Raw genomic sequence first — 55,962 nt, forward strand, 5'->3', positions numbered from 1 at the left:
TACACTATATCGCCAAAATTGCCAGATTTTTCCATTCTCATCTGGGAAATGTGGGCTAAAATAGTATGCTAGACATACTGTTCAATATTTGTATCTAACACATATAAGCTGTCCGGCGCGTGTAGGCGAGCGGGGATTCGGGAGAGAGGTTATGACCAAACAGCCATCAGTCGAAGCGCTGCTTCAAGGCCACGACGATATCGTCACATTGCTGCGCAATCAGCAGGTTGGCCCCAACGTCTATCCCGGGGTCCCGGCCGAATTTTCCAACTGGCGCAGCGAGCAGCGCGCCTGGGCCGAAACCTGCGTGCTGTTCAACCAGAGCTATCACATGGCCGAACTGATGGTTGAAGGGCCAGGGGCGTTCGATTTTCTGAACGGGCTGGGCATCAACAGCTTCAAGGGCTTCGTGCCCAACAAGGCCAAGCAATATGTGCCGGTCACGCCCTATGGCCATGTCATCGGCGATGTGATCCTGTTCTATCTGGCCGAACAGAAATTCAACCTCGTCGGCCGCGCGCCCACGCTGAACTGGCTGATGTTCCACGCCCAGGGCCGGGACGATGTCACGCTCACCTATGACGAGCGCACCGCGGTGCGGCCCGATCCGGAAAATCGCCGCCATTATCGCTATCAGGTGCAGGGCCCGGGCGCGGCCAATGTGATTGCAGATGCGACGGGTGCACCGGCCCCGGATCTGAAATTCTTCAACATGTGCTGGATGGAGATTGGCGGTTGCCGGGTGCACGCGCTGCGCCACGGCATGGCCGGGCAGCCGGGCTATGAACTGATGGGGCCGTGGGAAGACCGCGATGCCGTGCACAGCGCGCTGGTCGCGGCGGGCAAGGCGCATGGCATGGCGCTGGTCGGCGGGCGGACCTATTCATCCAACACGCTGGAATCCGGCTGGATCCCCTCGCCGCTGCCGGCGATCTACACCGGCGAACTGCTCAAGCCATATCGCGAATGGCTGACCGACAAACATTATGAATACAAGGCGTCGGTGGGCGGCAGCTATGTGCCGGACTCCGTGGAAGGCTATTATCTGACGCCGTGGGATCTGGGCTATGGCCCGTTCGTGAAGTTCGACCATGATTTTGTCGGGCGCGCGGCGCTGGAAGCAATGGCGGCGGGTCCGCACCGCCGCAAGGTCACCCTGGCGCTGGATGATGTGTCGGTCACCAACACGCTGTTTGCCATGTTCAGCAAGGGGGAGCTGCGCCCCAAATTCATGGAATTCCCCAGCGCCGTTTATGCCATGCACCCGTTCGACCGGGTCGAGAAGGATGGCCAGTTGGTGGGCCTGTCGACGTGGATCGGCTACAGCGCCAACGAAGGCAAGATCCTCACCCTGGCGATGGTGGACGAGCGCGTCGCCGAGCCGGGGACCGAGGTCGAATTCATCTGGGGCGAACCTGATGGCGGCACATCCAAGCCCACGGTCGAGCCGCACCGGCAGGTCAGCATCAAGGCGGTGGTGGCGGCCGTGCCCTATTCCGACGTGGCGCGCACCAGCTATGCCGATAGCTGGCGCACCAAAACGGCGGCATGAGCCCGGCTGGTGACAGGCTGATCGCCGAGCGTGCCTGCGAACGGTTGATCCTAGATTATGCTGCGCTGATCGACGCGGCTGACTGGGCGGCGGTGGCGGCGCTCTACACCGTTGATGGCCGGATGAGCCGGCCAACTGCGCCCGATCAGTTCATCGCCGGGCGCGCGGCGATCCTGGCGGGCTTCCTGGCCCGGCCGCCGCGCACCACCCGGCACATCTGCGCCAACATCCGGGTGACCCTGATCAGCCCGATCGAGGCCGTCGCCAGCAGCCAGATCCTGCTCTTCACCGCGGCAGACGGGCCGCCGCTGGTCGGCAGCTATGCGGACCGGATGGTCGATCAGGGTGACGGCTGGCGCTTTGCCGAACGGCGCGGCAGCCTCGATTTCTAGCGCTCGTCGCGTTCCGGGCCCCACAGCGCGGTCAGGATCGGCATGACATGCGGGCGCAGCGCCTCTGGCACGCGCGCCATGATCTCGGCCTCGTGGCGCACGACCGACGCGCGCACCTCCGCCTGCATCAGCTTGCCGGCCGTGGTCAGGGCCAGTTCCTGTGAGCGGCCGGTCAGTTGCAACCGTTCCACCAAACCCCGTGCTTCCAGCCTTGCAGTCAGCGGCACCATGTTGGCGCGCTTGATCCCCAGAATGCGGCCCGCTTCGCTTTGGGTCAGGCCGGCACGCTCGCCGATCAGCAGGATCAGGCTGGCTTCGGTGGCCCGCAGATCATGGGCGCTGATATGCCGGTGCAGCCGCCCCATCGTCGCGATCGACGCGCGGCGCAAAACATAGCCCGGAAGGTCGGCCAGGGGATCATCCATGCCGGCCACCCTATGTTTTCCGCTTGTCGGTGGCAATCGACATTGTTATGTTATATATCATAGCGATTAACCCAAGGCCAGATAAAGGGACCAGCATGACCGTCGAGCGCACCGAAGAAGAAACTGTCGCCTTCACCGTCGAGAACGGGGTGGCCTGGGTGAAGTTCAACCGCCCGGAAAAGCGAAACTGCATGAGCCCCAAGCTCAACCGGCAGATGAAGAAGGTGCTGGAAGAACTCGAATTTCGCGATGACGTCCAGGTGCTGGTGCTGACGGGTGAGGGCAAGGCCTGGTCGGCGGGCATGGATCTGCAGGAATATTTCCGTGAAAACGAGGAAAAGGGCCTGGGGGCGGTGCGCAAGGCGCAGCGCGAATCCTATGGCTGGTTCGAACGGCTGCGCTGGTATGAAAAGCCGACCATCGCCATGATCAACGGCTGGTGTTTTGGCGGCGGTTACGGCCCGCTGTTCGGCTGCGATATCGCCATCGCCGCCGAAGATGCGCAGTTCGGCCTGTCAGAAATCAACTGGGGCATCCTGCCCGGCGGCGGCGCATCCAAGGTCGCGCAGGAACTGATGCCGTTTCGCAAGGCGATGTATCACGCCATGATGGGCGAGAATCTGACCGGCAAGCAGGCCGAGGAGCAGGGCCTCATCACCGAAGCCGTGCCGGCCGATCAACTGCTGGCCCGCGTCACCGCCATTGCCGACGTGCTGAAGAAGAAGGACGGCCATGCCCTGCGCGCCACCAAGTGGACGATGCGCCGCATGGTCGACATGACCTACGACAATGCGCTGGATTTCCAGATCCGCGCACAAGAGGCGCTGCACAGCTTTGGCGGGGCCGAATCCCGCCGCGAGGCCACCCGCCAGTTCCTCGATGAAAAATCCTTCAAGCCCGGCCTCGGCACCTTCGACACGTCGAAGGTCACGCGCTGATCGCAGCGCGCCCGCCCCGGCCCAGATTCAGGATATCATCCATGCTCACGCTCCGCCTGACGCCCGCCCAGATCGACCGGCTGATCCGGCCAACGTCCGTGGCCGTGGTCGGTGCGTCAGACAAGCCGGGGGCGCTCGGCGCCACGCTGCTGTCCAATCTCGACAGAAATGGCTTTGCCGGACGCATCTATCCGATCAACCCCAACCGCGCGACGCTGGGTGGGCGCGACTGTCTGAAATCGGTGGCGGATCTGCCCGACGGTGTGGACTGTGCCGTGCTCGCGATCCCGCGCGCCTTCGTGCTGGATGCCGTGCGCGGGCTGGCGGAGCGCAAGGTTGGGGCCGCCGTCATCTATTCGGCGGGCTTTGCCGAAGGCGGTGAGGCCGGGCTGGCCGAACAGCAGGAAATCGGCCGGATCGCGACGGCCGCCGGCATGGTGATCGAAGGGCCGAACTGCCTTGGCTGCGTCAACTATGTCGACAAGGTGCCCCTGACCTTTGTTGAAACCCTGTGCCGCCAGCCGGGCGGCCCGGCGGTCGGCGTGATTTCCCAATCCGGCGCCATGGCTGCGGTGCTCGCCACCATGCTGCTCGCCCGCGATATTCCGGTGTCCTACACGGTCTCCACCGGCAATGAGGCGGCAAGCGGGGTTGAGGATTATGTCGGCTGGCTGGTCGATGATCCCCACACCAAAGTCGTGGCGATGATTGTCGAACAATTCCGCCAGCCGCAGGCGTTTCTGGCCGCCGCGCGGGCGTTGCGGCGGGCGGGCAAGCTGGTCATCCTGCTGCATCCCGGCACCTCCAGTGCAGCGCGGGAAAGTGCCGCCACCCACACGGGCGCGATGGCAGGCGATCATCAGTTGATGCGGGCCATGGTGGAACGTGCTGGCGTGGTCTTTGCCGAAACGCTGGAAGAACTGGGCGACATCAGCGAGATCGCCCTGCGCTGCCCGACCTTGCCAACGGCCGGCACCGCAGTGCTGGGCGAATCCGGCGCCTTCAAGGCGTTGACCCTCGATCTGGCCGAACAGATCGGCCTGCCGCTGGCTGCGCTGGGCGATGCTGACAGCCCCTTGCTGCGCGCCGCCCTGCCGGACTTCGTGCCGGTTTCCAATCCGCTCGACATCACGGCGCAAGGCCTGTCGCAGCCTGCGATCTACACCCACACGATCGCCGCCCTGCTGGATGACGAGCGGGTGGGATGCGTGGTGGCCGGGATCATCCAATCCGATCCGGTGACCTGCGCGATCAAGTTTCCGCCGATCATGGCCGCGCTGGAAGGCCGCGCCCTTGCCAAGCCGGTGATCTTTGCCGGGCTTGACGAAGGCGCCGATGTGCCGCCGGAACGGATTGCCGCGCTGCGGGCGGCCGGCATTCCCTGGTTGCCGACCACCGAGCGCGCCTTTCGCGCGGTGGCGCGGTTGACGGCGCTGTCCCGGCGCGACCAGTCCGATCAATGCCTGCCGCCGGTCCCCATTGCGGCGCTGGCCAGCCATCACGATGTGATCCCCGAATATCTGGCCAAGCTGCTGCTGGCGCCGCACGCTGTCCCCTTTCCGAAGGGCCAGTTCGCCGCCACGGCCGATGCAGCCGTCGCCGCGGCTGAGGTGATCGGCTATCCGGTCGCCATGAAGGCCCAGGCCGCCGAACTTGGCCACAAGAGCGATGCTGGCGGGGTGATCCTGAAGCTCGCCGATGCCGCGGCCGTTCGGGCGGCGTTTGACCGCATTCACGCCAATGTCGCGGCCTACTCGGCCCGCATCCGGCTGGACGGCGTGTTGATCGAGGCGATGGGCCGGATGGGCGTCGAGATGATCGTGGGCGCCAAGAACGACCCGCAATGGGGGCCTGTCGTGCTGGCCGGCTTTGGCGGCGTGACCGCCGAAATCCTGCACGATGTCTGCCTCATCACCCCCGACATGGGCGAAGCGCAGGTCATCGCTGCCTTGCTGGGCCTCAAGCAGGCCCCGTTGCTGACCGGCTGGCGCGGCAGCGCGCCGCTCGATCTGCCGGCGCTCGCCGCGTTGATCATCCGCATCGGCCAGATCATGCGCGGCAACCCCGCCATCCGCGAGATTGATCTGAACCCGGTCATTCTCCACCCTGCCGGAGAAGGCGTCGTCGCTCTCGATGCCCTGATGCTGGTGGATTGACCGTCTGGCGCGGTGCTAGGCCGGCTCGTCTTTGCGGTCGGCTTCGGCCAGCAACTCGTCCCCATCCTTTTCCGGCAGCATCAGAAAAAGGACGAGCGCGCACAGCGATCCCATCGCCATGATCGCCGATACGGTCAGCAGTTGATCATTGCCCAGCCAGGAAAACAGCGCGCCGGCGATCAGCGGGCTGCCGGCGGCTCCCAGACGCCCCACCCCCAGGGCAAAGCCCGTCCCGGTGCCGCGCGCATGGGCCGGAAAGCCGCGCGCAAAGGCGGCATAAAATCCGCTGATCGCCGCGTTGGTAAAGAAACCGGCAAGGATGGTCGCCCATTGCCAGGCGGACAGGGTTTCACGCCCCAGACCGAAGGACGCGACTCCCAAGGAGCCGACCAGCAGCATGAACGCCGTCGGCCAGCGGATGCCGAACCGCGCCATCACCAGGCCAAAGGAGAAGCTGCCGATGAAACCGCCGACATTGGCCCAAGTCAGCACCGTCGCGGCCTGCGCCGGCGGGTAGCCGGGCGGATAGTCCGACACGATCTGCACCCCGAATTTCAGAATATAATAGAAGGTGATGGTGTGGAACATATAGCCGAAGGCGAGCAGCAATGTCGTCGGGCGCAGCTTGGGATTGGACAGGATATCCAGCGCGCGCGGCGCGGTTCCGGCGGCCGGCGGCGGCGGCAAGGCGGCCAGTGGCGCCTTGCCAAACGCCTTCAGCGTGACGTTGGCGCCATCAAGATTGCGCCTGGAGAAATGAAAGGCGGCGGTTTCCGGAACCAGCCATGCAATCAGCGGGACCAGCGCCGCCGTGACCGCGGCACCAAAGACGAAGATCGCACGCCAGCCGAATTCGGGAAGCAGCCATTCCGAAGCCGCGATGCCGCCGATGATCGCACCCAGCGGGTAGCCCGCGACATAGGCGGCGATGGCGCTGCGCCGGAACCTCGTGTTGCTGCTTTCGGCAGCCACCGCATTGGTCGCGGCCAGCATCCCGCCAATGCCAACGCCCGTGATCAGCCGGTAGACGATCATCGACGCCACGCTGCCGGCCGTGCTGGCCAGATACATGCCGGTCGCCATCAGGACCAGACAGGCCAGCATCGCGCCCTTGCGCCCATAACGGTCGGCCATGCCGCCCAGCAGCAGCGAGCCAAACCCCATGCCGACCAATTCGGCGGACAACACCACCCCCAGCGCCGATCGCGCGATGCCCCATTCTTTGGTGATGCCCGGCGAAGCAAAGGCGCTGGACAGCACATCAAAGCCATCAAGCGCATTGAGCAACACCATGAGGCCAATCACGATCCACTGCCGAGCGCCCATCCCGGTCTGGTCGATGATGCTTCTTGGGTCATGCATGACCGTCTCTCCCCCAGCGTGTGATCGCGATCATTCGTGAATGCGCGTCAGCAGTTCGATCAGTTTGCTGACTTCCTCATCGCTAAAGCGTGACTTCAGCCAGGATTCATGGTCGCGGATCGCCCGCTTGGCGCGTTCGAGGATTGTGCGGCCGTCATCGGTCAGGTTCAGTGTCTGCCGGCGGCCGTCGGTCAACGATTTGCCGCGCACCAGCAACTGGCGCGCCTCCAGGCGGTTCACGATCGCCATCGTCGTCGCCCGGTCCATCCGCATCAGCTGCGCCAGATCGGTCTGGGCGATATCGGGCCGATCATCGATCAGCCACAGGATGGAAACCTGCTTCTGTGTCAGGCCCAGATCCGCGAAGGTTTCGGAGAAATGGCGATAGACCGCCCCGTGCGCCAGCCGCAGATGGAAGCCGACGATGGAGCCGATCTCACCGACATCGTCATCGCCGCCAATGCGCGGCGTGGTCGAAACCAGCACTTCCTGATATTTTCTCATCTTGCCCTCCTGCACAATCGTTAGTGAGGCAAACGAGCGGTGTCGAGGATTGGCCGTCAGGCCCTGGGGATGCAGTCCGGATGGACCGAGGCGCCCCGCAGCAAATGCTCAGGCCAGCGCGAGCAGGATCGCCAGCAGTTCCTCCGGCTGGTCCGACATCACGTCATGGCTGGCGGCCACTTCGTGATAGTTCCAGGCGGGATCCACCGAACAGCGCTGGGCAAATTGCGCAAACGGGGTCGGCCGCCAGGCATTGGCAAAGACATAGACCTTGCGGGCCACCTTGGCCTCTTCACCGGTAAAGCGCACCGCTTCCAGCAGGGTCAGCAACGGGTGCGCGGTCATCAGCGGATGGGCCAGCCCGGGCAGGGGGGCAACCGCGCCGGGCGATGATTTCTGGCTTTGGATATAATGGCCATGTTCCCAATCGGATGTGAGATCCCACAGCGATTGGCCATCGAGCGGCACAAAGGCATCGACATGGACCATGGCGTCGATCCGGCCGCCCAGGCGCGTTGCCAGGCCGGTGATCACCATGCCGCCCCAGGAATGGCCGACCAGGATGAAACGGTTGAAGCCCGCGGCGTCAATCTGGGCCGCCACATCATCGACATGGGTGGTCAGCGTGATGCCGGGGTGGAATTCGTGCTGGCGCTGCCCCAGTCCGGTCAGCGCCGCCACCAGCACCCGGTGCCCGGCGGCGCGCAGATCGGCCAGCGTCCGTTCAAATGCCCAACTGCCACACCAGGCCCCGTGAACCAGCACATAATCAGCCATCAGACCATGTCCTGCTTGCGTTCATAACCGGCAATCCAATCCAGCGTCTTGTCGAGGCCGCCGAAGGGGAAGAAGTGCAGCCGGACCTTGCCATGTTCCGGCCCGAGGCCGCGCACGAAGGCGTCCACCAGCCTGTCCGGTCCGGCACTGCCCAACAGATTGGTGACCGAAATGCCATATTTGCGCAGGATGGACGCTGATGCCCCCACGCCGCAGCGCGCGGCATAGCCCAGCAGGCGCTTGATCCCGGCCGGGCCAGGCACGCCCAGGCGCACCGGCACATCAATCCCGCGCGCACGCAATTCTCCCAGCCAGGCGATCGCCGCATCAGGATCAAAGCCGAACTGGGTGACGATCAGCGGTGCCATCCCGCGCGCGCCGATATCGGCCACCTTGGTGTCGATTGCCGACCAGCATTGATCCGGGCTCATGTTGGGGTGGCCATCAGGATGGCCACCAATGCCGATCGCCCGGATGCCGCTGCGTTCGAAGGCACCGGTGGCCAGCAGCGCCGACGTGTCGGCAAACGGCCCGATCGGCTCCGGCGGATCGCCTGCGACGATGAAGCAGCGGCGCACGCCGGCCTGCTCCACCACCGCCTGCAGATAATATTCGAATTCTGCCACTGATGTGATCCGTCGCGCCGAGAAATGCGGCATGGGCTCAAAGCCGAGCGCGCGCACCGCCACGGCCGCCGCCACCCGGCCACGCACCTCCTCGCTGGGCAGATAGGCCACGGCAATCGGGGTTTCCGGCGCAATCCTCGGGGCAACCGCCCGCAACGATGCTTCTTCCTTGGCCGTCACCTCAAGGCTGAAACCATCGGTGATGCGGGCCGGAGCCAGATCCCAGTTCGGGTGAATGAGCGATGCCGCAGACATGGCCGGCTGCCTCCTTGCTGTTGCCGCCCGCCAGGGCGGGCGGCGCTGTCAGATGGGATCAGCGCGCGGTGCGCCAGCCTTCGGCATAATTTTCCCGGGCGACCCGGCTGTAGGGCACCGGAGACACGATGGCCCGCACCTCGATCTGCTTGTGCGGCTCCACCGTCGTCTTGCGCGTGCCGCCGTCTTCCTCGCCCCACACCACCCGCACTTCGCTGCCAACCGGGATTTCGGGATCGACCGTGGCCAGGCTGAGCGCCTGCTTTTCATTGAAGCTGTAGCCGGTGAACATCGAGAAGCCGACGGTCTTGCCGCCAGCATCCACCACGCGGTCGTAATTCGACGACGCATAATTGGCGAGCGGTGTGTCGAAGAACTTGTACTGCTCCCCATCCGGGTTGAACAGCGACGCGGTAATCCGGGCCATGTCCTCCGGGTGCCAGGCCAGCGTCACTTTCTTGCGCTGCTCGGCCGGATTGAGCGCCTCCAGCGCCTCGCGGCCGTGGAATTCATGGTCGAACTTGACGAAGCCGCCGTATCCCAGCTCCCACGGGTTGAGATAATAATCCTCGATCCGGTCCGACACGAACGAGCCGCCGATCGAACCGGTGGCCTCATAACTGTCGGCGCCCAGCCATTCGCGGAAGCCCTTCAGCTTGTCGCCGGTGTAGATCGCCGGCAGCGGCGAGGGGATCCAGCCGGATTCCAGCGTGTTGGACGGATAGGCGCGGCTGCCGCAGGCGATCAGGCCGAACGCCTTGCCGGCCTCCAGAATTGCGGCGCGGATCTCTTCCTGCTCCGCATAGGGCCCCCAGATTTCCAGGCCGGGCGCGCCCGACATGCCGTGGCGCAGCGTGCGCACGGTGCGACCGGCAATGTTCATGGTGCTCATGTTGAAGAATTTGAGCTGCTCCAGCGGGCCGCCGTGCAGTTTCTCGATCACCGCCCAGGCATTGGGCCCCTGGATCTGGAAGCGCCATTCCTTGCGGGTGACGGGCTTGCCCATCGGGCGCATCGGCGACCGGTCGTCCAGTTCGATCTGGCAGTCATAACCGCCCGTCGCAGCATGATAGCGCAGCCAGTTCGACGCTGGCGCGCGGCCGACATAGGTGAAGGATTCCGCTTCTTCCCAGAAGATGATCCCGTCGCCGATTACATGGCCATAGGGCGTGGTTGGCACATATTGCTTGGCCTTGCCCGGCGCCCAGCCCCTGGGGCTGTTGATCATGGTGTCAGACAACAGTTTCAGCGCGTCCTTCCCCCTGATGTACAGGTTCACCATGTGGTGTGACTGATCGAACAGCACGGCGCTGTGCTGCCAGGCCCATTGTTCCGAACGCCAATTGGAAAACTCCGGCGCCACCACCGGATAGACATAGGCACCCAACTGCGAATTGCGCAGCATCGATACGATATTGCCCGTCGAAGCCAGCAGCTCCTCGAGATTCCCGACGGTCATGATCAATAAACCCCCATGATTTTTTGCTAGGCTTCTCCTATCGCGTTTTGTATGCAACGCAAACAAAAAAGCGCGGGAGAACCTCAATGTCGAAGAGCAGCCACATCCTCACCCTGTCTTGCCCCGACAGGCCGGGGCTGGTGGCCGGTGTGGCCCAATTGCTGGCCGAACACGGCGGCAACATTCGAGCGTCTCAGCAATTCAACGACAGGGAATCAAACAGTTTTTTCATGCGTATCGCCTTTGATCTGGTGGGCGATGCGGCAGAGGCGGCGCTGTGCGATGCCTTTGCACCCTTTGCCGGGCGCCAACAGATGGACTGGCAGATCCGTCCCACGGCCAAGGGCCGCAAGGTGCTGCTGATGGTGTCAAAATTCGATCATTGTCTGGGCGATCTTCTCTATCGCCAGCGCATCGGCGAGCTGGCGATGGATGTCGTCGGGATCGTCTGCAACCACCCCAAGGACGCGCTGACCATCTCGCTGCTTGGCGACATCCCGTTCCATCATCTGCCGGTGACCAAGGACACCAAGAGCGAGCAGGAGGCCCGAATCAAGCAACTGGTGCACGATACCGGCGCCGAACTGGTGGTGCTGGCGCGTTACATGCAGATCCTGTCGGATGATCTGGCCCGCTTCCTGTCAGGCCGCTGCATCAATATCCATCACAGCTTCCTGCCCGGCTTCAAGGGCGCCAAGCCCTATCACCAGGCGCATGCGCGCGGCGTGAAGATGATCGGCGCAACCGCGCATTATGTGACGGCGGATCTGGATGAAGGGCCGATCATCCATCAGGATGTCGAAGCCATCAGCCACAGCGACACGCCCGATGATCTGGTTCGCAAGGGGCGGGATATCGAACGCCGCGTGCTGGCGCGGGCGGTGCATCTGCATCTGGAAGACCGCGTGTTCATGATCGGCAACAAGACGATCGTGTTCAGCGACTGACCGATCGCGCGGCGGCCATCAGCGCGCCCGCCAGCGCCTGCGGGGACGACAGATAGGGGCTATGATCCGCCCGCAGCGTCACCACTGCGGCGCCGGGCACCAATTGCTGCATCTTGCGCTGGCTGGCCAACGGGATCGTCTGGTCTTCGGTGCATTCGACATAGGTGCGCGGAATCCGGCCGAACCCTTCGGGCGTGAGACGCAGCGGGGTCGATCGCGGCTTGTGCGGTTCGGCAACGATCCGGGCCATGGCGGCCGCGACGGCTTCTGGCGGTGACAGTTGCGCAAACACCGCGCCGGCTCGTGTCCGATCGACCTCCGTGCCCGCCCCCTGATGGACCGGCGTGATGATCGCATCGAAGGCCGGATTGGGCCCTTCCATCTGCTTGAAATCCGCGCGCGACATGCCATCGGGCAGCATCATCGCGCAGATATAGACTAGGGCATCGATCACGCCGGCGGCGGTTTCAGCCGCCTGGCTGATCACGATCCCGCCGCGGCTGTGGCCGGCCAGCACGACCGGTTTCTGCTGGGCCGCGCCGCACAGATCGGCGACAAATTCCGCCCAGCCCTGCAAGGTGACGCCGCGCAAGGCCGCTTCGTCGCCGCCCATGCCCGGCAGATCCGGCGCGATGACCTCGTGCCCTTCCGCTTCCAGCAGGGCCTTCACCGCATCAAAGCACCAGCCGCCGTGCCAACTGCCGTGCACCAGAACAAAGCTCGCCATATCAACCTGCGCCCGTCATCAAGGGTTGGCCGCGGCCGGCATCACATCAAGCCCAACAGCCGGGCGGCATTGTCTTTCATGATGCCGGGCATCACCTCCGGCTTGAAGCCGACGCCGTGCGCGGCCGCGATCCATTTTTCCGGATGGATCAGGGGAAAGTCACTGCCGAACAGCATTTTGTGGCGCAACTGGGTGTTGGCATATTGCACGATCTGCGGCGCGAAATATTTCGGGCTCCAACCGGACAGGTCGATGAACACATTGTCCTTGTGCAGCGCCATCGACAGACTTTCGTCCACCCAGGGCCAACTTGGGTGGGCCAGGATGATCTTCATGTCGGGAAAATCGACCGCGACATCATCGATCAGCATCGGCTGGCCCCATTTGAGCCGCAGTCCGCCGCCGCCGCGCATGCCGGTGCCCATGCCGCTGTGCCCGGTGTGGAAGATCGCCGGCAGGCGATGTTCGGCGATCACTTCATAGATCGGGTAGCCCACGCGATCGGCCGGGTGGATATCCTGCATGATGCCATGGAACTTGAACCCGCGAACGCCATGGTTCTCGATCAGGTCCCGCGCCTCGCGTGCGCCCAGCTTGCCTTTGCGCGGATCGATCGAGGCAAAGGCGATGCAGATGTCATCATTCTTCGCTGCATGATCGGCGATCTCGTAATTGGATACGCGCCTGGCCCCGATCCCGCTTTCGGCGTCCACGGTGAACAGGCAGAAGGCAATCTGCTGTTCGCGGTAAATCTCGATGATTTCGGGGATTTTCGGGCGTTCGCGTGGCGCCTTGAAATAGGCGCTGGCCGCGTCGAAGAATTTGCCCATCACCGGATCTTCCGGATCATGGCACGACACTTCGGCGTGCACATGCACGTCGATGGCTTTAATCCGGGCAAGGTCAATCGGCATGCCGGCCTCCGGCGCGGGCCAGGCCCCTTGCCCTGATGGCAAGAGGCCTGGTGCAGATCACATCTTGATGATCACGGTCTTGGTTTCAAGATAGGCTTCGATCCCGGCCCGGCCCTGTTCGCGGCCCAAGCCGGATTCCTTGTAGCCGCCAAACGGCAGTGCCGTGTCGATCACGGCATGGCAATTGCCCCAGACCGTCCCGGATTTTATCTTGGCCGCCAGCTTGTGCATCGTGGAAACATCCTTGGTCCAGATGCCGGCACCAAGGCCAAAGCAGGTGTCGTTGGCGGCCTTGGCCACTTCATCCAGATCATCAAAACGCTGGGCCACCACCACCGGCCCGAAAATCTCCTCGCGCACCACGCTCATCTGCGGGTTCACATTCACCAGCACCGTCGGGTTGACGAAATAGCCGCCGTTGGACGACGGGGCATCGCCGCCCATCACCACGCTGGCACCATCGCGCTTGCCGGCCTCGATATAACCGAGCACCTTGTCATGCTGTTCCTTGCTGACAATGGCGCCCATGTGCGCCTCGGGATCGAGCGACGGCCGCGGTGCCCAGAAGGGCGCGGTGGCGGCAATGCCTTCCAGCAACTGATCAAATACCGAACGATGGGCATAAAGCCGGCTGCCGGCCACACAGACCTGGCCGGCGTTGAAGAAGATCGCCCCGGCCGCACCCGGCGCCGCTTCTGCCACATCGACATCGGGCATCACGACCACCGGCGACTTGCCGCCCAGTTCCAGCGTCACGCGCTTCAGCGTGGCCGTGGCGTTGCGGTTGATCAGCTTGCCGATCTCGGTCGACCCGGTGAAGGCGACCTTGTCGACATCCGGGTGCTTCACCATGCGGTCGCCCGCCGTGTGGCCATTGCCGGTGATGATGTTGATCACGCCCGCCGGGAAGCCGGCCTCGACAATCAGATCCGCCAGCCGCAACGCGGTGAGCGAGGTCTGTTCAGCCGGCTTCAGCACCAACGTGCAGCCCGCCGCCAGCGCTGGGGCGATCTTGAGGCACGCCATCAGCAGCGGGAAATTCCACGGCACGATCTGGGCGCACACGCCAACCGGTTCCTTCACGGTATAGCTGAACACCGTGCCGTTGGGGATGGTATAGGGCTGGGTGGTTTCCCCGGCCACCTTGGCCGACCAGCCCGCCATGAACCGCAACTGGCTGACGGCGCCGGGAATATCCACCGCCGCCGCCATGCCCTTGGGCTTGCCGTTGTCGATGGCTTCCAGCTCGGCGAATTCGTCCGCATGCGCTTCCAGCAGATCGGCCAGCCGGTTGATCGTGCGGTCGCGCACCATCGGCGGCAATCCCGACCAGCGCCCATCGTCAAAGGCCCGGCGGGCCGCCGCCACGGCGCGGTTCACATCGGCATCGGATGCATCGACGATCCGGGCGATTTCCCGGCCTGACGACGGGTCTTCCACCGCGATGGTGGCATCATGGCTCGACGAGACAAATTCATTGTTGATGAACAGGCGGGGTGCGCGGGACAGGAACTGTTTGGCGGCGTCAGAATATGCACGCTGGTCCAGCATGCTTGGCGTCATCACGTTCATCGGTCTCTCCTTCCCAAGGTTCAACGAATCGGGCTGATCCGGTCGTTTGTGTTGCATACAAAGCAGAGATGGGCAGCCATGGCAATTGCCCTGCCGCTGGCCCCACGCGGCCCCACCCAGCCCCACCCGGCCTCGCGGCGAATGCGCCATTGTCGCCGAACGGTTCAGGCGCTTCGCCAGGCACGGTGCCGACCTGCCTGCCGCAGATCGGGCGGCGGATTACAGCGGCAGACCCACATAGTTTTCGGCGATCATCGCCTGCGCCGCATCCGATTGGGCGATATAATCAAGCTCTGCGTTCTGCATGCGCCGTTCGAACGCACTCTCGCCGGGGAAACGGTGCATCAGCTTGGTCAGATACCAGCTGAAACGCTCGGTCTTCCAGATGCGGGCAAGGGCGCGATCGGAATAGCCATCGATGCCTTCCGACTGGCCATGGTCGATCCAACTGATCAGCGCTTCGGTCAGGTAGGTGACATCCGACGACGCCAGGTTCAGGCCCTTGGCTCCGGTTGGCGGCACGATATGTGCCGCATCGCCGGCCAGGAACAAATTGCCGTGGCGCATCGGTTCGGACACGAAGCTGCGCAGCGGCGCGATGCTTTTCTCGATCGAAGGGCCGGTGATGACCTTTGCCGCAATGTCCGGCCCAAGGCGGGTCTTCAGCTCCGTCCAGAAGCGGTCGTCGCGCCAATCCTCCAGTTTCTCCTCCAGCCCGACCTGCAGATAATAGCGGCTGCGGGTCTGCGAACGCATGGAGGCCAGCGCAAAGCCCCGCTCATGGCTGGCATAGACCACTTCCGGATGGCACGGCGGCACATCGGCCAGCACGCCCAGCCAGCCAAACGGGTAGGCGCGTTCATACTCGCGGCGAACCGCGCGTGGGATGGCCTGGCGAGACACTCCGTGGAAACCGTCGCAGCCAGCGATGATGCAAGTTTCGATCCGCCGGCGCTCGCCGGCGACCGTGAAGCTGACGGCGGGCGTGTCGCCTTCGATGTCATGCAGCGCCACGTCCGTCGCTTCCCAGATGATGTCCAGACCGCGCGCCGGTGCGGCTTCGATCAGGTCGCGGGTGATTTCGGTCTGGCCATAAACGGTGACATGCCGGCCGGTGTGGCGGGTGACCGGGACATCGATGATACGCCCGTCGTTGACCAGGGTCAGGCCGTGATGGGGCAGTCCTTCCAGCTTCAGCCGATGGTCGAGCCCCAGCCGGGTGAGCAGGTCGGTTGTCGTCCGTTCCAGCACACCGGCACGGATGCGTTGCCGCACCCGCGCCTGGCTGGTCCGTTCGATGATGATCGCATCAATTCCCGCCTGGCGCAGGCCATGGCCGAGCATGAGACCGGCCGGGCCGGCCCCGATGATGGCAACTTGCGTCTTCATGCGATCTCGCCGCCGTCGATCCGGTTCAGGCCATCGCGATGGTTGACGCCAACGGCACCGGCGCGTGCAATCCGCATGGACATGTCCTTCCGGAATGAGGTGCCGAGCCGCCGGTTGGTTGGCCAGGCGATTGTGGAGGCGAGGTCAATCCGCCGGCTCGAGCACGATATGGCCAATGGCGGTGTTGCTGCACGGGATGTGATAATGGCGGTTCAGGCGCTTCACCTTGCGGCCGAGCGCCCCGCGCATGATCAGCCACATCACCATTTCGATGCCTTCCGAACCCGTCTCGCGCAGATATTCGATGTGCGGAATGTGGCGGGCCGCGTCGCCGTCCGATTCCAGCAGATCGAGGAACTTGTTGTCCCATTCGCGGTTGAGCAGGCCGGCGCGCGGCCCCTGCAACTGGTGGCTCATGCCGCCCGTGCCCCAGATCTGCACATTGAGATCTTCGGGGAAGCTGGCCACCGCGCGGGCAATGGCCTCACCCAGCGCCCAGCAGCGGTTGCCCGACGGCACCGGATAGGTGACCACATTCACCGCCAGCGGCACGACCTTGCACGGCCACGCGTCCGGCTGGCCGAACATCATGCTCAGCGGCACGGTCAGCCCATGATCCACGTCCATCTCGTTGATGATGGTCATGTCGAAATCGTCGAGGATCAGGCTTTGGGCGATGTGCCAGGCCAGATCGGCATGGCCCTCCACATCGGGCACCGGGCGCGGACCCCAGCCTTCATCGGCTGACTTGTACCGTTCACCGCAGCCGATCGCGAACGTCGGGATGATATTGGCATCAAAGGCCGAGGCATGATCATTGTAGACCAGGATCACGACGTCGGGGCGCACGTCCTTTTCCCATTGTCGGGTCCATTCATAACCGGCGAAGATCGGCCCGAAATAATCGTCCTGCCATTTGCCCTGATCCACCGCCACACCCAGCAGCGGCACATGGCTGGACCCAACGCCAGCGGAAATGCGGGCCATCTCAATAGCCTCCCTTGATCGAGCGATTGCCCTGGGCCGGGCGTCCGCCATCCAGCATCATCTGGCGATATTCGGGCCAACTCATGTCGGTCATGGTCGAAACGGCTTCGGCAAAGGGCAGGCCGTCGGTCGAAAACAGCTTGGACAGGAAATAGACATTGCCGCCCAGATCAAGCAGCGCGTTGTAATCGCGGGCCAGCACGGCCTGAATGGCGGCTTCCGAAATCTTCCATTCGGCAAGATAGGCACGCTCATCGGCCTTGAAACGCGCGCGATTGTCGGCCTTCATCAGGCTCATGGCGAACTGGTTGATCCAGTAACCCTTGCGCGCGCGCGCCGCCGTGAACACGCGGGTGCCGGGAATATCGTCCAGTTCGGCAAGATATTCGTGGATATTCTGGGTCATGCTGCCTCCGGTCCGTGTAGCGGCATCGGATTGTGCATCTGCACCGCGCCAACCATCGCGCTGCCGAACGCCCGGACGCCACGGCCCCGCCCTGCGGCGGCAGCTCTGCGTTCAGCCGCCCCGAACCCGATCACGCCATGGTCGATCTTCATGTCTGGCAGTCTATTCCCCCTTCGCCTCATGGTCCAATTTGAACGGCTGGCCAGCCATAAGATTTTTCTCATTCCATCTTGCTGGATGCGATCCGCACCTGATCCAGGAACGCGGCCTGCAAGGGGGTGGGGCGCCACCCGGTCCGTGTGGTCATGCCGATGTTGCGGGTAAGCCCGGCTGGCGCATCGGCAATGCGCACCAGCCAATTGACCGACAGTTCCAGGGCAACCTGATCGGCCGACAGCATCGTCAGGAAATCGCTGGCGATCAGCATCTGGCGGATGGCAAGCACTGATCCGCACTCGATCGGCACCTTCGGCAGGGGAATCCGGGCCGCATCGAACATCGCGCGCCATTGCCCGTGCAGCGGCGTGCCCTGCGGCGAGACAATCCAGGGAAAGCTGGCGAGTTCGGCCAGGCTTGGCTGGCGGTTTGCCAGCGGGTGATCCTTGCGGCCGATGATGACCGGACGATCAAGAAACAGCGGCAACTGCTGAACATCGTCCCCCGGCGGGGGCAAGCGCAAGGCGCCCAGCATCAGATCAAGGTCACCGTCGCGCAGTGGTTCGATCAGTTCCGCAAATGATCCTTCCGCAATCACCACGCGGAAATCGGGATAAAGCGCATGAAACGCGACAAGCGCCGCGGGCAACAGGCGCGCGCGCGGCAAGGGCATGGCGCCAATCGCGATCCGGCCAACCTCGCGCCCTTTCAGCAGGTCGATCTCCGCCAATCCCGCCGCCAGTTCGGCCCGGGCCAATCGAAACGCCCGGATGGTCGACTGACCGGAATCGGTGAAGCCGATCCCCTTGCCGCGCCGTTCAACCAGCTTGCGGCGCAGGGCAATCGACAGATCGGCCAAAGCGCGGTGCAATGTCGGCTGGGAAAGACCCGTCGCCACACTGGCACTGACATAGCTGCCCGCTTCGGCCAACGCCAACAGGGCGCGCATCTGGGCGGTGGTGACACGCGGGCTGCCGACATGATGCAATGCCCGCTCGATACGCGGGGCCAGCAGCATGGCCGCCTCGCTGGGCTGCATCCCTTCGGGTTGACGGTTGAACAGGGCAATGCCCAATTGGCCTTCCAGCTTCGAAAGGCCCTGGGTGATTGCGGGCTGGGAGATGCTCACGGCCCTGGTGGCGGCCGAAATGCTGCCCAATCGCACGATGGCGGCCACCGCGCGCAGATGGCGAAGGTTCAACTCGTCCCACATGTCGGCACAAAGTTAGCATGGTCTTATAGCTTGGGCAAAATGCTGACGTCACGCAGACGGGCTAGGTGCGGTGCGTATGGCCACGGTGCGCAAATTGATGGACGGCTGGTCGCTGCACTGGTCAGGCTGGGTCGGCGAGCGCGGACTTCAGCACATCGGCGTAGGGCCGGGTCGGGTGGCCCAGAATTCGCGATACAGACTGGCCCGGCGTGCACAACAGCCCGTCAGCGGCTTTGGCATCTGCATCCGCCAGAATGGCAGCGACCGGTGCGGGCAGGCCGGCCCGCACCATGCCATCGGCCAGGGCTGACGGGGGAATGTTGACGAAGCTGATGGCTTTGCCGCTCAGGCCGGACAAAGTCTGGGCAAATTCAGCCATATTGAAGCTGTCATCGCCGCCCAGCTCGAGGATTTTGCGATCATGCCCGCCCTTGAGCACGATTGCGGCGACGGCGGCATATTCGGCCCGCATGGCTGGCGAGAAACGACCCGGGCCTGAGGCACCGAAGATCTGGCCAGTTTCGAGCGCCTGGGGCAGGTTCGCCAGGAAATTTTCCGTGTACCAGCCGTTGCGGATCAACGTGTGCACAAGGCCACTTTGGGCAAGCATGGCTTCGGTTGCCACATGCTCCTCTCCTATGACCATGGCCCTGGCTGCGGCGCTGACCAGGGACGTATAGGCGATGAAGGCGACGCTGGCCGCTTTTGCCGCCTCAACGACATTCTCGTGCTGGGTGAGGCGATTGCCGACTGCGGATGATGACACGAACAGCATGCGATCAACGCCGGCAAAAGCCGCAACCAGCGACGCCCGGTCATCATAATCACCCCGACGGGTTGTAATCCCAATTCGGGCATAGGCCGCCGCCGCCGCGTCAGATCGCACCAGTGCGATGATCGCGGCTGGATCGACGATCCGGGCCAGATGCGCGATGGCCAGCCGGCCAAAATGGCCCGAAGCACCGGTAACAAGATAACTGGTCATGGCCGTTTCCTCCTTGTAGAGCGTTAGGCAGTCTCAATTAGAGACCTTTTGGCGCTTGAAAAGGAGGCAGGTTTTCGTGACAAGGTTACCGGAAGGAGACCCTGCTGGCTTGGTGCGCCGGAACCGCATGGCTGAATGGCAGGCCATGGGCCTTGATCTGCACAATTGCCCGATCCGCAGCATCTTGGATCAAGTCGCCGCAAAATGGCCCGTGCTCATCCTTCTGGAAGTTCATCAGGAACCAAAGCGGTTCAACATGTTGCTGCGCGCCATTCCCGACATCTCGCGGCGCATGCTGACCCAGGGACTGCGCGATCTTGAACAAAATGGCTTGCTGACAAGAACGCTGTTCGACACGCGGCCGCCTGCGGTGGAATATGCGCTCACGGCGCTCGGCCGGTCGTTGATGGATCCGCTCCTGGCGCTGGTGGATTGGGCTGCGCTCAACCGCGCTGCTGTCGCCGAAGCCCACAGACTATATGACAGCGCCCGGCAAGCCTGATTGCGATCTGATCGGGATCGGATAGCACGCGCCGACGCCGCTCAGGTGAAGCCGGTGAACATGTCGACCGGCCGGGGTCAAAGCGAAGGATCACCTCGCCTTTGGCAACGACCCGCCTGTCCGATATCGCGCATTCTTCGGCCCGCAAGAGCCACGGCGCATCCCGTCTCGCCGGATCGGCTACCGCTGCTTCTTGGTCATGGTCGCGGTGAAATCCGGGTCCTTGTTCGCCACCCAATCCACGAATTTGCGAACGCCGGGATCGGCCAGCAATCCCTCCACATTCATCCCGTGACGCTGCAATTCGGAATTGGTGAAATTGGCGATCAGCATTTGCTGGCAGATCGGGTGCATGGGCACCGTATCGCGACCGCCCCGGCTCTTCGGCACGGGATGGTGCAAGATGGTGGTCGTTCCGGTCGGCCGCCCGCACAGCCAGCAGATCACTGCCGGCGCCGGAGCCTCCTCCTGGCGATGCAGGTCACCATAGGGATCGTTTCTCGCGTTTCTGCGGGCCATGCGTCTGCCTGAGTTTCCAAGATTTGCGTTGCCAGCCTATATACGAATCCAACTGCGCGCCTGCCAATATCTGCAGCCGCGTGGAAAATGACTTCGCGCCCGCCCTGGGCTGGCGTGGAAGTGCGACAGGCTTGGCATTCCACCAACTTTGCAGGCATAGGCCCGGTCCCGCCCGACGGGCGCATCGGGATCCATATGCGAACAGCGTCATCACATCGAACCGTCGGACTGGATTTCGGGACCACAAATACGGTTGCTGCCGTCTCCCATCCCGGCGACGCGGCCCGTCTGATCGACTTTTCAGGGCCCGCAGCAGCGACCAGCGTCTTCCGGTCGGCGCTTTCCTTCTGGGAGGATGACAGCGCATTCAAGGGCGTTGCCGTCGAGGCCGGGCCATGGGCGATTGCGGAATATCTCGCCTCGCCGCACGGCTGCCGCTTCATCCAGTCGTTCAAATCCGTCGCCGCCAGCAGCAATTTCGAGCGGGCGGTCATCTTTGAACAGCGTTACACGTTCGAAGCGATGGGCAAGGCCTTCCTGGCGGGATTGGCCAAGCGGTCCGGGGGTGAACTCAACGACCGGAACAGCCGCATCATCGTCGGTCGCCCTGTGGCTTATGCCGGCAGCAATCCCGATCCGAAGCTTGCCAGGGAACGCTATGATCTGATGTTCGAAGGCTTCGGCGCCGAAATCTTCTATGTCTATGAACCGCTGGCGGCAGCCTTCAGCTATGCAGCCCGCCTGACCGACGCGGCGACCGTGCTGGTGGCCGATTTTGGCGGCGGTACCAGCGATTTTTCGGTGGTCCACATGAAGGCGCCCGGCGCTGCCCAGCGCTTCACGGCACTGGGGCACGCCGGCATCGGCATTGCCGGCGATGACTTTGATTTCCGGCTGCTCGATCACCTCGTCTTGCCGCTGCTCGGCAAAGGGTCTGCCTACCGGTCATTCGACAAGTCCCTGATCATCCCGGGGCGCTATTTCGCCGATTTCAGCAACTGGTCACGGCTTGCCTTGATGCGCAATCGCCGGACGCTGGATGAACTGCGACGCCTGGAGCGACAGGCCGCTGACCCGGCCGCCATTGCTCGGCTGATCGCGGTGATCGATAACGAACTCGGCTATCCGCTTTACGATGCCATTGGGCGGGTCAAGCGCAGCTTGTCGGATCATGACCGCGCGACCTTCCGGTTTTCAGGCGCCGGGCTCCAGATCGAGGCCGAGGTGACGCGGGCAATGTTTGAAACCTGGATTGCGGACGATCTTGCCCGGATCGAGGCCACCGTTGATGCCGCCATATCGGCATCTGGTGTCGGCAGCGCCGATATCGACCGTGTTTTCATGACGGGCGGTTCCTCCCTCATTCCCGCGGTGCACAATATCTTCGCCAGACGTTTCGGTGCCGATCGCGTCGCGGTTGGCGGCGAGCTCACATCGATCGCGCATGGCCTGGCGCTGATCGGCGGGCGCGATGATGTCGCAGAATGGGCGGCCTGAGCGGGGACCTGAGGCGAACGCCAATCATCGCGGCGCTGGCCGTGATGCGATCCGGCACAACGCCATCATGGCACATTGACTATGACCTGCAGGGTTGCGAGGCCTGCTGCCATCGATCGCTGCACAGAAGATCATCACAGAAGATGCGAGGTTCAACTGATGACAGGCGCAGCAGCATCCGGGCCGGAACAGGCGCTGTTTCCCGAACTGCCAGCCGGTGCGTTCGCAAAGCAGGACCCGGAGGATGATCGGGCATTTTATGCCCCGCCGCGGCTGGTGACCCATATTGACGATGCGGCGATGGCGGCGCTGACCAATTTCTATCGACACATGCTGCCGGACGGTGGCCATGTGCTCGATCTGATGTCGAGTTGGGTCAGTCACCTGCCGGCCGATTGCCGCCTTGCCGGCGTTGTCGGCCATGGCATGAATGAAGAGGAACTCGCTGCCAATCCACAATTGACGCAGTGGTTCGTCCAGAATCTAAACCAGACGCCGGCGCTCCCGCTTGACACAGCATCATTCGACGCGGCGCTGTGCTGCGTCGGCGTGCAATATCTGCAGCGGCCAGGCGCGGTGTTTGCCGACGTCCGCCGGCTGCTGGTGCCGGGCGCGCCGTTCATCGTCAGCTTTTCGAACCGCTGCTTCCCGACCAAGGCGGTGGCGATCTGGCGGGCGCTCGATATCAACGGCCATGCCGCGCTGGTGAAGCTGTATCTGGAACGCGCCGGCTTTGGCGCGGTGCGGGTCGATCTGCTGGCCGATGGCCGCGCCGGCGATCCTTTGGTTGCGGTCACCGGCCACGCCTGAACCAACGGAGGATGCTGTGACCGGGCTCGTGCAGGAAGACGTGCAATCCTATCCGCGGCCGCCGGCCCTGGAGCCGGTGCCGCAACGGATCATTGTCCGTCACGCGGGCGTGCTTGTGGCCGATACGATCGCAGCGCTGCGGGTGCTCGAAACCCATCATGCACCAAGCTATTATCTGCCGCGCAGCGCCGTGCGGGCTGATCTGCGCGCTGTGGCAGGCAGCAGCTTCTGCGAATGGAAGGGCCATGCCCGCTATTTCGATGTGATCGCTGGCGCTGTCATCGCCCGGCGCGCCGCCTGGAGCTATGATCGGCCCACAGCGCGCTTTGCGGGGCTGGCGGGCCATATCGCCTTTTATGCCGGGCTGATCGACGAAGCCTGGGTGGGCGACACGCGCGTGATCCCGCAACCGGGCGATTTCTACGGCGGCTGGGTCACCCCCAATCTGGTCGGCCGGATCAAGGGCGCGCCGGGGACAAATCACTGGTAGCCGACATGCTCCCCAATTCCTCATCCAGCCCCTATGGGAATTTTCCAGCGCTGAGGGTCCTCCGGTTTCGTGTCCGGGCATAATGTCAGTTTCTTGCCGGGTTCGGGGTGCCGATGGTCGCGAGAAAGGGGATGATTGCATTCAAATCATCGTGATCGTATCGGGGCAAGCAACCTGAACAGGGGTGGAAAATGGTCAAGATCGTGTGGCTTTTGCGCAAGGCTGATCATCTCAGCGATGCCGAGTTTCAGCGTTGGTGGCTTGAAAGCCACGCGCCCCTTGCAGCCGCAGCGCCGCGGCTGGTGCGCTATGTTGTCAACATTGCACAAAAGCCCGACCTGCTTGCAGGCAAGCCTGCATGCGACACGGATTGGGATGGTGTGGCCGAGCAGTGGTTTGCCAATGAAGACGATCTCAATGCGGCCTACAGCCGCCCCGTGGCCGGCAGCGTGCGGCAGGACACACTGGCCCATGTTTCACGGCTGGAACGTCTGATCGTGCGGGAAATCGAAATCCCGGTCGTCCATCCGGCGTAAGGCTCGCGCGGCCTTGGCCAGCGCCGCCATATGGCCTGCCCGGCTCGCGCCGGGCAGGCCATGCTTCAGCCCGAGGGACGTTCATGATTGCCTGATTGCGGGTCAGGTCCAGTCCGTGTTCGCCGGCCAGCCGGCCCCGAGGGCGTGTCGGGCGGCGATGTGACCGAACGTCAAGGCCGGGCCCAAAGTGATCCCGGCAGCGGGATAGTCCCCGCCAAACAGCGTCGCCGCATCGTTGCCGACCGCGTAGAGCCCATCGATCGGCACGCCGGTCACGCCCAGCACGCGGGCATGTTCGTCGGTCGGCAGTCCCGCAAAGGTTCCGATGTCGCCAGGCAGAACCCGCAGCGCATAGAATGGTGCTTTGATCAGGGGCGCCAGAGACGGGTTCGGAGCCCTTGCAGCGTCGCCGCTGCGGCGATTGAACAGGCTTTCCCCGCGTCCGAACAGCGGATCGCGGCCTTCCGCAGCGTGCCGATTGAATTCGGCAACCGTGCGTTCGAGCGTGTCTGCATTCAGCCCTGTCCGGCCCGCAAGCGCGGCAATCGTTTCGCCCTTCAACAGATAGCCGGACCGCAGATGTTTTCGCACGGGCCAAGGATGCGGCCGGACAGCGCCCAGGCCATAGGCCCGCAAGGCCCTGTGATCGGCAATCAGCCAGGCTTCAGCAGCCCGCCCCGCATCGCTTTGCGCGAGCAGCGCCAGCACAAAGGCGTGGTACGAGTCCGCCTCATTGACAAAGCGCCGGCCCTGCCAATCCACGGCAATCACCCCAGGCTTGCCCTTGTCGCCAAAATGAGGCCACGGGGCCGTGCGGCCTTGGCCGACTGGAACATTGGAAACAGGGGTCCATGCTGCCGGCTGGTCCGGATTGCGCAGACTGCCCGCTCCAGCCGTCTGCGCAATCGCGATGGAATCGCCTGTATTGCTCTGGGGGGGCAATGAAACATGCTGCTGGCCCTGCGAAACATGGGGAAACAACCGTGTCTTCCACGCACTGCTATGGGAAAAGCCGCCCGCTGCCAGCACCACACCCCGTGACGCGCGAAGGCTTGTCACCTGCGCCGCATTGCGCACGTCCACGCCTTCCACCCGGCCATTGACCACGCAAAGACCGGTCACTTCATGGTTGAGCCGGATCTCCACGCCGGCTTCCAGCAAGGTCAGCAGCAGTCGTCCCACGAGAGCATTGCCATTGGTCATGCGGGTGCCGCGGCTGAACCCCGCCAACCGGTCTTGCCAACTGCGCGCGACCAGCCTTGCCGCATACAGGGCGTCCTGCGGCCGGCTGCCGGCCCGGAGCAGCCTGGGCATATCGAGCCGCGTGCAAACCGATGTTCCGCCGACGATCATGGCATTTTCGAGCGGCTTGCGCACGAGGTTGAATGTCTTGCCGAGTTGGCGCCCATCGAAAGGCTCGGCTGCCAACGATCGTCCGCCCGAACATGCGCCCGGCTGATCCGAATGATAATCCGGCGAGCCCGGCATCAGCGCGTAGCGAACATGTGTCCGCTGTTCGAAGAAGGCCAGCGCATTGGGCGCGACCTCGATGAAACGGCGGGTGCGCGCCGCATCAAAGCCGCATTTGGCCACGGCGCGTATATAGGTTTCGACCGCATCGGCATCGTCGACAAGGCCTGCTGCAATTGCCTGATGGCTGCGGGGGATCCAGATTTCTCCGCCTGACGTGGCCGTGGTCCCCCCGATCTGGCCCGCCTTTTCAAGCACCACGACGCGAGCACCAAGGAGCGCTGCGGTTGCAGCCGCAGCCAGTCCGCCCGCGCCCGAACCCACGACTATGACATCAAACGCCTTGTCCATGGCAGTTCAGTCGATCCCCAGAGAGCAGGTTCGGAGCGCCGGGTCTTGCGGCCTGCGGCCCTTCGTCGACAGCGGTCACCCTGAAACCAAGCCAGAAGGCATCAGGGATAGACTGAGCGCGCAGAAACTCAAGCCATGCCAAAGCCGCCCGATGGTGCGCCGCGAGTGCCTCCTAAGCGCTTGCCGACGTCCGTTCCACAAGCTGCTGGCGGAACAGGCCTTTCATTCCGCAGGGACGACCCTGCTCCAAACCGACCGAGAAGCCGGTTCACCAAACAGAGCGGCTCCGGGATCGGCCCGCATTTCATTGCCAATGGCGGCACCGGCGGCATTGCGTCCTCAATTTGCCAGCAGTCCGCCGTCCACGGCGATGACCGCACCTGTCATGTAGCTGGAAAGGGCCGATGCCAGAAACAGCACCGGACCTGCCAGCTCCGCCGGATCACCAAACCGCTGCTCGGGAATACGCGCCAGAAATTTCGACATCGCTTCCGGATTCGACCGAGAGCCGGCTGTCATGCGAGTTTCAAAAAACCCCGGCGCAATCGCATTGACCCGGATGCCTGACGGCGCAAGCTCGATGGCAAGCGAACGTGTATATTGCACCAGCGCACCCTTCGATACGGCATAGGCCGACGCATGCGCCTGCAAGGCCACAAACGCCTGGACAGAAGCAATGTTGATGATGCGGCCCCGTCGCTCGGCCAGTTGGTCGACCAGCGCCTCGGTTACCCGCATCGTGCCGTTGAGGTTGACATCCAGCACCTTGGCCCAGACTTGCTGATAATTGTCCTCGCCTGAACTGCCGCGCGCTTCGATCCCGGCATTGTTCACCAGGATGGACACGGCTGCTCCTGCCGCCCGGATTGATCTTGCCGCCTCGGTTGATTGATCGGGATCTCTGATGTCCCAGGCAAGCGCTGCACCGCGGCCGCCATCCTGCTCGATCAACGCCACCGTTTCCTGCGCCATGGCCAGATCGATATCCCCAACCCAGATGAATGCGCCGGACTTCGCCAGCCCGCGCGCAATGGCTCGGCCATTGCCCTGACCTGATCCGGTCACCACGGCCACGTCTCCGTTCAGGAGATTGGGCACATGATCGGTAAGCGCCATGGTGAACTGCTCCCCATTCCTGAACCGCTTTGCGGGCTGTTCGCCAGCCCCGGCGCGTAGGGGTTGGCCGTTTGCCCCTGGCCGCTTCTGCAGCGTTATCGGCGGCTTGTTGCCGATCGCGCCGTGAGATCGCTCCTTGTTGCCGTCTTTACGCCACGCTTTGCAGCTTGTCACCGCGTCAGCCAGGCTCATGAACCCGCGGGCGTTCAAGGACGGATCCGCTCCGGACTTCACGGCGCGCCACGGGTGTTGGCCGCCAGCGCGCCGCCGCCGGTCATGTCCCCCGAGGCGGAATCAGGATGCTGGTTTGCCGGTCTCGTTCCGTGCGCGACAGGGACAGGCCGGGCGAGACATGTTCGCCGGCGGCCACCGTCCAGGTGCCGAATGCCAGCCCTTCGAACAACACATAGCCATCGAAATCGGTGAGCGCGCGGGCGGCCTCGTGGCCCTGGGCATCGAGCAGGGTGATGGTGATGCCGGCGAGCGGCGTGCGGGCATCGCCGGCGGCGAGCTGCACGCGGGCTTCGATGCTGCCGGTGGGGTGGATCGGGATGGGCAGCGGGCGCACTTCGCCGGGACGAAGCGCAAGCCGATTGCCGGGCACGGCCGGGCGCAAGGCGAAATCGGGCAGGGAGGAGAGCTGGGTTTCGATATCGAGCGCCGGGCCGGGCATCAGGCCACCGATCAGCAGGCGGCCGTCGCTGCCGGTCGAATCCGCGCGCAGCGCATTGTCGACGATGACCCGGCCGCCGGCAATTGCGGCTTCGCCGTGATCATGGTGGCCATTGCCATCATCATCCATGAACATGTCCGCCAGCACGGCACCGGAACGGGTGAGCCCGGTGGCCGCCGTCTGCCAGCGGTTTCCAGCGTTGAACAGACCGACGCTGAGCCCCAGCCCGGCGCGCCAGCCTGACGCGCCTTGCCCGGCGCTGGCAGACAGATTGAAGGGCCCAAGCCGGCGATTGAAGCTGACGCCGGCACCGAACCGGCCGCTGGAGGCTTGCCAATCGACATCGATGGCGAGGCTGCCGCGGCTGCTGCTGCGCGTGGCGCTCAGGCCGGTGCCGGACAACTGCCAACGGGCGGCCTTCGCGGCATCGATGCCGGCGCGCAGCCGCCAGCGGCCAAGGCTGGCGCTGGTGGCGACTGTGGCCCTGCCCTGCAAGGTGCCGGCGCGCTGGCTGAGCCCCAGCGCCGCCGACGCCTGCCAGCGGCCCATGGGCACGGCAAGGCGGGCGGCCAGATCGCTGGCGGTGCCGCCCGCCCGCAAGGCCCCCGATTGCACACCAATCTGCCAGGGCAGGCTGTAGCGGCCGAGTGCAAGCTGGCCGCGCGCCTTGAGCGCCGCAAGGCTGGAGAACTGCCGCGACAAGACTGGCACCGATGGGCCGGCAGCGCGGCCGTGGCTGGCCAGATCGAGGATCAGATCGGTGCTGCCGACGCGCCGGGCCAATCGGGCGGCGCCGGCGGGCGCGCCGCTGGCATCGCGCGCCAGCGTGGCGGCAAACAGCCCGCCGGCCAGTGTGCCATTCAGGCCAAGCGCCAGGGCCGGGTTGTCATTTGCGGTGGCGCGGACATCGAACCGGGCCGTCAGCGCCCGGCTGACACCCCAGCCGATGGTGGCAAAGCCGGCCATGCCGGTGGGCAATGCCGTCGCCTGGCCCGCAATCAACGGCGTGCCGCCATCGACGAAGCCGATGGCGTAATCGATTTCATTCTCGGCATTCATTTCGGTGCCGATCAGGCGGTTGAATTCCTGGATGGTGGCCTCACCATGCGGGCCGAACAACCGCACCTGCCAGACATTGTCGCCAAGGCGCAGCGGCACGCCGGCAAAGCGGAAATTGCCGCTGGCATCGGCGTCCCGCGTGACGGCGACGAGCCGGCCTTCGTTCCACAGTTCGGCTTCCCAGCCGGGAGGCAATGGCCCTGACAGCGTGATTTCATCGACCAGATCGGCGCGCCAGCCGGGGCGGGACGAGAGGACAAGGCCGCGCCCGGCCAGGCTTTGCGCGATCAGTGGCTGGGCGGGGCTGGCGACATCGCCGAACTGCAGGCTGCGCGCATGCAGTGGGCCGAGCAGATCGGGCGTGTCGCGCGCTTCGGACAGGGTGAGGCCGAGCGACGGCACGCCGCGATTGGCGATCGACAGGCCGGCACGGGCGGCCAGGCCGAACAGTGCGCCGCTGGCCAGCACATTGGCGTTGGCATCACCGATGCCGGCCTGGCCTTGCAGGGCGAGCGCAACATCGGCGCTCCACAGCGCAAAATGCGCGCGTGGGCGAGGCAGCAGCGCGAAGGCCGGGCGCGCGGTTTCGGGATGCAGACGCGCCTGACGTTCGGCACGCTCCAGCCGCATCAGCACGGGCAGCACCGTGTCGGTGATCAGCGCCAATGATTGGGTGACGCCATCGAACATCAGCCGCATGGGCAGGTGGCGCGGCAGATCGGCCATGGCGAGGCAGGCGCCGCCGGGGCCCGGCAGCAGGGCACTGGCCGGGATGGTGATCCGGCGCTGCGGCTGCGGCAGGGTGACTGTGATGCTGCCATCGCCCGCATCGTCATGCGCCAGCTCCAGCGCATCGAGGAAAGCGGCAAGCGCCAGACACTGCCCGCCGTCCGGCCCCAGATCACGCATCGGCAAGGCTTCGGCGACGCGCTTGCCGCCGACCATCAGCGACGGCAGGATCAGGCCATCGCTGGCCTTGCCGGTTTTCGGATTGGCCGGATCGGTGCCGAAGATCTGATCAAACAGGCCGGGCGGTTCTGGCGCAGCGTGGGCCGGGCTGGCTAGAAACAGAATGGCAAGCGCCAGGGCCAGCCAGCACCGGCCGGTCGGCAGGTGATGGCGGGCCATGGATCACAGTTGGGCGGTGAGGCTGGCGAGCACGGTGCCGGACAGCGAAGCTTCTGCGGAATCGGTGGAGATATAGGCGATGCGCACACGCTTGCCGGCCAGCCGCGCCTTCACTTCGGCAGGCAGGGGCAAGACGACGTCCCGCGCCAGATTGGGTGTGTAGATGGCGACGCCGCGCACCAGCCAGGCCGGTTCCTTCTCGCCATCGACGGTGAGGCTGATGTCGCCATAGGTCGATCGTGTGCCGGTGCGGGCCAGCTTGACCACCAGGTCGCTTTGCGCCGGGCCTTCCAGCGCAGCGGTATCGACGCTGACCGCGGCATCGAGCCGGCCGACGCGCAGGATGATCGGCACGGTCAGTGAACGGATGGCGATGAGTTCGATGGACAGGCTGTTGTCGGAGGGCGCGGCCGTGGGCAGGCTGCGGCCGGCGCTGACCGGCGCGGACATCAACCGCAGATGGCTGCGATATTCGCCGGGCGCGAGATCAGGCGCGATATCGGCCATGACGCGCACGACCTGACGCGCGCCGGGCTCCAGGGTGAGCTGTCGCGGCGAGAAGCGCAATTTGTCGTCCGCGAATTTTTCATCCGCCTGCGGGGTGGTGGCGGCTTCCAGGCTGCCATCGGGGCGCATGCGGCGGTTTTCGATGGCAAGGCGGAAGGCCGCAGCTTCGACGCCCTTGTTGACCAGCACCAGTTCGGCACTGCGGCTGGCGGGGGATAGCAGGATGCGGGTGGGGGCCACCAGCAGTTCGGCGGCACAGGGCGCAGCCGAAGACAGCGCGCCCAACAGGGCGACGAGCATGGGGATTTTCATGGGATCAGACCTTGACGATGGCAGGGGTTGGTCTGGAACGTGGAACGGGGGGTCGGGTGCGCGAGAAGCGATCTCGCGCGCCCTTCCCCCCTGCCACGGAGCTTTTACTGATATTCGACCGCGACGGTGAAGCTGCCCTTGTAAAGGCCGGCTTCCTGACGGACGCCCACGTCGAGCGCGCCGCCGACGGTGAAATTGTCTTCACCCTTCAGCAGTTGACCCTTGGACTTCGAACCATTGAACTTGAACACGCGCATCGCGGTGCCCTTTTCGTTCACGATCTTGATCTCTTCCGGCAGCGAGATCGTGTAGATGGCCTCGGCTTCACCGGTCACGGCGAAGGCAGCGGCCGTCTGGTCGTCGGTCAGGCAGGTCAGTGCCGGGCCGCACTTGCGGGCACCATCGGTGGAGACGACGACGATGTCGGCCACGGTGGTCGACGGGGCGATCGTGCCGAAATACAGATCGGCGGTGCGGCTGATTTCCAGCGGCGCGATGATCTTGGCGCCGGCACCGGCATCGGCGGTGGCAGCATTGGCCGTGCCAGCAGCGGCAACGGCGATCAGGGCAGCGGCCCCAGCGAGGAACTTGATCTTCATGTATTCAGACCTTTCGTGACAGTGGGTTATCGCCGAAGCGCTTGTTTGCGCCGGCTGAAATGGTTAATGCAGCGGTAATCAAAATTAGTCATTCGAGCGTAGGGATGGGCCAGCGTCGCGAACGCAGGGGGTGGTTGTCCCGGTTGGGGCCAACCGCTATCCCAAAGTATGGGACACCCCCGCCGGATGGTGGGATTGCGCGCGCGCGTGGATTGCGGGCAAAGAGGTCAACATGGGCGGCAACGACCTGCACGGCCCGCTGACGGCCCCCGATGAAGCCCGGCGGCTGGCCGTGCTGCATCAGTTTGACGTGCTCGATTCGCCGCCGGATCCGGCCCTGGATGTGATCACCCGGCTGGCCGCAGACCGTTTCGGCTGCGAGATCGCCCTGGTGAGCCTGGTGGATACCGGGCGGCAATGGTTCAAATCGCGGCACGGACTGGATGTGTGTGAAACGCCGCGATCGCAGAGCTTTTGCGCCCACGCCATTCTGGGTGACGGCGTGATGGTGGTGTCCGACGCCCGCGCCGATGCGCGCTTTGCCGACAATCCGCTGGTGCTGGGCCCGCCGTTCATCCGCTTCTATGCCGGAATGCCGCTGCGCGCCGACAGTGGTGAAGCGATCGGCACCTTGTGTGTGATCGACAGCCAGCCGCGCCCCGGCCTGTCACACCACGACGCCGAAATACTGTCGCTGATGGCCGGGCAGGTGATGGATTTGTTGAACAACCATCGCATGCGCCAATCCATGCAGATTTCGCAATTGATCGGTGAAACCAGCACGGATGCCTTTGTGTGCACCGATGCCCACAGCCGCATCATCCATTGGAACCGTGCCGCCGAACGCATGTTCGGCTGGCCGCTGGCGGAAGCGCTGGGCCAGACGCTCGATCTGATCATCCCCGATCGGCATCGCCATGGCCACAACAATGGCATGGCCAGGCTGCGCGCGCATGGCGTGCCAAAATTGGTGGGCAAGACGGTGGAAGTGCCGGCGATGGCGCGCGCCGGACACGAGATTCCGGTGGAATTGAGCCTGGGCATGTGGCCGCCGTCGGGCGAAGGCGATCCCGAAGGCTTTGCCGCGATCATCCGTGACGTATCGGCACGCAAGGCACTGGAGGCGGAGCGGGTTGAAGCCGAAGCCCGGTTGGCGGCGCAGATTGCCGCCATCGAGGCGTCGAACGACGGCATTGCCATAACCGACAACGACGGCCGTTTCGTGTTCATGAACCAGGCGCATGCCGCGATGTTCGGCCATGCCACGGCTGAAACCTTGCTCGGGCAGCACTGGGATTGCATCTATGACGAGGTCAATGCCCGCTATGTTGCGGAGGTGGCGATGCCGGTGCTGGGCCGCGACGGGCGCTGGCGCGGTGAAGTTCAAGGGCGCTGTGCCGATGGCAGCCCGGTGGAGCAGGAGGTCTCGCTGTCGCTGTCGGCCAATGGCGGCATCCTGTGTGTGACGCGTGACATTGGCGGGCGGCTGGTGATGGAGCGTGAGAAGACCAGGCTGCGCGAGCAGTTGATGCTGGCCCAGCGCCAGGAAGCCGTGGGGCAATTGGCCAGCGGCATCGCCCATGATTTCAACAATCTGATTGCGGCCATTGCCGGCACCGCCGGCTTGCTGGAACGCACCGCCGATGCCGAAGTGCGCCGCCATGCAATGCGCATCCAGATGGCCGCGTCCACCGCCACCGGACTGGTGGACAAATTGCTGGGGCTGGGGCGGCGCACGCCGGATCTGAAGCGGGTCGATGTGCGCGATATCGTGGCCAGCGTGCGTGATCTGGTGCAGCCGAGCCTGGCCGACACGCTGCACGCCATCGATCTCGTCATGCCGGACACGCCGCTGGTGGCCCTGGCCGATACCACCGAGATGATCCAGGTGATCATGAACCTGGCCCTCAATGCCCGCGATGCCTTGCCATCCGGGCAGGCCGCCCGGATTGCCCTGTCGGTATCGGCGGCTGATCATCATCTGCCCAAGGGCCAGGTGATGGTGGGCAGCATTCCGCAGGTGCCATCCGCGCTGATCTGCGTGCGCGATACCGGTTGCGGCATCGCGCCGGGTGATATCGCCAGGGTGTTCGAACCATTTTACACCCGCAAGGGCGAAGGCGGCACCGGCCTGGGGCTGGCCGTTGTCGCCGGCATCGTCGCCAGCGCCGGCGGCGCGATCGCGCTGGTCAGCCGGCCAGCCGAAGGCACGTTGTTCGAACTGTGGTGGCCACTGAATGCCGATGTGGATCTGCCGGAACAACTGCCGCCGGCCAACGCTGCCGATGCCGATGTGCTGGCCGGCAAGGTCGTGCTGGTGGTGGACGACAATCCGGCCGTGGTCGATACGCTGGTGGCAATGCTGGAAGAGGTCGGGGCCGAAGCCGGGCCGTGCCTGGACCCCGCCGATGCTCTGGCGGCGATGCGGGAAGACCCGCAGGCTTGGAGCCTGGTGATCAGCGATTATGACATGCCGGGCATGAACGGGGCACAGTTGGTGCAGGCGATGCGGGCCGTGCGCGCCGATGTGCCGGTGTTGCTGTTGACGGCGCTGCCCAACGCCCACCAGCGCCGGGCCGATGCCAAATTGTTCGATGCCGTGCTGGGCAAGCCGGTTGGCCAGGCGGCCCTGCTGGCGGCGGCGCGGGTGGCGATGGCCAAGGCGCAGGAGCGGCAGGTGGCCAAGGTCACGACGGGTGCACGGCGCAAGGGCGATCGGCACAAATCCGAAATTGCCATGGTTGATCGGCCCGCAGCCAAACCGCGCAAAACCAAAGGCGAGACATGACAAGAATATTGATCGCCGATGACCATGAGCTGCTGCGCGATGTGTTGCGGTCCTATCTGGAGGCCGAAGGCGGGTTTTCCGTGGTGACGGTTGCCGATCTGGACGGCGCGCTGGCGGCCATCGCGGCCGGCCCGGCGTTTGATCTGGTGTTGCTGGATTATGACATGCCGGGGATGAACGGCTTTTCCGGGCTGGAAACGGCGATCGCGGCCAGTGGCGATTGCCCGGTGGCGCTGATGTCGGGCCTGGCACCGACGGGCGTGACCGACAGGGTATTGGGGGCCGGAGCGGCGGGCTATCTGCCGAAAACCCTGCCGGCCAAATCGGTGGTGAACGCCATTCGCTTCATGGCCGCGGGCGAACGCTACATGCCGCTTGATCTGGGACGGCCGGCGTCGACAGAGGCGGGGCCGGGCCTGTCGCCGCGCGAGCGCGAAGTGCTGGCCGGGCTGTGCGCCGGCCATGCCAACAAGGAAATCGCTCGCGATCTGGGCCTGCGGGAGCCAACCATCAAGCTGCACGTCAAGCTGATCTGCCGGAAACTCGGCGCACGCAACCGCACCCATGCGGCGATGATCGCGCGCGAACGGCAATTGTGTTGACCGAGGGCATGCGCCGCATCGACGGCGGCACCTTCACCATGGGCGCTGTGGGCTGGTATCCCGAAGAGGCGCCGCTGCGCCAGGTGCGGGTGGATGCCTATTGGATTGATGAAACTCCGGTGACCAATCGCCAGTTCGCCCGCTTCGTGGCGGAGACCGGCCATGTCACCCTGGCGGAAATTGCGCCTGATCCAAAGGATTACCCCGGCATGCGGCCCGAACTGGCCGTGCCGGGCGCGCTGGTCTTCACACCCACCGCCGGTCCGGTGCCGCTTGATCAATATCATTTGTGGTGGCGGTTCTTGCCCGGCGCCGATTGGCGGCACCCACAGGGGGCCGGCAGCGATCTCGATGCGCTGGATTTGTGGGATCATCCGGTGGTGCAGGTGGCGTGGGCGGATGCGGCGGCCTATGCGAAATGGGCCGGCAAGGCGCTGCCAACCGAGGCGGAGCATGAATTTGCCGCGCGCGGCGGCCTGGAGGGCAAGGATTTCGCCTGGGGCGATGAACTGGCCCCGGAGGGGCGCTTGCTTGCCAATTATTGGCAGGGCGAGTTCCCGCATCTCAACACGGCCGAAGACGGCTGGGCCGGCACATCGCCGGTGCGCAGCTTTCCGGGCAATGGCTATGGGCTGTTCGACATGATCGGCAATGTCTGGGAATGGACCCAGGATTGGTGGCAGGATCGGCCCGATTCCAAACGCAAACGCCAGCCCGGCGCCTGCTGCACGATTGAAAATCCGCGCGGCGGCCAATTGTGGGGCAGTTTCGATCCGGCGCAGCCCAAGGTGAAGATCGGCCGCAAGGTGCTCAAGGGCGGGTCGCATCTGTGCGCAGTGAACCATTGCCAGCGCTTCCGCCCGGCCGCGCGCCACCCGGAGATGATCGACACCGCGACGACGCACATCGGCTTTCGCTGCGTGATCCGCGGCTGAACGCGCGGCCAGTGGCGCGGGCGGCAAAGCCGGTTAGGATGGCGGCATGATTCGCCGCACCCTGTTGATCGCCGCCCTGTTCGCTGCCGTGCCAGTATTTGCGCAGGAACCGCCGCCGGCTCCGCCGACTCCGGCAGCCCCGACCACCGTGACGGTGGTGATGACCACCGCGCTTGGCCCCATCAGCATCGCCCTGGAAACCCAGCGCGCGCCGATCACTGCCAATTACATCCTGCGCCATGTCGATGAGCAGCGGCTGGATGGTGCCGCCTTCTACCGCGCCTACAAGATCACGCCGGATGGCAGCATGGGCCTGGTGCAGGGCGGCATCCAGGATGGCCGCAAGCTGTTGCCGCCGGTAGCGCACGAACCGACGAGCACCACCGGCCTGACCCATGATGAAGGCGCGATCAGCCTGGCCCGCGGCGCGCCCGGCACCGCGCAGGCGCAATTCTTCATCATCCTGGGAAGTTTGAAGGCGCTGGACGCCAACCCGGCCGGGACCGGCGACAATGAAGGCTATGCGGTGTTTGGCCGGGTGATCGAGGGCATGGATGTGGTGCGCCAGATCCTGAACGTGCCGATTTCGGCGACCAAGGGCGAAGGCGCCATGAAAGGCCAGATGATCGAAGCGCCGGTGAAGATCATCAGCGTCAAGCGGCTGATTCCATTACCGCCCAAGCCGATCGCGAAAAGGCCGGTGCCGAAACGACGGTAGTATGAATTCAAGCGCTTCAACTCCCTCCCCCTTGCGGTGAGGGAGTTGACCGCACTCAAGCCTACGCCGGATAAGGCGGCGCGTGCCAGCCCTTGGGCGACGCCGTGAAAATCTCGCAGCCCGTCTCGGTGATGCCGATGCTGTGCTCGAACTGCGCCGACAGTGAGCGGTCGCGCGTCACCGCGGTCCAGCCGTCTTCCAGCACCTTCACCGCCGGGCCGCCAGCGTTGATCATCGGTTCGATGGTAAAGAACATGCCGGGATGCAGCACAACGCCGCGCCCCGGCCGGCCGACATGCACAACGTTGGGCGCAGTGTGGAATTCCTTGCCCAATCCGTGCCCGCAGAAATCGCGCACCACACTCATGCGGTTCTTTTCGGCGTGGGTCTGGATGGCATGGCCGATATCGCCCAGCGTGTTGCCGGGCCTGGCCTGTTCGATGCCCAGCATCAGGCATTCGTACGTCACGTCCACCAGGCGCCTGGCTTTCAATGGCACGTCGCCCACCAGAAACATGCGGCTGGTGTCACCATACCAGCCATCGACCACCACCGTCACGTCGATGTTGACGATATCGCCGCTTTTCAGGCGTTTGGGGCCCGGAATGCCGTGGCAGACGACATGGTTCACCGATGTGCACAGCGAATGCGAGAAGCCGCGATAGAAAACGGTGGCCGAACTGGCGCCGGCGGCACGCACAAAATCCCAGGCCATGGTGTCAAGCTCGATGGTCGCCACTTCGGGCTGCACGAACGGCGTGAGGTAATCCAGCACTTCGGCGGCGAGCCGCCCGGCATGGCGCATGCCTTCGAAACCGGCCGGGCCGTGCAGGCGCAACTGGCCTTCGTGAGGGTCCATGATGGTGGTGTAGAGCGCCTGCGTCATGGCTTCACACATAGGCGTTGGCGGCCTCCAAGTCCATGTTGGGCATGACAAGTGCGCGCCGGAGCCTTAAGACGAGGCCATGACAGACGCCGCCCCCGACCAAAGTCGCATCTATACCGCCGCCCTGGTCATCATCGGGGACGAGATCTTGTCGGGCCGCACCCAGGATGCCAACACGGCCTATCTCGCCAAATGGCTGGGGGTGCAGGGCATCCGCCTGAAGGAAGTGCGCGTGGTCGCCGACGAGATGGACGCGATCGGCGATGCCGTGAACGCGCTCAGGGTGAAGCACGACTATCTGTTCACCACCGGCGGCATCGGCCCGACCCATGATGACATCACCGTCGATGCCATCGCCGCCGCGCTGGGTCGCCCGGTGATCGTTCACCCGGATGCCCGCGCCATCCTGGAAGGCCATTATGGTGACCAGTTGACCGAAGCGCGCCTGCGCATGGCCCGCACCCCCGAAGGCGCGCGCCTGATCGAAAATCCGCGCACCAAGGCCCCTGGCATCCGGGTGGAGAATATCTTCATCATGGCCGGCGTGCCGATGATCACGCAGGGCATGCTGGCCGCGCTGGATGGCCAGTTGCCTGGCGGTCTGCCGGTGCTGTCGCGCACGGTGGCGGCGTGGACGCAGGAGAGCAAGGCCGCCGAAGTGCTGCGCCGGGTCGAGCGCGCCAACCCCGGCGTGCAGATCGGCAGCTATCCCTTCTGGCGCGAAGGCAAGACCGGCGCCAATTTCGTCATGCGTTCAACCAGCACGGCACAATTGGCCGAGGTGGCCCAAATGCTGATGGCGGCGCTGGCCGAAATCGATATCACGCCGATCGACGGGGAACTATAATCCGTGAAGGTCAAACGCGGGGGCTCATCATGTCACTGATCCGCTACGTTTTCTTGATTGCGCTGGGGCTGGCCTTCGTGCTGCTCTCCGTGTCGAACTGGACATTGGTTGATTTCGTGCTGCCCGATGGCAGCCCGGCGTCGGTGCCATTGCCGTTGTTGCTGGCGGCGGCCTTCCTGGCCGGGGTGATCCCGACCTGGGCCTGGCATGCACTGCTGCGGCCGCTCGCTGGCAAAAGCCGCAGCCGCCGGCCCGAAAAGACCGAGCGGACCGAAGTGGCGCCCCCGCGGGCGCCGGCAATGACGCAGCCCGGCATCGTGCCGCCGGCTGGCGCCTGACCCGGGGCGGTTCGATGCTGGACAATCGGGTCTTTGTCGCTGCGGATGTGGCAGATGTCAGCGCTGCACGCGATCTGGTGGCCAAGGTCGCGCCATCGGTCGCCGGCCTGAAGCTCGGCCTCGAGTTTTTCTGCGCGCACGGCCCGGCGGGCATCGCGGCGGTGATGGCGGGCGCCGGACTGCCGCTGTTTCTCGACCTGAAGCTGCACGATATTCCCAACACGGTGGCCGGCGCGGTGGCCAGCCTGGCGCCGCTGGCCCCGGCCATATTGACGGTCCACGCCGCTGGCGGCGGTGCAATGCTGGCCGCGGCCCGCGCTGCTGCGCCCTCGCACACCAAGGTCGTTGCCGTCACGGTGCTGACCAGCCTGGATGACGGCGACCTGCTCAGTGCCGGTGTTGGCGATGGCAGCGCTGCGCAGGCCCTGCGGTTGGCGCGGCTGGCGCGGGACAGCGGCCTCGATGGCATCGTCTGTTCCCCGCACGAAGTCGCCGCCATCAAGGCGATCTGGCCCGAAGGCCTGTTCGTGGTGCCCGGCGTGCGCCCGGAAGGCAGCGCTGTGGGCGACCAGAAGCGCGTGATGACGCCGCGCGCCGCGCGCGATGCCGGCGCTGGCGTGCTGGTCATCGGCCGGCCGATCACCGCCGCGCCCGATCCGGCGGCGGCCGCCGCCGCCATCGCCGCCAGCCTGGCATGAGCCATACCCCGTTCAAGATCTGCGGCGTGAAGACGCACGATGTGCTCGATGCGTCCGTCGCGGCCGGTGCAGCGCATATCGGCTTCAACTTCTTCCCGCCCAGCCCGCGCGCGGTCGATCCGGCCCAGGCCGCACCGCTGATCGCGCGGGTGCCGGCGCATGTCGGCCGGGTGGCGGTGCTGGTCGCGCCCGATGATGAACTGGTCGCCGCGGTGGTTGCGGCCGGCATCACCATCCTGCAATTCCATGATGTGTCGGCGCAGCGGTTGGCGGAGCTGAAATCGCGTCACAACTTGCCGGTGTGGCTGGCGGCCGGGGTGCGCACCCGCGCCGACATTGCCACGGCCGAGCGGGAGGCCGGCCCGGCGGACCTGTTGCTCCTCGATGCCAAAGCGCCTAACAACGCGCCCTTGCCGGGCGGCAACGGCCTGGCCTTTGATTGGCGCCTGCTGATCGAGGGCCGGCCGGGCCGCGCGTTCGGTTTGGCCGGGGGCCTGCGCATCGAAACGGTGGCCGATGCCATCCGCCTGGTGGCGCCGGCGCTGGTGGATGTGGCTTCGGGTGTGGAAGAGGGTGCAGGCGTGAAATCGGTGAACAAGATCATGGCCTTTGCCAGCGCCGTGAGGGCAGCATGAACGCGCACGCAGGTTCCTTGCGCGCCGGCCCCGACGCGCGCGGCCATTTTGGCGAATTCGGCGGGCGTTATGTCGCCGAAACGCTGATGCCGCTGATCCTCGATCTGGAAAAGGCGTATACGGCGGCCAAGGCCGATCCGGCATTTCGCGCCGAGTTCGATGATCTGCTCACCCATTATGTCGGCCGCCCCAGCCCGCTCTATTTCGCCGAGCGGCTGACCGGGCATGTTCGCGCATTGGCAGCCGCCCAGGGCCGTCCGGATGGCGGCGCGAAAATCTATCTGAAGCGCGACGAGCTCAACCACACCGGCGCGCACAAGATCAACAACTGCATCGGCCAGATCCTGCTCGCCAAGCGCATGGGCAAGACGCGGATCATCGCCGAAACCGGCGCCGGCCAGCATGGCGTGGCCACGGCGACGGTTGCGGCGCGCTTCGGCCTGCCCTGCACCATCTTCATGGGTGCGCGCGATATCGAGCGGCAGGCGCCGAATGTGTTCCGCATGAAACTGCTCGGCGCCGAAGTGCGCAGCGTTGAATCCGGCAGCCGTACGCTGAAGGATGCGATGAACGAAGCGCTGCGCGATTGGGTGACCAATGTGCACGACACCTTCTACATCATCGGCACCGCGGCTGGCCCGCACCCCTATCCGGAACTGGTGCGCGATTTCCAGAGCGTGATCGGCATCGAGGCGCGCGCCCAGATTCTCGAGCGTGAAGGCCGCTTGCCCGATCTGCTGGTCGCGGCGATCGGCGGCGGTTCCAACGCCATCGGCCTGTTCCACCCGTTCCTGGATGATGCCGATGTCCGCATGATCGGCGTGGAAGCCGCCGGGCATGGCCTTGATACGCCCGAACATGCCGCATCGCTGGCCGGCGGGCGGGCAGGGGTGCTGCATGGCAACAAGACCATGCTGTTGCAGGATGAAGACGGCCAGATCACCGAGGCGCACAGCATTTCGGCCGGCCTCGATTATCCCGGCATAGGCCCCGAACATGCCTGGCTGCACGCGATTGGCAGGGTGGAATATCAGTCCGCCACCGATGGCGAAGCGCTGGATGCGTTCCAGATGATGTGCCGGGTGGAAGGCATCATCCCGGCGCTGGAGCCGGCGCACGCGCTGGCGGCGGTGGCGCGGATCGCGCCCGCCATGGACCGCGATCAGATCATCATCGCCAATCTGTGCGGCCGCGGTGACAAGGATATCTTCACCGTGGCCGAAGCGCTTGGGGTGACGTTGCTGTGAGCGCGCGTGCGACCCCTCTCCCGGGCCGCCTGCGGCGTCTCTCGACCTCTCCCCGCGGGGGAGAGGTGATGTTCTTGTTCACCTCTCCCCCTCGGGGAGAGGTCGGCTCGCGCGAAGCGCGGCGGGAGAGGGGCCTCCGCGCATGACCGCCGACCGCCTCTCCACCCGCTTCGCCGCCTGCGCTGCCGAAGGCCGCGCCGCGTTGGTGACGTTCGTCACCGCCGGTGATCCCGATCTTGCCACCAGCGCGCAGATATTGGCGGCGCTGCCGGGCGCCGGCGCCGATGTGATCGAAATCGGCATGCCGTTCACCGATCCGATGGCCGATGGCCCGGCGATCCAGCGCGGCAATATCCGGTCCCTGGGCGGCGGCACCACGCTTAAGCATCTGATCGCGATGGTTCGGGAATTCCGCGAGACCGACGCTGCCACCCCGGTGGTGCTGATGGGCTATTTCAACCCGATCCTCAGCTTCGGCCCGGAGCGTTTTGCTGCCGAAGCGAAAGCCGCTGGCATTGATGGCTGCATCGTCGTCGATCTGCCGCCCGAGGAAGCCAGCGAACTCACGCCCGCCTTGCAAGCCCATGGCCTGCATCTGGTGCGCCTGGCGACGCCGACCACCGATGCGGCGCGGTTGCCGGCGGTGCTCGATGGCGCATCGGGCTTTCTCTATTATGTCTCGGTGGCTGGCGTGACCGGTGCGGGCAGTGCCCAGGCCGGCGATGTTGCCGCCGCGGTGGCGCGCCTGAAGGCCGCCACCTCGCTGCCGATCGCGGTGGGTTTTGGTGTGCGCACCCCCGAACAGGCCGCCGCCGTGGCCGTGCATGCCGATGCGGTGGTGGTGGGCAGCGCCATCGTCGATGCCATTGGCGATGCGGCGGCCGCGCGCGCCAATGATATTCCGGCGCGAGTCGCCGCCCAGGTCGGCGCGCTGGCGCAGGCCGTCCGCACTGCAAGGCAGGAGCAAGCTGCATGAGCTGGATCACCCGTACCCGTCAGCAATTGACCGGTTTCCTCGCCAAGCGCGACACGCCGGAAAATCTGTGGACCAAGTGCAAGAATTGCGGCGCCATGGTCTATACCAAGGAATGGGAAGACAATGATCATGTCTGCCCGCGCTGTGATCATCATGATCGCATCGGCGGGCGGGTGCGGTTTGATCAGTTGTTCGACGGCGAATATCGCCTGCTGCCTGCGCCGCGCGTTGCCGAAGACCCGCTGAAGTTCAAGGATCAGAAGCGCTATGTCGACCGGCTGAAGGCGGCGCGCGCGCAGACGGGCGAACAGGATGCGATGCTGTGCGCCGATGGGCTGATCACTGGCCACCGTGCCATCGTGGGCGTGCAGGATTTTGCCTTCATGGGCGGATCGATGGGTATGGCAGTGGGCGAAACCTTCCTGTCCGGTGTCGATGCGGCGCTGGCCGCGCAGTGCCCGTTCATCATGTTCACCGCCGCTGGCGGCGCGCGCATGCAGGAAGGCATTCTCAGCTTGATGCAGATGCCGCGCACCACCGTTGGCATCCAGCAACTGAACGAGGCCGGTCTGCCCTATATCGTCGTGCTCACCGATCCGACCACCGGCGGCGTCACGGCCTCCTATGCCATGCTGGGCGATGTGCAGATTGCCGAACCCAATGCACTGATCGGCTTTGCCGGGCAGCGGGTGATCGAACAGACCATCCGCGAGAAATTGCCGGAAGGCTTCCAGCGCGCCGAATATCTGCTCGAACATGGCATGCTCGATATGGTGGTACACCGCCGCGATCTCAAACCCACGCTGGGCCAGTTGATCGGCCTGTTGATGGCGCGGCGGCTGGCGGCGTGAGCGCAGGCAGCGGCGGGGCTGGGGGCGCACCGCCAACCGGCGCGCGCATGCCGCCGGCCCGGTCGGACAATCCGGCCCTCGATGCGCTGCTGCGCAAGGCCTATGATCTGCACCCCACCGAGATTGATCTCACGCTCGGCCGGCTGGAACGGCTGCTGGAACGGCTCGGCAATCCGCACCACCGCCTGCCGCCGGTGTTTCATGTGGCAGGCACCAACGGCAAGGGATCGACCTGTGCGCTGCTGCGCGCCTGCCTGGAAGCGCAGGGCCACCGCGTGCATGTCTATACCAGCCCGCACCTCGTCCGCTTCAACGAACGCATCCGCCTGGCCGGGCAATTGATTGCCGATGATGCGCTGATCATGCTGTTGAAGGATGTGATCGGCCGCAATGGCGAGGCGCCGATCACCTTTTTCGAACTGACGACGGCGGCGGCGTTCCTGGCCTTTGCCACCATCCCGGCCGATGCCTGCATCATCGAGGTTGGCTTGGGCGGGCGCATGGATGCGACCAATCTGCTGCCCAGCGCGTTGGTGAGCGGCATCAGCCAGCTTGGCCTGGATCATCAGCAGTGGCTGGGGCCGACGATCCTGGATATCGCCCGCGAAAAGGCCGGCATCGCCAAGCGCGGCGTGCCGCTGGTGACCGGGCGCCATCCCGCCGCGGTGACGGCGCGCATTGCCGAAGTGGCGGGCCTGGCCGGCGCGCGCCTGGCCATCCGCGGCCAGGATTGGGATGCAGCGCTGTACGAAGGCCAGTTGCATTACCGCGACGACGCCGGCCGGCTGGCGTTGCCCTTGCCGCGCCTGGCCGGGCCGCACCAGCACGACAATGCCGCGCTGGCTGTGGCGATGCTGCGGGCGCAAAGCGCGCTGCCCGTGAAAGAGGCGGCGTTCAAGGCCGGCATGGGCTGGGCGGAATGGCCGGCGCGTCTGCAACGGCTGGACAGTGGCCCGTTGCCCGAACTGCTGCCGGCGGGCTCCAGCCTGTGGGTGGATGGCGGCCACAATCCAGCCGCCGGCAAGGCCCTGGCCGAAGCGGTGCGGCCGCTGCTGCAACCCGGCCAGCGGCTGTTGATCGTCGCCGGCATGCTGGCCGCCAAGGATGCCGAAGGTTTTCTGAAGCCGTTCGCCGGGATGGCGAGTGCGCTTTATGCGGTGCCGGTGCCCGGCCACGCCGCGCATGATCCGTCCTGGCTGGCCAGCGCTGCGTCGGCGATGGGCATGGCGGCGGTGACCGCCCCCGATCTGCGGCAGGCGTTGAAGGCGATTGCGCGGAACAGCGAGACAGCGCCGCTGGTGCTGGTGACCGGATCGCTGCACCTGGCCGGTAAGGCGCTGGCGCTGAACGGGCAGCCGCCGGTTTAAATCTTGGGGGTTGGGGATGCTTTCCCCCTAAAGTCCAAGTCATGCTGGCGCAGCCCAGCATCCACTGCGCCGCATGGGCGACATGTTGGGTTCTGGCGGCACAGTGGATGCTGGCCTTCGCCAGCATGACGGGTTGCTTTGGGTTCGGTCACACCCGCCGCACCAGCAACGACACCATGGCCAGCCACGGCACGTCCACCAGCACCTGCTGGCGCAGGCCGGGCGTTGTGGGCAGCAACTGGATGCGGTTGCCCTCCACCGCGATCAGGCGGCCGAAAGCGAAGCGGCCGGCCGGGCGGGGACAGACGATATCGCGGTTGATGGCTTGGCTGAACTGGCCGGGGGCAATGCGCCGCGCCCAGAGTTCATCGCCGGCGCGATAATCGCCCTGCGCGGCTTCCACCACCAGCCCGATCAGATCACCTTGCGGCTGCGGCGGCACCAGGGTGCGCGGGCGTTCCGGTGCGTCGGCGCCGCCGGCGCCGATGATCGCCGCCACCGGCACGTCGGCGCGATCCGGCATGGTCACCAGCGTGGAAACCGCGACGCCCATCGCCGTAGCGATGCGCTCCAGCCAATCGATGGAAACGGTGCGCATGCCGGTTTCCAGCCGGCCGATGGTCTGTGCCGTGGTGGGCGGCACGCAGGCAGCGGCAACATCGGCCATGGTGAGGCCACGGCTTTTCCTGACGTCGCGGATGCGGGTGAGCATATCTGGTTCCCCTAAATCACCTATATGGTTATCTCTGTCCTACAAATGCAGGAATATGCAAGAGGGTGGTGCGCAATTATGTGCCATAAGGGAGAATCATATGGCCAAACAGGTTCGTGATGACGATGATGTGCTGCCGCTCACCGAAAATCGCCTGATCGGCCGACGCACGCTGCCCAGCCCCGATGTGATCGACCGGGCAACGGTGACGGTGAATCACGCCGAACAGCCATTGGCCTGGCTGGCGCGGCGCGGCCACATCAGCGCGGTGCAATTGCAGGCCTCGGAACAGCTGCGCCGCGATTTCCACCTGGCGCAGCTCGGCCCGCGGCTGACGATGCGCTGGGACCCGCTGCCCGCCGTGCGGCGCAGCGGCTGCGGCCCGGAACCGAGCGGCGGCCAGATTGCGGCGCGCCAGCGGTTCGATGCGGCGGTGGCGGCCTGTGGCCCCGGCCTGTCGGATGTGCTGTGGCGTGTGGTGTGCATGGGCGAAGGCCTGGGAACCGCAGAAGCTGCATTGGGTTGGCCGGTACGGGCCGGAAAGCTGGTGCTGACACTGGCGCTCGACCGGCTGGTGGGCCATTATGGCCTGGATGCGATGGAGTGAGTGATGATGCGTTTGTGGATGGTGCCGCTTTTGCTGTTGGCAGCTTGTGGGCCAAAGCAAGTCTCTTTGGGGCGTGTTGGCGGCGCGCCGCCATCCATGGTGCTGAACACGCGGCTGCTCACCGCTGACGGCAACAACCTGGGCGAGGTGGAATTGCTGCAGATGGCAGACGGCGTGCAGTTGATCGCGCGCGTGTCTGGCTTGCCGGCCGGCATTTATGCCATGCACCTGCACGCCATCGGGCAGTGCAAGGGCCCGGATTTCACCAGCGCCGGGCCGCATTTCAATCCGCAAGGCAAACAGCATGGCCGTGACAATCCGATGGGCGCCCATGCCGGCGATCTGCCCAACATCATGGTGGATACGAAGATGGCGGGCGATGTGAACATCATGCTGCCCGGCCTGCGGCTGGCCGATGGGACCAATCCGTTGATCGATGCCGATGGCGCGGCGGTGGTGGTGCATGCCAAGGCCGATGATTATCGCACCGATCCCGCCGGCAATGCCGGCACGCGCATCGCGTGTGGAGAGCTGAAAAAACCGGGAAATGGGGCGACTGACGGGGCTTGAACCCGCGACCTCTGGTACCACAAACCAGCGCTCTAACCAACTGAGCTACAGTCGCCACATGCCTGTCGGCAGGGAGGGCGGGATAGACGAGGCGGCGGGCACTGGCAAGCGGGATTTGGGCGCTGGCGTGGGCGGGGCCATGTGCGATGGCGGTTGCGCGGCCTTGAAATCTTATTACAAGCGCCGGCAATATTCTCATTGCGGGAGCCACGCATGACCATCGCGGTCGATCTGGATCTGGTGCAACTGGCGGCGTTCGATGCCAGCGGCGCCGATGGCTTTGATGGGCATGAGCAGGTGGCGCTTGTCCGCCATTCGGCAAGCGGCCTGCATGCGATTGTCGCCATTCACAGCACCCATCTTGGCCCGGCTGCTGGCGGGGTGCGGCGCTGGGCCTATCGCAGTCAATCGCAGGCGCTGACCGATGCGCTGCGCCTGTCGCGCGGCATGAGTTACAAGAATGCCATGGCCGGCCTGGCGGCAGGTGGTGGCAAGGCGGTGGTGATTGCTGATGCACCGAAAACCGATGCGTTGCTGGGCGCTTTCGGTGATGCCGTGGCGCTGCTGGGCGGGCGCTATATCACTGCCGAGGATGTCGGCATGACCGAACATGACATGGTGGTGGTGGCGCAGCGCACGGCGCATGTCGCCGGCCTGCCGGTGGCGGCCGGGGCCGTTGGCGGCAATCCGGGGCCGTTCACGGCGCGCGGCGTGCTTGCCGGGATAAAGGCCGCGGTGCAGCACAAATTGGGCCGGGACGATCTGAAGGGCGTGCATGTCACGGTGCAGGGCGTTGGCAGTGTCGGCGGCGCGCTGGCCCGCGCGCTGGCCGCTGAAGGCGCACGGCTGACGCTGGCCGATGTGGACGCGCCGCGCGCTGCGGCCCTGGCGGCGCAACTGGGCGCGGCGCATGTGCCGGTGGGGGCGATCCTGGGGCTGGCCGCCGACGTGTTCAGCCCCAACGCGCTCGGCGCAATCCTGACCGAGACTAGCATCGCCGCGCTGGATGTGGCAATCGTCGCCGGAGCCGCCAACAACCAGCTCGCCACGGCCGAAGACGGTGCGCGACTGGCGGCGCGCGGCATCCTCTATGCGCCCGACTATGTGATCAATGCCGGCGGCATCATTTCGGTGGTCGCCGAATATCTGGCGAAGACCAAGGATGCGCCGGTTTCACTCGGGCGGGTGAATGCGGCGGCAGATGCCATCGGGCCGCGGTTGAGCGCGCTGTTTGCCGAAGCCGATCTTCAAGGCCTGCCGACAGACGTGGTGGCCGATCGCACCGCGCAGGCGCTGATCGGCCGTTAGCATCGACTTACGATTTGCGGTGATCTGCCGTCGCTTCGCCGTCCTTCTCTTCCTCCATCAGCACGGCATTGGCCCCGCTGGCGGACAGGCGCACGACGTCGCCTTCCACGCCGGCCACCAGCCCGCCGGCGATATAATGGTGGTGGCCATCATGCGAACCACTGTCGGCGCGGGTCAATTTTATGCGGTCGCCTTTCACATGATCCACGGTGCCGACCGGCGCGCCATCGGCACCGATTACCTTCATATGTTCGCGTACCAGCCCGAGATTGCTCATCCGTTTTCTCCTTGATGTTCGAACTGCCAACCAGCGGGCGCCCCGAATGTTCCCGGCGCGGCGAGCGGTGCATTTTCGCCGTTGGCCGCTGGAACCGCCGCCCGTGCCGCCGGGTTGGCTCTGCTGACCGCACGGGCGATTATCGCCTTTGCCGGCACAGGAGACCAACAATGGCGAGCGATCATGACACCACCGACACGGCCGTGGCCCGCGACGAAACCCACGAACTGATCAGCGCCAGCAAGGTGAACGGCACCGCTGTTTATGACAGCGAAGGCGAAAAGATCGGATCAGTGGACGATGTGATGCTGGAAAAGCGCTCCGGCGAAGTCGCCTATGCGATCATGAGCTTCGGCGGGTTTCTCGGCATCGGCGAACGCTTTCACCCACTGCCCTGGGATGTGCTGCGCTATGACGAAAGCCTCGGCGGCTACAATGTCGGCCGGGCCGCCGACGATTTCAAAGATGCGCCGAGCTACAGCCGCGACGAACTTGCCGGTCGCAGCACGTCGGGCTTCGACGATGTCGACGATTTCTACGCTGGCGCGGCGCGCACCGGTTATGGCGGCGGCATGTACGGATAGGCCCCGCGCGATGCGACGGCCGCAGCGGTGCCTTGCCGCTGCGGCCGTTTCGCATTCCCGGTGCGGGCGCGATGCCGCACTGCAATGTGCCCGGCCCGATTTGCATCGCGGCCGGCCGGCGACGCCTCAAGGCTGGGCGTTCGGGCCCGATCGATCGCTGCTGAGGCTGCCGCCCTTCAACGCATCTGCAAGCAATGGCCGGCGTTCACGCACATAGACTTTCCGACATGATGCTTCGTGATGGCATTGGAGTGTCGGCATGCTTTACACAATTCAATGATTAATGAATAATTTATATCGTTAAATCATATGGTTGCATGAATTCCGGGTGTTGGCACGTTTCCTGCTTAGCTCGAGACGCATCCATATGAAGGGCTTTATAATGATGAAGATTTTGCTCCCGCTTCTGGCCTCTGTCGCCATTGCCACCCCGGCAGCGGCCGTGCTCACGTTGACCACGCAGAACCGCAGCTTCTCGCTCGCCACGCTTGACGACGCGGCGATCGTGGCGCGTATCAATAATTTCAGCAATTTCAATTCGTTCGACCTGACTGGCCACACGCTTCGCAGCGTCACGCTGACCGCCGTCTACAACATCAACGGCCGTGTCGATGCCACCAACAGCGCCACTGGCGGTACCGCAGCGAGCCGCCGCCGTGATGTGTCGGCCGCCTATCAGCTGGACGCAGCGACAACGGGTGAAGGCTTCTCGCTTTCGGGTTCGGACACCATGAGCCAGACCGAGAACATAGCGGGCCAGGGCACGGTGCGCACCCTCAATCTGCTTAATCCGACCTTCACGCGCACTCAGACCTTGACCAGCAACCTGTCGGGCTTCGTGACGGGTGGCGTGCAGATTGCGACCAACGCGTCGGCGCTGTTCACGTCCGTGCCGGCGGCCAATGTCAGCTACGGTCTCCCCAGCATCACCGGTGGCCAGGCGCAGTTCACGCTGACCTATGCCAGCGCCATTCCTGAGCCCGCCGTCTGGGCGATGCTGCTCGTCGGTTTCGGCATGGTTGGCGCAGCCGCCCGTCGCCGCAAGGCCGCCGTCGCCGCCTGAAGCTGCGCACGCAAGATCAAGGCCGTCGGTGCTCCAGACACCGGCGGCCTTTTTCGTTGGCAGGCGCGGTTGAACCCCATGCTGAACATTCAGCGGCGGCGATCGCAGATTACCCGAATGCTTTGCCCCCGCACCGGCCGAACCCAAATGACGCGAACACCATGGCCGTTTGACAGGGCGCCTCCGGCGTTCGGGCGGGGTGCGGATCCAACGCAATCTCCCCGAAGGATCAGTTGGTCCAACCGCCATCGATGACGTGCGCGACGCCGGTGGTGTAGCTGGCTTCGTCTGACGCCAGATAAACCGCCAGTGCCGCCACCTCCTCTGGCCGGCCCATCCGGCCCGACGGCTGGGCGGCAATGAATTTGGCGCGCGCGGCTGCGGGATCGGGCTGGTCGTTCAGGCGGCCGGCCAGCGACGGCGTGTCGATCGTGCCGGGGCAGATGGCATTCACCCTGATGCCGTGCGCGACGAAATCCGCTGCCAGCGCCTTGGTCAGCCCGATCACCGCCGCCTTGGTGGTGCAATAGGCAAAGCGCGCTGGCAGCGCCTTGATGGTGGAGGCCACCGAAGCGATGTTGATGATGCTGCCGCTGCCGCGCGCGATCATGCCGGGCAGGGCGGCGCGGCAGGTGCGGACCATCGAAGTGACATTCAGATCCCAGGTGAATTCCCAATCCGCGTCGGTGAGATCCAGGATGGTGCCGCGGTGGACGAAGCCGGCGCAGTTGAACAAGATGTCCGGCGCCGCGCCCGACAGCGCGGCGATCACCGCGTCGCCATCGCGCACATTCAGCCGCGCCGTGGCAATGCCGGGGTGCTCGGCCGCCAGGCTGGCCAGCGCGGCGGCATCGATATCGGTGGCGGTGACCATCGCGCCCTCCCGCGCAAAGGCCAGCGCGGTCGCCCGCCCGATGCCAGCCCCTGCCGCCGTGACGAACGCTGTCTTGCCTGCCAGCCGATCCATGTGATGTCCTTTCCGATCCCGCCCTGCGATGCCTGTTTCAATAATCCCGCTTCCACCGCACCGACGCGCTGGTGCCGCCCAGCGTCGCGACTGAACTGAGCACGGAAAGCGACCGTGTCAGGCCGATCTCGATGCTGGTCGCCGTGTAGCCGCCGGCATCCGTCGCCACCTCCACATAGACGTTGCGGCCGAGATATTGCCCGGCGGCGACCGTGGTCTTGCGGCCCGTGGTGATATCGGCGGGCAGGATGCGCAGGCGGTCGATGCCAAGGCCGCGGCTGACGGCGCCGATGGGGTTGAAGCCGTTGCCGCCGCGCAGTGACGTCAACGCGCCGGCAAGCTGGATGGCTTCGGGGGCAGACAGATCGGTGACGCTGCTGCCGAACAGCACGCGGGACAACACTTCGTCTTCGGGCAGCGCCGGCACGGAACTGAACTTGATCTGCGGGCGCTGCGCCGTGCCATCGATGTTGAGCAGCGCCGAAAAACCATTGCCGCTGTTTTCCGCCGCCACGGCCAGGATCGGATCGGGCGGGTAGCCGCCCAGGAAGCGGATATCACCGCGGGTGAGCTGAAAGCGCTTGCCGGCGAAATCATAATCGCCGCGCACCAGTTGCACCCGGCCGAACACTTCGGGCGCGGTGGCGCCGCCGCGCAGCCGCACATCGGCCTGCCATTCGCTGTTGATGCCCATGCCGGTCACCTTCAGGCTGCGATCGGCGGTGATGTTGAGATTGTAGAGCCAGCGGGTCGGCGCGACATATTGGACGACGCGACGGCCGAGCAGGCGGCTGTTCTTTTCCGTCACGGTCAGCACCGGCACGTCGGCGGCACCGGTGCGGCCAATGCGATATTCGGCGCGGGACAATTTGATCGGGCCGGAGACGACGCCGCCATATTCGTCGGTCGCGATCCGGACCGTGCCGCTGCCGGTGGCGGTGATGTCGTCGCGGCCCAATATGGCGGCGTCCTTCAAGGTCAGGCGGATATCGAGCGGGAAGCCGCGTTCATAGCTGAGATCGATCTTGCCCGATCCGGTGATGCTGCCGCTGCCGGAAGTGCCGGAAAAGCGCGTGAGTTCGAGCACGGAGGCGGTGAAGCGCGCGTCCAGGCTGGCCTTGGTCGCCACTGCACCCAGCACCGGCACTTCGACCCGCGCGTCCCGTGCCAGCAGGCGGCCCGCCACCTGCGGATCGCCGAGCGTGCCCGACACGTCCGCCGCCAATTGCACATTGCCCCGCACATCGAGCGCGGTGAGCCCCGAAAGCCCCCAGAAATCCTGCGCCGGGCCGGCATAGCGCAACTGGCCGGTGACGCTGGCGGCAAACAGGCGCGGCACCAGATCGGTGGAGGTGATGCCATCCACGATGGTGCTGGCCGGGAAGGGGCCGAGCCGGGCCTGGGCGCGGCCCTCGATCTTGCCGCCGCGCACGATGACGGCGCGCAGCACGGTGCCTTCGGCGCCCAGCGCGGCGTTCAGCCCGACATCGATCGGCGTGGAGGTGGCAGCGACCGTGCTGCGCGACAAGCCGTTCAGGCGCAATGCGGCGGTGCCCAGCGGCACGCCGCCATCATCGAGCCGCAGCGCCAGCGTGCCGGAGACGCGGCCGCCGAGATTGAGCGAGGGGTAGGCAATGCCCAGCATCTGCAGCGAGACCTTGTCCAGACTGGCATCGATGCGTTTGGTTTCGCCCCAATCGCCGGACAGATCGGCACTGCCGAGCGCGCTGGTGAGCGTCACCCGTGCCAGGTGCCAGCCGGCGGCATCGTTGGTGATCACCGCCGGGCCGGCCAGCCGCGCCTCCCGTCCGGCATAATCGCCGCCGAAGGTCACCTGATATCGCCCCGGCGATATTTGCGCGGTGAAGCCCAGCTTGAAGGCTTCGCCGCTGGTGCCGGCGATCTCGAGCCGGGCGGTGCCGCGCCCATCGATCAGCTTGACGCTGCCGGTGGCGCTTTCGAGTTGCAACGAGCCGCGTTCAAGGCCCGACAGCGCCAGATCGCCGGTGAGATCGGTGCCATCGGGGGCCAGTGCCAGCCGCCCCGTGAGGGCGAGTTTCTCGATGCTGACCGGGGTGGCGGCGGTGAGGCTGACATTGCTGCCGGCCAGCTTCAGCGCGGCGGTCTGCACGCCGGCCTCCGCGGCCAGCACGGCGCTGCCATCGAGGCCCTTGCCGGCAAGCGAGAGCGTACCGGCAAATGGCCCCGCGCTGGTTTGCACCAATTGCCCGCGCGCGACGAAGCCAGCGGCCTCCAGCCGTTCGACATCCAGGGTGACGCGCGGATCAAGGCCGATGCCGGCGGCGAGCTTGACCGGCCCCAGCGCCGATTGCGCGTCGGCATCGATCTGCCAGATGGTGCCATTGCGGTTGAGCCGCGCGGCAACGGCCGTGAGACCATAGCCGGGCCGAGGCAGTTGCGCATTGATCTGCGGCGCCGCCAGCGTGCCGCGCGCTGCCACGGTGAACGGCCCCCAATCGCGGCTCTGGCCGGTGGCGGCCAGGCTGATGCTGCCACCGGGTTGCCAGCCGGCGCTGCCCTTCGCCGTCAGTTGCGGCGCGGTCAGCGCCAGATCGGCAAGGGTGACCACCAGTCCGGGGGCGAGGTTGAAGGTCCCGGCCAGCACCGCCGGGCCGCCGGCCAGATCGGCGATGGTACCGGCCGGGATGCTGGCGGCGCTCAGGCGAAAATCGCCGTAGCCGATGACACTCTTGCCGCTGGCACCGGCCAGGCGCGCGGTGACCGTCACCGCACTGCTGCCGATTTGCGGCAGCAACCAGCCGCGCGCACTGCCTTCGAGGTTGGTGGCCCAAACGCCGGTTGCAGGTCGGTAAGCGGCACTGCCGGTCAGCCGCAAGGGCCCACTGTTGGCGCGCAGCGCCTGCACCTGAATCTGGCCGTTGATCCAGCGCAACTGCCCATCGCCGCGCCAGCCGCCGGCGATCGGTGCCAGCGAGTCCGGCAGGCCGGTGACGCTGCCGACGGTGATCTGCACCGGCAGGCGCAGTGGGCGCTCGTTCAGATCGGCGATGCCGGCGGCGCTGACATCGCCAAGCGCCACACCGCCCTTGCCGCCCACCACGAGGCGCTTCAGCAGCAGCCGCGCATCGATCAGCGGCGCCAGCAACGGCCCGGCCGCCTTGGCGGTGAGCACTGCGCCGCTGAGGCCGAGATCCCGCGCCAGAGCGGCGCTGTCGGCCAGCACCACCCGCGCACTGGTTTCGGACAATTGCTCGCTGGCGCGGTTGATGCGGCCGCTGGCGCTGGCGGTGATGGCGGTGCCGGCAATGGACAGGCGGGTTTTCAGCGTTTCGGCTTCGGGCACCACCTGCGCCGTGAGGGACAGGCCGTCCTTCAGCAGCGCGGCAGCATCACCGGCCAGCAGTTGCGCCGGATCGATGCGGCCATCGGCGCTGATCGTGCCATCACGGGACATCAGTGCCAGATCGGCCATCGGGGTGCGTGACGTGCCGATGGTGGCCGTGATGCGGCCGTCCCAGCGCTGCCAGCGGCCATTGCCATTGGCGCTGATCGCCAGCGGCCCCTTCAGCCCGGCGAGCGTGGTGACAAGACCGCCGGCCGGCGCGTGCAGCCTGGCCGCGAGCTTGAAACGGTCGCGATCCGGTTCGGCATCGAGCAGCAGATCAAGCGTGTCGCCGCCGCTGCCATCGAGCACGCGCGCCAGCAACGCCACCTGCGCGCGCCCCGTGGCGATATCGATGCGGCCACGCCCGGTGGCGGCGCGCGCCTTGCCGGCAAGGCCCTCGGCCAGTTCCAGCCGACCGATCGACAGCGCGGCAATGGCGATATCCTGATCCGGCAGCAGCCGCGGGTCTTTGGTGGGCAACAATTCGGGCCAGCGGGCGATCCTTGCCGTGCCGGCGTGCACCGCGCGGGCGACGAAGCGCTTGTTCAGCAGTTGCAGCGGCTGCCAATCCAGCTCCAGCCGATCGATGCTGGCGAACTGGCCCTTGGGATCATGGGCGGTGATGCCGATCAGCGTGGCCTTGTTCCAAAGGCTGCCATCAATGCGCTGCACCCGGAAATACAGGCCGCTTTCGAGGTTGATGCCAGGAATTTGCCGCACCAGCAGCGCGCGGCCGGGCGGCGTGTCGAGCGCGAACGGCAGCGCCGCAAGCAGCGCCAGCAGCAGCGTAAGGAACAGCGTCGGGACCAGCCACAGCCAGCGCTTGCGGGGGTGCGGCACCGCCATCAGAAGGCCTGCCCGATGGAGACGTAGAACACCACGCGCGGATCGCCGGCCTGCGGATTGAGCGGCGTCGCAATATCGATGCGGATCGGACCGAAGCCGGTGTAGAACCGCGCGCCGATGCCGGCGCCCAGCGACAATCGATCAAAGGCCGGGGTGGTGCCGGTGGACACTTCACCGGCATCGATGAAGGCGGCCAGCCCCAGATCCTGGCCCCAGGCCTGAAAGCGGTAGCGGCCTTCGACGGCCAGTTCGGTGACGCTGTTGCCGCCGGTGGGCACATTGTCGGCATTGCGCGGGCCGACGCCCTGGAACACATAACCGCGCACCGATCCGCCGCCGCCGGCATAGAAACGCCGATCGGGCGCGATGACGCCGCGGCTGGCGCCGACGATGCTGCCGATGTGGAAGCGTGCCGCGACCACCAGATCGCCGAACGGCTGGTAGGCGGTGGTTTCGAATTGCGCCTTCACATAATTGAAATTGCTGCGGTCGCGCAGGGTGATTTCCGGCGACAGGCGCGCCGTGAGGCGAAGGCCGCGCGACGGGTTGAGCAGATCGTCGGATTTGTCCCAGGTCACGCTCATCGGCAGCGCGGCAACGGTGAAAGTGCGGCGCGGATCGCCAGGCACGGATCGGTCGCGCTGGCTGGTGATCAGCGCCTGCGCACCCAGGCTCCAGGTCCAGTCCTTCTGCCAGATGATGTTCGATTCGCGGGCCAGCGCGGCGGTGATCCCCAGCGTTTCAGCAGCAAAGGCGAACTGCTGGCTGGCAGTGAAGCCGCCGCTCACCAGCAATTGCCGGTCACGCTTGCGGAAATTGCGCTTGCGCAGTTCCAGCTGGGCCACTTGTTCGCGTTCGGCAGCAACGGCGCGGGCGGTGAACGCGCCTTCGGGCGGGAACAGATTGCGGTGCGTCCAGCTGCCTTCCAGCCGCACGCCCTGTCCGGTCGAATAACCACCCGACAGCGCAATGGTGCGCGGCGGCGCGGCTTCGGAGCTGATCTCCAGATCGACCGCCTGGCGGCCATCCGCCAGCACCGGGCCTTCGACGGCCTTCACGGCAACGGCGCCGAACAGGCCGGTCTGCACCAGCGCGCGGCGCAGATCCTCACGGCCGGCGTTGCTGTAACGATCGCCGGATTTGAAGCGGCTCAGCAGGCCGATATGGTCATTGCCCATGCCCTTCACCGCATTGTCGCTTCGGATGGTGCCGAATAGGCCGCGCCGGCCCAGATCGATGCGCTGCGTGAGCGTGGCATCGCGGCTGGCGTGATCGATGACAATATCGGGCGCGGCGATGCGCGGAAATGGATAGCCGGCATCGGCCAGGCGGGTGGGCAGCGCATCCTGCGCCGATTGCACGCGCGCAGCCTCCACGGCGTCGCCAACGCGGATCGGCAGCAGGCGGGTGACGATCCGGGCGGGATCGGCGGTTTGCGCCGCACCCTCCGGTGGCAGGATGC

54 protein-coding genes and 1 tRNA gene (1 of these 55 only partly in view) are annotated in these 55,962 nt (G+C 65.4%); 27 read left to right on the forward strand and 28 right to left on the reverse strand.

What is annotated here, in order from left to right:
- Window positions 1-151 precede the first annotated feature (151 nt).
- Window positions 152-1,552: a syringate O-demethylase gene (gene desA / locus ABWP22_RS14100; protein ID WP_353200620.1), complete on the forward strand. Its 1,401-nt coding sequence runs from the start codon at window positions 152-154 to the stop codon at window positions 1,550-1,552.
- Window positions 1,549-1,944, forward strand: coding sequence for a nuclear transport factor 2 family protein (locus ABWP22_RS14105; RefSeq protein WP_353200621.1), 396 nt, complete (start codon window positions 1,549-1,551; stop codon window positions 1,942-1,944). The genes desA and ABWP22_RS14105 overlap by 4 nt, the downstream gene beginning before the upstream one ends.
- On the opposite strand, the gene ABWP22_RS14110 is transcribed toward ABWP22_RS14105, so the two are convergent.
- Window positions 1,941-2,369: a MarR family winged helix-turn-helix transcriptional regulator gene (locus ABWP22_RS14110; protein WP_353200622.1), complete on the reverse strand. Its 429-nt coding sequence runs from the start codon at window positions 2,367-2,369 to the stop codon at window positions 1,941-1,943. The genes ABWP22_RS14105 and ABWP22_RS14110 overlap by 4 nt on opposite strands.
- Window positions 2,370-2,464: 95 nt before the next feature.
- On the opposite strand from ABWP22_RS14110, the gene ABWP22_RS14115 reads away from it, so the two are divergent.
- On the forward strand, window positions 2,465-3,307 hold the full coding sequence (locus ABWP22_RS14115) for a p-hydroxycinnamoyl CoA hydratase/lyase (protein ID WP_353200623.1): 843 nt from the start codon (window positions 2,465-2,467) through the stop codon (window positions 3,305-3,307).
- 41 nt (window positions 3,308-3,348) lie between these two features.
- On the forward strand, window positions 3,349-5,463 hold the full coding sequence (locus ABWP22_RS14120; protein WP_353200624.1) for an acetate--CoA ligase family protein: 2,115 nt from the start codon (window positions 3,349-3,351) through the stop codon (window positions 5,461-5,463).
- A gap of 15 nt (window positions 5,464-5,478) precedes the next feature.
- On the opposite strand, the gene ABWP22_RS14125 is transcribed toward ABWP22_RS14120, so the two are convergent.
- The 5 genes from ABWP22_RS14125 to ligM all read right to left on the reverse strand — a co-directional run bounded on the left by ABWP22_RS14125 (window position 5,479) and on the right by ligM (window position 10,446).
- Window positions 5,479-6,825, reverse strand: coding sequence for an MFS transporter (locus ABWP22_RS14125; RefSeq protein ID WP_353200625.1), 1,347 nt, complete (start codon window positions 6,823-6,825; stop codon window positions 5,479-5,481).
- 30 nt (window positions 6,826-6,855) lie between these two features.
- Entirely contained in the window at window positions 6,856-7,329 is a 474-nt protein-coding gene (locus ABWP22_RS14130) for a Saro_0803 family transcriptional regulator (protein WP_353200626.1), read from the reverse strand.
- Window positions 7,330-7,437: 108 nt separating this feature from the next.
- Window positions 7,438-8,106, reverse strand: a complete 669-nt coding sequence (locus ABWP22_RS14135) for an alpha/beta hydrolase (protein ID WP_353200627.1) — start codon at window positions 8,104-8,106, stop codon at window positions 7,438-7,440.
- Complete coding sequence (locus tag ABWP22_RS14140) at window positions 8,106-8,987, reverse strand: methylenetetrahydrofolate reductase (RefSeq protein ID WP_353200628.1); 882 nt, start codon at window positions 8,985-8,987, stop codon at window positions 8,106-8,108. Before ABWP22_RS14140 ends, ABWP22_RS14135 begins: the two co-directional genes overlap by 1 nt.
- Before the next feature lie 58 nt (window positions 8,988-9,045).
- The gene (gene ligM, locus ABWP22_RS14145; protein ID WP_353200629.1) at window positions 9,046-10,446 is read right to left on the reverse strand and encodes a vanillate/3-O-methylgallate O-demethylase; all 1,401 of its coding nucleotides are present in this window, start codon (window positions 10,444-10,446) and stop codon (window positions 9,046-9,048) included.
- Between the two features lie 86 nt (window positions 10,447-10,532).
- Here ligM and purU point away from each other — a divergent pair, with 86 nt between their 5' ends.
- A complete protein-coding gene (gene purU / locus ABWP22_RS14150; RefSeq protein ID WP_353200630.1) occupies window positions 10,533-11,393 on the forward strand; it encodes a formyltetrahydrofolate deformylase in 861 nt (286 codons plus the stop codon).
- Here the strand turns inward: purU and ABWP22_RS14155 are convergent.
- The 9 genes from ABWP22_RS14155 to ABWP22_RS14195 form a co-directional block, all read right to left on the reverse strand.
- Entirely contained in the window at window positions 11,383-12,120 is a 738-nt protein-coding gene (locus ABWP22_RS14155; RefSeq protein WP_353200631.1) for an alpha/beta fold hydrolase, read from the reverse strand. The two genes, purU and ABWP22_RS14155, sit on opposite strands and share 11 nt — an antisense overlap.
- A gap of 41 nt (window positions 12,121-12,161) precedes the next feature.
- A complete protein-coding gene (locus ABWP22_RS14160) occupies window positions 12,162-13,034 on the reverse strand; it encodes an amidohydrolase family protein (protein ID WP_353200632.1) in 873 nt (290 codons plus the stop codon).
- 57 nt (window positions 13,035-13,091) lie between these two features.
- Complete coding sequence (locus ABWP22_RS14165; RefSeq protein ID WP_353200633.1) at window positions 13,092-14,606, reverse strand: aldehyde dehydrogenase family protein; 1,515 nt, start codon at window positions 14,604-14,606, stop codon at window positions 13,092-13,094.
- Window positions 14,607-14,825: 219 nt separating this feature from the next.
- Window positions 14,826-15,995 (reverse strand): 4-hydroxybenzoate 3-monooxygenase, encoded by a 1,170-nt coding sequence (gene pobA / locus ABWP22_RS14170; RefSeq protein WP_353200634.1) that lies wholly within the window; start codon window positions 15,993-15,995, stop codon window positions 14,826-14,828.
- A gap of 144 nt (window positions 15,996-16,139) precedes the next feature.
- On the reverse strand, window positions 16,140-16,982 hold the full coding sequence (locus tag ABWP22_RS14175; protein ID WP_353200635.1) for a class III extradiol dioxygenase subunit beta: 843 nt from the start codon (window positions 16,980-16,982) through the stop codon (window positions 16,140-16,142).
- Between the two features lies 1 nt (window position 16,983).
- Window positions 16,984-17,388 (reverse strand): protocatechuate 4,5-dioxygenase subunit alpha, encoded by a 405-nt coding sequence (ligA, locus tag ABWP22_RS14180; RefSeq protein ID WP_353200636.1) that lies wholly within the window; start codon window positions 17,386-17,388, stop codon window positions 16,984-16,986.
- Complete coding sequence (locus tag ABWP22_RS14185) at window positions 17,385-17,540, reverse strand: hypothetical protein (RefSeq protein ID WP_353200637.1); 156 nt, start codon at window positions 17,538-17,540, stop codon at window positions 17,385-17,387. Before ABWP22_RS14185 ends, ligA begins: the two co-directional genes overlap by 4 nt.
- A gap of 68 nt (window positions 17,541-17,608) precedes the next feature.
- Window positions 17,609-18,757, reverse strand: a complete 1,149-nt coding sequence (locus ABWP22_RS14190; protein WP_353200638.1) for a LysR family transcriptional regulator — start codon at window positions 18,755-18,757, stop codon at window positions 17,609-17,611.
- 121 nt (window positions 18,758-18,878) lie between these two features.
- Complete coding sequence (locus tag ABWP22_RS14195; protein WP_353200639.1) at window positions 18,879-19,742, reverse strand: SDR family oxidoreductase; 864 nt, start codon at window positions 19,740-19,742, stop codon at window positions 18,879-18,881.
- 127 nt (window positions 19,743-19,869) lie between these two features.
- Between ABWP22_RS14195 and ABWP22_RS14200 the strand changes: the two genes are divergently transcribed.
- The gene (locus ABWP22_RS14200) at window positions 19,870-20,244 is read left to right on the forward strand and encodes a winged helix-turn-helix transcriptional regulator (protein WP_353200640.1); all 375 of its coding nucleotides are present in this window, start codon (window positions 19,870-19,872) and stop codon (window positions 20,242-20,244) included.
- Window positions 20,245-20,424: 180 nt separating this feature from the next.
- On the opposite strand, the gene ABWP22_RS14205 is transcribed toward ABWP22_RS14200, so the two are convergent.
- On the reverse strand, window positions 20,425-20,763 hold the full coding sequence (locus tag ABWP22_RS14205) for an HNH endonuclease (protein ID WP_353200641.1): 339 nt from the start codon (window positions 20,761-20,763) through the stop codon (window positions 20,425-20,427).
- Window positions 20,764-20,958: 195 nt separating this feature from the next.
- Here ABWP22_RS14205 and ABWP22_RS14210 point away from each other — a divergent pair, with 195 nt between their 5' ends.
- The 4 genes from ABWP22_RS14210 to ABWP22_RS14225 all read left to right on the forward strand — a co-directional run bounded on the left by ABWP22_RS14210 (window position 20,959) and on the right by ABWP22_RS14225 (window position 24,096).
- Window positions 20,959-22,260 (forward strand): Hsp70 family protein, encoded by a 1,302-nt coding sequence (locus tag ABWP22_RS14210; protein WP_353200642.1) that lies wholly within the window; start codon window positions 20,959-20,961, stop codon window positions 22,258-22,260.
- A 159-nt stretch (window positions 22,261-22,419) separates the two neighbouring features.
- On the forward strand, window positions 22,420-23,070 hold the full coding sequence (locus ABWP22_RS14215) for a class I SAM-dependent methyltransferase (RefSeq protein ID WP_353200643.1): 651 nt from the start codon (window positions 22,420-22,422) through the stop codon (window positions 23,068-23,070).
- A 16-nt stretch (window positions 23,071-23,086) separates the two neighbouring features.
- Complete coding sequence (locus tag ABWP22_RS14220) at window positions 23,087-23,560, forward strand: DUF427 domain-containing protein (protein ID WP_353200644.1); 474 nt, start codon at window positions 23,087-23,089, stop codon at window positions 23,558-23,560.
- 191 nt (window positions 23,561-23,751) lie between these two features.
- Complete coding sequence (locus ABWP22_RS14225) at window positions 23,752-24,096, forward strand: EthD family reductase (RefSeq protein ID WP_353200645.1); 345 nt, start codon at window positions 23,752-23,754, stop codon at window positions 24,094-24,096.
- Between the two features lie 102 nt (window positions 24,097-24,198).
- Here the strand turns inward: ABWP22_RS14225 and ABWP22_RS14230 are convergent, their stop codons facing one another.
- The 5 genes from ABWP22_RS14230 to ABWP22_RS14255 all read right to left on the reverse strand — a co-directional run bounded on the left by ABWP22_RS14230 (window position 24,199) and on the right by ABWP22_RS14255 (window position 31,311).
- On the reverse strand, window positions 24,199-25,917 hold the full coding sequence (locus ABWP22_RS14230; RefSeq protein ID WP_353200646.1) for an FAD-dependent oxidoreductase: 1,719 nt from the start codon (window positions 25,915-25,917) through the stop codon (window positions 24,199-24,201).
- A 339-nt stretch (window positions 25,918-26,256) separates the two neighbouring features.
- Window positions 26,257-27,225: an SDR family oxidoreductase gene (locus ABWP22_RS14235; protein WP_502951133.1), complete on the reverse strand. Its 969-nt coding sequence runs from the start codon at window positions 27,223-27,225 to the stop codon at window positions 26,257-26,259.
- Window positions 27,226-27,307: 82 nt separating this feature from the next.
- Window positions 27,308-29,893, reverse strand: coding sequence for an MSCRAMM family protein (locus ABWP22_RS14245; protein WP_353200647.1), 2,586 nt, complete (start codon window positions 29,891-29,893; stop codon window positions 27,308-27,310).
- Between the two features lie 3 nt (window positions 29,894-29,896).
- Window positions 29,897-30,712, reverse strand: coding sequence for a fimbrial biogenesis chaperone (locus ABWP22_RS14250; RefSeq protein ID WP_353200648.1), 816 nt, complete (start codon window positions 30,710-30,712; stop codon window positions 29,897-29,899).
- A 104-nt stretch (window positions 30,713-30,816) separates the two neighbouring features.
- Complete coding sequence (locus tag ABWP22_RS14255) at window positions 30,817-31,311, reverse strand: DUF4402 domain-containing protein (protein WP_353200649.1); 495 nt, start codon at window positions 31,309-31,311, stop codon at window positions 30,817-30,819.
- Window positions 31,312-31,543: 232 nt separating this feature from the next.
- Between ABWP22_RS14255 and ABWP22_RS14260 the strand changes: the two genes are divergently transcribed.
- Genes ABWP22_RS14260 through ABWP22_RS14275 form a run of 4 tightly spaced genes read left to right on the forward strand, consistent with a single transcriptional unit; the run spans window position 31,544 to window position 36,354 of the window.
- Window positions 31,544-34,099, forward strand: a complete 2,556-nt coding sequence (locus ABWP22_RS14260) for a hybrid sensor histidine kinase/response regulator (protein WP_353200650.1) — start codon at window positions 31,544-31,546, stop codon at window positions 34,097-34,099.
- Window positions 34,096-34,701 carry a response regulator transcription factor gene (locus ABWP22_RS14265; protein WP_353200651.1) on the forward strand — a complete coding sequence of 202 codons (606 nt, stop codon included), beginning with the start codon at window positions 34,096-34,098 and terminating at the stop codon, window positions 34,699-34,701. Before ABWP22_RS14260 ends, ABWP22_RS14265 begins: the two co-directional genes overlap by 4 nt.
- 8 nt (window positions 34,702-34,709) lie before the next feature.
- Window positions 34,710-35,636 carry a formylglycine-generating enzyme family protein gene (locus tag ABWP22_RS14270; RefSeq protein ID WP_353200652.1) on the forward strand — a complete coding sequence of 309 codons (927 nt, stop codon included), beginning with the start codon at window positions 34,710-34,712 and terminating at the stop codon, window positions 35,634-35,636.
- Window positions 35,637-35,682: 46 nt separating this feature from the next.
- The gene (locus tag ABWP22_RS14275; RefSeq protein ID WP_353200653.1) at window positions 35,683-36,354 is read left to right on the forward strand and encodes a peptidylprolyl isomerase; all 672 of its coding nucleotides are present in this window, start codon (window positions 35,683-35,685) and stop codon (window positions 36,352-36,354) included.
- A 61-nt stretch (window positions 36,355-36,415) separates the two neighbouring features.
- Here ABWP22_RS14275 and map read toward each other — a convergent pair whose 3' ends face one another.
- Window positions 36,416-37,240: a type I methionyl aminopeptidase gene (map, locus tag ABWP22_RS14280; protein WP_353200654.1), complete on the reverse strand. Its 825-nt coding sequence runs from the start codon at window positions 37,238-37,240 to the stop codon at window positions 36,416-36,418.
- Between the two features lie 79 nt (window positions 37,241-37,319).
- Between map and ABWP22_RS14285 the strand changes: the two genes are divergently transcribed.
- From ABWP22_RS14285 to ABWP22_RS14320, 8 genes are all read left to right on the forward strand, one after another.
- The gene (locus ABWP22_RS14285) at window positions 37,320-38,087 is read left to right on the forward strand and encodes a competence/damage-inducible protein A (RefSeq protein ID WP_353200655.1); all 768 of its coding nucleotides are present in this window, start codon (window positions 37,320-37,322) and stop codon (window positions 38,085-38,087) included.
- 29 nt (window positions 38,088-38,116) lie between these two features.
- Window positions 38,117-38,425: a hypothetical protein gene (locus ABWP22_RS14290; RefSeq protein WP_353200656.1), complete on the forward strand. Its 309-nt coding sequence runs from the start codon at window positions 38,117-38,119 to the stop codon at window positions 38,423-38,425.
- Between the two features lie 17 nt (window positions 38,426-38,442).
- Complete coding sequence (gene pyrF, locus ABWP22_RS14295; RefSeq protein ID WP_353200715.1) at window positions 38,443-39,123, forward strand: orotidine-5'-phosphate decarboxylase; 681 nt, start codon at window positions 38,443-38,445, stop codon at window positions 39,121-39,123.
- A complete protein-coding gene (locus ABWP22_RS14300) occupies window positions 39,120-39,758 on the forward strand; it encodes a phosphoribosylanthranilate isomerase (protein WP_353200657.1) in 639 nt (212 codons plus the stop codon). Before pyrF ends, ABWP22_RS14300 begins: the two co-directional genes overlap by 4 nt.
- Complete coding sequence (gene trpB, locus ABWP22_RS14305) at window positions 39,755-41,005, forward strand: tryptophan synthase subunit beta (RefSeq protein WP_353200658.1); 1,251 nt, start codon at window positions 39,755-39,757, stop codon at window positions 41,003-41,005. Before ABWP22_RS14300 ends, trpB begins: the two co-directional genes overlap by 4 nt.
- A gap of 142 nt (window positions 41,006-41,147) precedes the next feature.
- Entirely contained in the window at window positions 41,148-41,981 is an 834-nt protein-coding gene (gene trpA, locus ABWP22_RS14310; RefSeq protein WP_353200659.1) for a tryptophan synthase subunit alpha, read from the forward strand.
- Window positions 41,978-42,832 carry an acetyl-CoA carboxylase, carboxyltransferase subunit beta gene (gene accD / locus ABWP22_RS14315; RefSeq protein WP_353200660.1) on the forward strand — a complete coding sequence of 285 codons (855 nt, stop codon included), beginning with the start codon at window positions 41,978-41,980 and terminating at the stop codon, window positions 42,830-42,832. Before trpA ends, accD begins: the two co-directional genes overlap by 4 nt.
- A gap of 47 nt (window positions 42,833-42,879) precedes the next feature.
- The gene (locus tag ABWP22_RS14320) at window positions 42,880-44,199 is read left to right on the forward strand and encodes a bifunctional folylpolyglutamate synthase/dihydrofolate synthase (RefSeq protein ID WP_353200716.1); all 1,320 of its coding nucleotides are present in this window, start codon (window positions 42,880-42,882) and stop codon (window positions 44,197-44,199) included.
- A 148-nt stretch (window positions 44,200-44,347) separates the two neighbouring features.
- On the opposite strand, the gene ABWP22_RS14325 is transcribed toward ABWP22_RS14320, so the two are convergent.
- The gene (locus ABWP22_RS14325; RefSeq protein WP_353200661.1) at window positions 44,348-44,911 is read right to left on the reverse strand and encodes a helix-turn-helix domain-containing protein; all 564 of its coding nucleotides are present in this window, start codon (window positions 44,909-44,911) and stop codon (window positions 44,348-44,350) included.
- Window positions 44,912-45,011: 100 nt separating this feature from the next.
- On the opposite strand from ABWP22_RS14325, the gene ABWP22_RS14330 reads away from it, so the two are divergent.
- The gene (locus tag ABWP22_RS14330; RefSeq protein ID WP_353200662.1) at window positions 45,012-45,518 is read left to right on the forward strand and encodes a DUF6456 domain-containing protein; all 507 of its coding nucleotides are present in this window, start codon (window positions 45,012-45,014) and stop codon (window positions 45,516-45,518) included.
- Between the two features lie 96 nt (window positions 45,519-45,614).
- On the forward strand, window positions 45,615-46,088 hold the full coding sequence (locus tag ABWP22_RS14335) for a superoxide dismutase family protein (protein ID WP_353200663.1): 474 nt from the start codon (window positions 45,615-45,617) through the stop codon (window positions 46,086-46,088).
- On the opposite strand, the gene ABWP22_RS14340 is transcribed toward ABWP22_RS14335, so the two are convergent.
- Window positions 46,067-46,143 (reverse strand) — tRNA-His (locus ABWP22_RS14340). The genes ABWP22_RS14335 and ABWP22_RS14340 overlap by 22 nt on opposite strands.
- Before the next feature lie 158 nt (window positions 46,144-46,301).
- On the opposite strand from ABWP22_RS14340, the gene ABWP22_RS14345 reads away from it, so the two are divergent.
- Window positions 46,302-47,396, forward strand: a complete 1,095-nt coding sequence (locus ABWP22_RS14345; RefSeq protein WP_353200664.1) for a Glu/Leu/Phe/Val dehydrogenase family protein — start codon at window positions 46,302-46,304, stop codon at window positions 47,394-47,396.
- 7 nt (window positions 47,397-47,403) lie between these two features.
- On the opposite strand, the gene ABWP22_RS14350 is transcribed toward ABWP22_RS14345, so the two are convergent.
- Window positions 47,404-47,673 carry a DUF2171 domain-containing protein gene (locus ABWP22_RS14350; RefSeq protein ID WP_353200665.1) on the reverse strand — a complete coding sequence of 90 codons (270 nt, stop codon included), beginning with the start codon at window positions 47,671-47,673 and terminating at the stop codon, window positions 47,404-47,406.
- Window positions 47,674-47,843: 170 nt separating this feature from the next.
- Between ABWP22_RS14350 and ABWP22_RS14355 the strand changes: the two genes are divergently transcribed.
- Complete coding sequence (locus ABWP22_RS14355; RefSeq protein WP_353200666.1) at window positions 47,844-48,257, forward strand: PRC-barrel domain-containing protein; 414 nt, start codon at window positions 47,844-47,846, stop codon at window positions 48,255-48,257.
- Between the two features lie 385 nt (window positions 48,258-48,642).
- Window positions 48,643-49,320, forward strand: coding sequence for a PEPxxWA-CTERM sorting domain-containing protein (locus tag ABWP22_RS14360; protein ID WP_353200667.1), 678 nt, complete (start codon window positions 48,643-48,645; stop codon window positions 49,318-49,320).
- Between the two features lie 229 nt (window positions 49,321-49,549).
- Here the strand turns inward: ABWP22_RS14360 and ABWP22_RS14365 are convergent, their stop codons facing one another.
- The 3 genes in view from ABWP22_RS14365 to ABWP22_RS14375 are tightly spaced (at most 37 nt apart) and all read right to left on the reverse strand, a layout consistent with a single transcriptional unit that may run on beyond the window.
- Entirely contained in the window at window positions 49,550-50,287 is a 738-nt protein-coding gene (locus ABWP22_RS14365; protein ID WP_353200668.1) for an SDR family oxidoreductase, read from the reverse strand.
- A 37-nt stretch (window positions 50,288-50,324) separates the two neighbouring features.
- A complete protein-coding gene (locus ABWP22_RS14370) occupies window positions 50,325-54,500 on the reverse strand; it encodes a translocation/assembly module TamB domain-containing protein (RefSeq protein WP_353200669.1) in 4,176 nt (1,391 codons plus the stop codon).
- A protein-coding gene (locus tag ABWP22_RS14375; protein WP_353200670.1) for an autotransporter assembly complex protein TamA crosses the window boundary here: on the reverse strand, window positions 54,500-55,962 show its 3' portion. 523 nt of this gene lie beyond the right edge of the window; only the last 1,463 of its 1,986 coding nucleotides appear in the window; its start codon lies beyond the right edge, outside the window; the stop codon is at window positions 54,500-54,502. Before ABWP22_RS14375 ends, ABWP22_RS14370 begins: the two co-directional genes overlap by 1 nt.

Source organism: Sandarakinorhabdus sp. (assembly GCF_040398665.1).
GTDB lineage: Bacteria > Pseudomonadota > Alphaproteobacteria > Sphingomonadales > Sphingomonadaceae > Sandarakinorhabdus.

Coding starts and splice junctions, on each gene's coding strand:
- ABWP22_RS14300 (WP_353200657.1), top strand. CDS start 39,120: ATGAGCCATACCCCGTTCAAGATCTGCGGCGTGAAGACGCACGATGTG.
- pobA (WP_353200634.1), bottom strand. CDS start 15,995: ATGAAGACGCAAGTTGCCATCATCGGGGCCGGCCCGGCCGGTCTCATG.
- ABWP22_RS14235 (WP_502951133.1), bottom strand. CDS start 27,225: ATGAGCCTGGCTGACGCGGTGACAAGCTGCAAAGCGTGGCGTAAAGAC.
- ABWP22_RS14260 (WP_353200650.1), top strand. CDS start 31,544: ATGGGCGGCAACGACCTGCACGGCCCGCTGACGGCCCCCGATGAAGCC.
- ligA (WP_353200636.1), bottom strand. CDS start 17,388: ATGACCCAGAATATCCACGAATATCTTGCCGAACTGGACGATATTCCC.
- ABWP22_RS14325 (WP_353200661.1), bottom strand. CDS start 44,911: ATGCTCACCCGCATCCGCGACGTCAGGAAAAGCCGTGGCCTCACCATG.
- ABWP22_RS14155 (WP_353200631.1), bottom strand. CDS start 12,120: ATGGCGAGCTTTGTTCTGGTGCACGGCAGTTGGCACGGCGGCTGGTGC.
- ABWP22_RS14140 (WP_353200628.1), bottom strand. CDS start 8,987: ATGTCTGCGGCATCGCTCATTCACCCGAACTGGGATCTGGCTCCGGCC.
- trpB (WP_353200658.1), top strand. CDS start 39,755: ATGAACGCGCACGCAGGTTCCTTGCGCGCCGGCCCCGACGCGCGCGGC.
- ABWP22_RS14190 (WP_353200638.1), bottom strand. CDS start 18,757: ATGTGGGACGAGTTGAACCTTCGCCATCTGCGCGCGGTGGCCGCCATC.
- ABWP22_RS14270 (WP_353200652.1), top strand. CDS start 34,710: ATGCGCCGCATCGACGGCGGCACCTTCACCATGGGCGCTGTGGGCTGG.
- ABWP22_RS14230 (WP_353200646.1), bottom strand. CDS start 25,917: ATGGACAAGGCGTTTGATGTCATAGTCGTGGGTTCGGGCGCGGGCGGA.
- ABWP22_RS14335 (WP_353200663.1), top strand. CDS start 45,615: ATGGTGCTGAACACGCGGCTGCTCACCGCTGACGGCAACAACCTGGGC.
- ABWP22_RS14130 (WP_353200626.1), bottom strand. CDS start 7,329: ATGAGAAAATATCAGGAAGTGCTGGTTTCGACCACGCCGCGCATTGGC.
- ABWP22_RS14115 (WP_353200623.1), top strand. CDS start 2,465: ATGACCGTCGAGCGCACCGAAGAAGAAACTGTCGCCTTCACCGTCGAG.
- accD (WP_353200660.1), top strand. CDS start 41,978: ATGAGCTGGATCACCCGTACCCGTCAGCAATTGACCGGTTTCCTCGCC.
- ABWP22_RS14135 (WP_353200627.1), bottom strand. CDS start 8,106: ATGGCTGATTATGTGCTGGTTCACGGGGCCTGGTGTGGCAGTTGGGCA.
- ABWP22_RS14225 (WP_353200645.1), top strand. CDS start 23,752: ATGGTCAAGATCGTGTGGCTTTTGCGCAAGGCTGATCATCTCAGCGAT.
- ABWP22_RS14345 (WP_353200664.1), top strand. CDS start 46,302: ATGACCATCGCGGTCGATCTGGATCTGGTGCAACTGGCGGCGTTCGAT.
- trpA (WP_353200659.1), top strand. CDS start 41,148: ATGACCGCCGACCGCCTCTCCACCCGCTTCGCCGCCTGCGCTGCCGAA.
- ABWP22_RS14370 (WP_353200669.1), bottom strand. CDS start 54,500: ATGGCGGTGCCGCACCCCCGCAAGCGCTGGCTGTGGCTGGTCCCGACG.
- ABWP22_RS14330 (WP_353200662.1), top strand. CDS start 45,012: ATGGCCAAACAGGTTCGTGATGACGATGATGTGCTGCCGCTCACCGAA.
- ABWP22_RS14205 (WP_353200641.1), bottom strand. CDS start 20,763: ATGGCCCGCAGAAACGCGAGAAACGATCCCTATGGTGACCTGCATCGC.
- ABWP22_RS14320 (WP_353200716.1), top strand. CDS start 42,880: ATGCCGCCGGCCCGGTCGGACAATCCGGCCCTCGATGCGCTGCTGCGC.
- ABWP22_RS14105 (WP_353200621.1), top strand. CDS start 1,549: ATGAGCCCGGCTGGTGACAGGCTGATCGCCGAGCGTGCCTGCGAACGG.
- ABWP22_RS14200 (WP_353200640.1), top strand. CDS start 19,870: ATGGCTGAATGGCAGGCCATGGGCCTTGATCTGCACAATTGCCCGATC.
- ABWP22_RS14265 (WP_353200651.1), top strand. CDS start 34,096: ATGACAAGAATATTGATCGCCGATGACCATGAGCTGCTGCGCGATGTG.
- ABWP22_RS14120 (WP_353200624.1), top strand. CDS start 3,349: ATGCTCACGCTCCGCCTGACGCCCGCCCAGATCGACCGGCTGATCCGG.
- ABWP22_RS14250 (WP_353200648.1), bottom strand. CDS start 30,712: ATGAAAATCCCCATGCTCGTCGCCCTGTTGGGCGCGCTGTCTTCGGCT.
- ligM (WP_353200629.1), bottom strand. CDS start 10,446: ATGACCGTCGGGAATCTCGAGGAGCTGCTGGCTTCGACGGGCAATATC.
- ABWP22_RS14290 (WP_353200656.1), top strand. CDS start 38,117: ATGTCACTGATCCGCTACGTTTTCTTGATTGCGCTGGGGCTGGCCTTC.
- ABWP22_RS14355 (WP_353200666.1), top strand. CDS start 47,844: ATGGCGAGCGATCATGACACCACCGACACGGCCGTGGCCCGCGACGAA.
- ABWP22_RS14175 (WP_353200635.1), bottom strand. CDS start 16,982: ATGGCCCGCATTTCCGCTGGCGTTGGGTCCAGCCATGTGCCGCTGCTG.
- ABWP22_RS14185 (WP_353200637.1), bottom strand. CDS start 17,540: ATGAAGATCGACCATGGCGTGATCGGGTTCGGGGCGGCTGAACGCAGA.
- purU (WP_353200630.1), top strand. CDS start 10,533: ATGTCGAAGAGCAGCCACATCCTCACCCTGTCTTGCCCCGACAGGCCG.
- ABWP22_RS14125 (WP_353200625.1), bottom strand. CDS start 6,825: ATGCATGACCCAAGAAGCATCATCGACCAGACCGGGATGGGCGCTCGG.
- ABWP22_RS14360 (WP_353200667.1), top strand. CDS start 48,643: ATGAAGATTTTGCTCCCGCTTCTGGCCTCTGTCGCCATTGCCACCCCG.
- map (WP_353200654.1), bottom strand. CDS start 37,240: ATGACGCAGGCGCTCTACACCACCATCATGGACCCTCACGAAGGCCAG.
- ABWP22_RS14285 (WP_353200655.1), top strand. CDS start 37,320: ATGACAGACGCCGCCCCCGACCAAAGTCGCATCTATACCGCCGCCCTG.
- ABWP22_RS14165 (WP_353200633.1), bottom strand. CDS start 14,606: ATGAACGTGATGACGCCAAGCATGCTGGACCAGCGTGCATATTCTGAC.
- desA (WP_353200620.1), top strand. CDS start 152: ATGACCAAACAGCCATCAGTCGAAGCGCTGCTTCAAGGCCACGACGAT.
- ABWP22_RS14195 (WP_353200639.1), bottom strand. CDS start 19,742: ATGACCAGTTATCTTGTTACCGGTGCTTCGGGCCATTTTGGCCGGCTG.
- ABWP22_RS14160 (WP_353200632.1), bottom strand. CDS start 13,034: ATGCCGATTGACCTTGCCCGGATTAAAGCCATCGACGTGCATGTGCAC.
- ABWP22_RS14275 (WP_353200653.1), top strand. CDS start 35,683: ATGATTCGCCGCACCCTGTTGATCGCCGCCCTGTTCGCTGCCGTGCCA.
- ABWP22_RS14110 (WP_353200622.1), bottom strand. CDS start 2,369: ATGGATGATCCCCTGGCCGACCTTCCGGGCTATGTTTTGCGCCGCGCG.
- ABWP22_RS14350 (WP_353200665.1), bottom strand. CDS start 47,673: ATGAGCAATCTCGGGCTGGTACGCGAACATATGAAGGTAATCGGTGCC.
- ABWP22_RS14255 (WP_353200649.1), bottom strand. CDS start 31,311: ATGAAGATCAAGTTCCTCGCTGGGGCCGCTGCCCTGATCGCCGTTGCC.
- ABWP22_RS14215 (WP_353200643.1), top strand. CDS start 22,420: ATGACAGGCGCAGCAGCATCCGGGCCGGAACAGGCGCTGTTTCCCGAA.
- ABWP22_RS14245 (WP_353200647.1), bottom strand. CDS start 29,893: ATGGCCCGCCATCACCTGCCGACCGGCCGGTGCTGGCTGGCCCTGGCG.
- ABWP22_RS14365 (WP_353200668.1), bottom strand. CDS start 50,287: ATGGATCGGCTGGCAGGCAAGACAGCGTTCGTCACGGCGGCAGGGGCT.
- ABWP22_RS14210 (WP_353200642.1), top strand. CDS start 20,959: ATGCGAACAGCGTCATCACATCGAACCGTCGGACTGGATTTCGGGACC.